Source organism: Vibrio sp. 10N.222.52.C3 (assembly GCF_041474195.1).
In the GTDB taxonomy this organism is placed as follows: domain Bacteria; phylum Pseudomonadota; class Gammaproteobacteria; order Enterobacterales; family Vibrionaceae; genus Vibrio; species Vibrio crassostreae_C.
Genome location: NZ_JBFRTQ010000076.1, coordinates 1 through 57,671 on the forward strand (window position 1 = coordinate 1; position 57,671 = coordinate 57,671).

Sequence of the window (57,671 nt, forward strand, 5' to 3'; positions counted from 1 at the left end):
TTTTGATTCTTTCTCTTTAAAAAGAAATTATAAAAAATGTTGTATAAAAAATTGGTTTTTCAAAATGATGTCCTTTAATGCCTCTATAAATACGATCAGTTAGCTAGTAGCAACGGAGGCTGTAATGGCAGGCGAAAATAACCAAAACAACCAAAATGAAGATCTAAATGACGCGGTAGAACAAACGGACACGAACGACGCGGGTACGCCCTCCCAACAGCAGAATCAACAAAATCAACAAAATACGATTGCGTCGACAATAGCGACGGGTGCTGAAAATACGGATGCGGCAGACGAAGTTAACCAGGCTTTAGACGACAATCCGAGTGGTGCAGGTAATGCTGAAGATGCCTCGGCCTCTGGTGCGGCTGTGCAAGAAGAGACGCCAGAAAGTAGTAGTGATTCACAGGCAGCTCAATCCAATGTGGTAGATAGTGTTGCTTCTGAAGGAGGAAGCGCTGAAGGTACATCGGGAAGTGGTGGTGAGGGTTCTGGTGCAGGTGCACAAGCTGTAGGTGGCGGTGGTGCTGCCGGATCTGAAGGGGGAGTTGATGCAGAAGGTAATCAAGCCCAAGGTCAAGCAGTACAAACTTCAGCAGCATCAAGTTCTTCAACAGACTCTGAAGGGTCACAAGGTGGTGATAATCTAGATTCACAAACAGTAGAAGAGACGTTTGCAGTTGATGTTCAAGCTTCTGACGAAGAGACCATTAGCGAAGTAGAGGATGACTTTGATTCTGAAACGGTAAGCGAAACGTTTAAAATCAAAGTGGAAAGTGAAAATGATGCGCCAGAAGCTGAACAAGATCTGGCTTACATCATGGATGAAGATGGCTCCATAACATTCACTCAAGAACAATTACTCGAATACGCAAGTGATGTAGATGGGGACGAGCTTGTTGCTTCTAACGTTCAAGTTGGTGATGATGCAACAGTTCAAGACAATGGTGATGGTACTTTCACCGTTGTTCCTTCAGCTGATTTTAATGGTGAACTTGACCTTACTTTCGACATCAGTGACGGCCAAGAAACGATTAGCAGCGCAATTGATTTAACGGTACGCCCGATTAATGACGCGCCTGTTCCTGAAGATAAAACGTTTGAAATCGAGGAAGACGGAACTCTTGTATTCACCGACGCTGACCTCCTTTCTGGTGCGACAGACATTGAAGGTGATAACCTAACGGTTGAAGGTGTGACCTACGATGGCGGCGACGGTATTCTTACTGATAACGGTAATGGTACGTACACCTTTGCTCCGAATGAAAACTTCAATGGCGACGTCAACTTCGGCTTCGATGTCTCTGACGGCACCGATACGGTCTCTGCAAACATCGATGTGAGTGTAACTGCCGTTGATGATGCACCGGTGTCAGGCGATTTAGCGTACTCAATCGATGAAGATGGTTCGATTCGTCTAAGCCAAGAGCAACTGTTATCACAAGCATCTGATGTTGAAGGCGATGACCTGACTGCTAGCGGCCTAACGGTTGGTGGTGATGCGACGGTTGTAGCTAACGATGATGGCAGTTTCACCATCACGCCAGATGAGAACTTCAATGGCGACATTGATATCAGCTTCGATATCTCAGATGGTACCAATACCGTTCAAGCATCAGCTGACCTAACGGTTAACCCAGTTAACGACCTGCCAGTCCCTCAAGATCAACAGTTCAGCGTTGAAGAAGACGGCACACTCATCTTCACTGATGCAGACCTGTTAACAGGCGCAACGGACATTGAAGGCGACAACCTAACTGTTGAAGGTGTGACCTACGATGGTGGCGACGGTATCCTTACTGATAACGGTAATGGTACGTACACCTTTGCTCCGAATGAAAACTTCAATGGCGACGTAAACTTCGGCTTCGATGTCTCTGACGGCACCGATACGGTCTCTGCCAACATCGATGTGAGTGTAACTGCCGTTGATGATGCACCTGTGTCAGGCGATTTAGCGTACTCAATCGATGAAGATGGTTCTATCCGTCTAAGCCAAGAGCAACTGTTATCACAAGCATCTGATGTGGAAGGCGATGACCTTACTGCTAGCGGCCTAACGGTTGGTGGTGATGCAACCGTTACTCAAAACGATGACGGCAGCTTCACGATTACGCCAGATGAGAACTTCAATGGTGACATCGATATCAACTTCGATATCTCAGATGGTACTAACACCGTTCAAGCTTCAGCTGACCTAACCGTTAACCCAGTAAATGATTTGCCAGTACCTCAAGATCAACAATTCAGTGTTGAAGAAGACGGCACGTTAATCTTCACTGATGCAGACCTATTAACAGGCGCAACGGACATTGAAGGTGACAACCTTACTATTGAAAGTGTGACCTACGATGGTGGCGACGGTATCCTGACCGACAACGGCAACGGGACTTACACCTTTGCGCCAAACGAAAACTTCAATGGCGACGTAAACTTCGGCTTCGATGTATCAGACGGCACCGATACGGTCTCTGCGAACATCGATGTAAGTGTGACTGCGGTTGATGATGCGCCTGTGTCTGGCGACCTAGCGTACTCAATCGACGAAGATGGTTCGATTCGTCTAAGCCAAGAGCAGTTGCTATCACAAGCATCAGATGTTGAAGGCGATGACCTAACAGCCAGCGGCTTAACGGTCGACGGTGATGCAACCGTTACTCAAAACGATGACGGCAGTTTCACGATTACGCCAGATGAAAACTTCAATGGCGACATCGATATCAGCTTCGATATCTCAGATGGTACTAATACGGTTCAAGCATCAGCTGACCTAACCGTTAACCCAGTTAATGACCTGCCAGTACCTCAAGATCAACAGTTCAGCGTTGAAGAAGACGGCACGTTAATCTTTACTGATGCAGACCTATTAACAGGCGCTACCGACATTGAAGGTGACAACCTAACGGTTGAAGGTGTGACCTACGATGGTGGCGACGGTATCCTTACTGATAACGGTAATGGTACTTACACATTCGCTCCAAACGAAAACTTCAATGGTGACGTAAACTTCGGCTTCGATGTGTCAGATGGCACCGATACGGTATCAGCAAACATCGACGTGAGCGTAACAGCGGTTGATGATGCGCCAGTGTCTGGCGACCTAGCGTACTCAATCGACGAAGATGGTTCTATCCGTCTAAGCCAAGAGCAACTGTTATCACAAGCATCTGATGTGGAAGGCGATGACTTGACGGCCAGCAGCCTAACGGTTGGCGGTGATGCAACGGTTACTCAAAACGATGACGGCAGCTTCACGATTACGCCAGATGAAAACTTCAACGGTGACATCGATATCAGTTTCGATATCTCTGATGGCACCAATACCGTTCAAGCTTCAGCAGACCTGACGGTTAACCCAGTAAATGATTTACCTGTTCCACAAGACCAACAATTCAGTGTTGAAGAAGACGGCACGTTAATCTTCACTGATGCAGACCTATTAACAGGCGCTACCGACATTGAAGGTGACAACCTTACTATTGAAAGTGTGACCTACGACGGTGGCGACGGTATTCTTACCGACAACGGTAATGGCACATACACCTTCGCACCGAATGAAAACTTCAATGGTGACGTAAACTTCGGCTTCGATGTGTCAGATGGCACCGATACGGTCTCTGCCAACATCGATGTGAGTGTTACAGCGGTTGATGATGCGCCAGTGTCTGGTGACTTAGCGTACTCAATCGATGAAGACGGTTCTATCCGTTTAAGCCAAGAGCAACTGTTATCACAAGCATCTGATGTTGAAGGCGATGACCTTACTGCTAGCGGCCTAACGGTTGGTGGAGATGCGACGGTTGTAGCTAATGATGACGGCAGCTTCACCATCACGCCAGATGAGAACTTCAATGGTGACATCGATATCAGCTTCGATATCTCTGATGGCACCAATACGGTTCAAGCTTCTGCAGACCTAACCGTTAACCCAGTAAATGATTTGCCAGTACCTCAAGATCAACAGTTCAGTGTTGAAGAAGATGGAACGCTTATCTTCACCGATGCCGACCTGTTAACAGGCGCTACCGACATTGAAGGTGATAACCTAACGGTTGAAGGTGTGACCTACGATGGTGGCGACGGTATTCTTACTGATAACGGTAATGGTACGTACACCTTTGCTCCGAATGAGAACTTCAATGGCGACGTAAACTTTGGCTTTGATGTATCAGATGGTACCGATACAGTCTCTGCCAACATCGACGTAAGCGTAACTGCCGTTGATGATGCGCCTGTATCGGGTGACCTAGCGTACTCAATCGATGAAGACGGTTCTATCCGTTTAAGCCAAGAGCAATTGCTATCACAAGCATCTGACGTAGAGGGCGATGACCTTACTGCTAGCGGCCTAACGGTTGGTGGAGATGCGACGGTTGTAGCTAATGATGACGGCAGCTTCACCATCACGCCAGATGAGAACTTCAATGGTGACATCGATATCAGCTTCGATATCTCAGATGGTACCAACACGGTTCAAGCTTCGGCTGACCTAACGGTTAACCCAGTAAACGACCTACCAGTACCTCAAGATCAACAGTTCAGTATTGCAGAAGACGGTACTTTACAGTTCACAGACGCGGATCTGCTTACAGGCGCGACAGACGTTGAAGGTGATAACCTGACGGTTGAGGGCATCACTTATGAAGGCACTGATGGCGTACTGACTGACTTAGGTGAGGGCTCATATAGCTTTGCGCCAAACGAAAACTTCAATGGTGATGTGAGCTTTAGCTTCGATGTGTCGGACGGTACCGATACGGTGTCTGCAAACATTGATGTTAGCGTGACTCCTGAGAACGATCCGCCTGTTGCGGGCTCAACGTCCTACACGGTCAATGAAGATAATTCGATTACCATTTCTGATGCACAACTATTGGCAACATCTTCAGATATTGAAGGTGATGTATCGATAGACAGCGTGACTTACTCTGGTAGCGACGGTGTCCTTGAAATCAATGGTAACGGCACTTACACCTTCTCGCCAAATGAGAACTTCAGCGGTGAAATTGCACTGGATGTGGTTGTTGCTGATGAAGATGGTGCGACCGACTCAACGACCGCGGGCATCAATGTTCTTGAAGTGAACGATCCGCCGGTTGCAGGCCCTACGTCTTACACCATTGATGAAGACTCAGTACTTACCTTCAGTGAGTCTCAAGTGTTGCTTAACGCCTCAGATGTAGAAGGGGATGTTGAGCTTGTTGGTATTAGCTACGATGGCCCTGAGGGTATCTTCTCAGTAAATGGTGACGGCACTTGCAGCTTCGCTCCAAATGAGAACTTTAATGGCCAAGTTCAGCTTGATGTCACCATTCGTGATGAAGATGGTGCAGAAGTGGAAACCGTCATCAATGTTGACGTATTACCAATCAATGATGCGCCAGTGTCTGGTGATTTGGCTTACAACGTTAACGAAGATGGTTCAATCACACTGAGCCAAGATCAGCTGTTGTCTCAAGCGTCCGATGTAGAAGGCGAAGATCTAACCGCAAGTGACTTAACAGTTGGTGGTGATGCGACGGTTGTAGCTAACGATGACGGCAGTTTCACCATCACACCAGATGCGAACTTCAATGGTGACATTGATATTCAATTCAACATCACTGACGGTACTGACACGGTTCAAGCAACCGCCGATCTTACTGTTAACCCAGTTAATGACTTGCCGGTTCCTCAAGACCAACAATTCAGTATCGCAGAAGACGGTACGCTTCAATTTACAGACGCCGACTTACTTACCGGTGCCACCGATATTGATGGCGACGACTTAACCGTTGAAGGTATTAGCTATACAGGTGGTGATGGCGTACTGACCGACCACGGTGATGGTACTTATACCTTTGCGCCAAACGAGAACTTCAATGGCGATGTGAACTTCAGTTTCGATGTGTCTGATGGCACAGAAACAGTCAGCGCTAACATTGATGTGAGTGTGACTCCTGAGAACGATCCGCCAGTTGCGGGTTCAACCTCATACATGGTCAATGAAGACAATGCCATCACAATTTCTGATGAACAGTTGCTAGCTAACTCTTCGGATATTGAAGGTGCGGTGTCGGTTGATACTGTGACTTACAGTGGCACTGATGGTGTGTTCCAAGATAACGGCGATGGCAGCTATACCTTCCTTCCTAATGAAAACTTCAGCGGTGATATCAGCCTTGATGTGATTGTTGCAGATGAAGAAGGTGCAATTGATGAAACCACAGCAGGTATTACCGTTCTTGAAGTGAACGATCCACCAGTTGCGGGTCCAACGTCATACACCATTGACGAAGATTCGGTTCTGACGTTCAGTGAATCTCAGATTCTTGTGAATGCTTCGGATGTCGAAGGCGATGTAGAACTTGTTGGCATTAACTACAATGGCTCTGACGGTATCTTCACTGTAAATGGTGATGGTACATGCAGCTTTGCACCCAACGAAAACTTCAATGGTCAGGTTCAACTGGGTGTGACCATTCAAGATGAAGATGGCGCAACGGTTGAAACACACATTAACGTTGATGTATTGCCAATCAATGATGCGCCAGTATCGGGCGATTTGGCTTACACCATCAATGAAGATAGCTCCATCACGCTAAGCCAAGAGCAATTGCTAGCAAGAGCAGGTGATATCGATAGCGACAACTTAGAAGCTATCAACCTATCTACTGATGAAAATGCGACCATCCAACACAATGATGATGGCAGCTACACCATCACACCGAACGCAGATTACAACGGTGACCTAGATCTGAACTTCGATATCATCGATAACGATGGTGGTTCAGTTCAAGTTGGCCTAGACATTACCGTGAATCCGGTTAATGACTTGCCACAAGCGCAAGATCAACAGTTCACGATTGAAGAAGACGGTACGTTACTCTTCACCGATGCTGACCTGCTTGTAGGCGCGTCGGATGTTGATGGTGACGAGCTGTCGATTGAAAACGTGCTCTACACTGGTGCAGATGGTGTTCTTAGCGATAATGGCGACGGCACATATAGCTTTGCTCCAAACGAGAACTTCAATGGTGATGTTCAATTCTCATTCGATGTCTCTGACGGTACTGATTCAACATCAGCTGTTATTGATGTCAGCGTAACGCCTGAGAATGACCCACCAGTAGCGGGCTCAACATCGTACACAGTTCAAGAAGATGGCCAAATCACGATCAGTGATGAGCAATTATTGGCAAACTCTTCCGATGTAGAAGGTGATGTTTCACTGTCTGGAGTATCGTACTCCGGTGATGACGGCTCTTTTGTTGATAATGGCAATGGTACTTACACCTTTACGCCAAATGAAAACTTCGATGGTGATATTTCACTAGACGTTGTTGTCGTTGACGAAGACGGTGCAACCGCAACCACAACCGCTGGCATCGATGTTATCGCTGTGAATGACGGACCTGAAACTTCGGGCATTCAGGCTGAAGTCGATGAAGATAATTCAATCACCATTACTCAAGAGCAGTTACTCGCTAATGCGACCGATGTTGAAGGTGATGAGTTAACGGCATCTAACCTACAAACCAACGATCCAGATGCGACAATTGTTACTAATGACGATGGTTCATTCACTATTACGCACACAGAAAACTTCAATGGCGAGTTGGACTTCACATACAGCATCAGTGATGGTGAGAATGAAGTTCTGACGACACTCGACTTGACGGTTAACCCTGTCAACGATGCGCCAGAAGCGGGCGATGAAATCTTCATCCAAGCGCAAGAAGACCAAACAGTTGGTGTGACACTTCGTGAAGAACCAGCACTACGTTTAGACCAAGCGCCAGAAAACGGCATCATTGAAGCAAATGTGAATGACGAATGGGTGGTACTGGAAGTAGGACAAGAAGTTCCTGCAGATACCGAAGTGCGCTTTGTTCCAAGTGAAGATGCTCTTGCTGAAGGTACACACACCACACAAATCGGTACGTTTGACGATAACGCGAGTGTGGATGATTGGGGTACAGAAGTTGACCCTTATACGCGTGAGTTCTCAGATGGTGACTTAACGGTAACTGTTCAAAGTAACGATGACCCTCTTGGTGCCTGGAATGGCAACACCCACATTGGTCATGGTATCGGTGATACTGACCGCCAAGGCTTAAGTGGTGATGAGAAACTGACGGTTTCAGTTGAAGGTCAAGACATCAATGAAATCAGTTTCCACCTAGATGGTTTGGGTGGTTGGTTCATGGAAGAGTCTCGTCACTTTACAGAAGTAGAAATCAAAGCGTTCAATGAGGATGGCGACCTAATTGACTCGATGACTTACCACAAAGAAGACCGTGGTACTTTCGAGACAGATTACACGCTAACGGTTGATCAACCAGTGTCCTACTTTGAGCTCGGTACCGTGCAAGGTAATGGTACTTACGTCGTTCAAAACATGACAGTGTCACAAACTTGTCATGATGAAGCGGTGTTTACATCGATTGGTGTAGATGGCTCAGAGATTACTGAAACGGTTGAGTTGAATATCCATGCGGGTGACAACGAAATCGAGTTAACGGCTGATCTTCCGAATATTACTGTCGATACCGATGGTTCTGCCCAGTTTGCTTCGGTTGTGATTACCGAAGAGCAACTACTGGCGCAAGCATCTGATATTGATGGCGACGACCTTGATATTGAAAATCTAGAGCTAGTGGGTGAAAACTCAGAGCATGCAACACTCACCGATAATGGTGATGGCACTTGGACGGTAACACCGGATGAAAACTTCCATGGTGAAATCGAACTCGGTTACCAAGTTACCGATGGTGAGCTAACAGACAGCAACATCATTAATATCAACTTCGAATCAGTAAATGATGCGCCAATCGTTTCTGGCCCGATTGTTCTATCGACAGATGAAGATGAAGGTATCACGTTCAGTGCAGATGACTTACTAGCGAACACCACTGATGTGGAAGGCGATACGCTGTCTATTTCTGACATCACTTACGGTGGTGATAACGGTGAGCTAGTTGATAACGGCGATGGTACGTTTACCTTCATGCCGAATGAAAACTTCAATGGTGAAATCGACATCGACTACAATGTGTTTGATGGAACTGATGAAGTTGCAACGCATCTAGACCTAACGGTCGTACCAGTCAATGATGTGCCGGTTCCGGGTGAACCATTGCACACCCAAATGCTTGAAAACGGCTCCATGATCATCGAAGCGAAAGACCTATTGTCTGGTGCTACCGATGTTGATGGCGACATTCTTCATGTCGAAAACCTATTACTTGCAGACCAAACGCAAGGTACGTTAACGGATAACGGTGATAATACCTTTACCTTCGAACCTGCAGAAGACTTCTACGGTGAAGTGAATCTGACTTTCGATATCAGTGATGGCCAAGCAAGCGCACCAAGTACAGCAAGAGTTGACGTTGAAATTGTCAATGAAGGCCCAGAGGTTGGTGGTCCAATTGAAGCCGCTGTTGATGAAGATGGTTCAATCACTATCACTCAAGAGGATCTGTTAGCGAATGCGACGGATGTCGATGGCGACAACCTTGAAGCCGTTAACTTAGCGACCAACGATCCAAATGCGGTTGTTGTAGAAAACCCAGACGGTAGCTTCACTATTACACCAAGTGCAGATTTCTTTGGTGAGATTGAGTTTACTTATGATGTCACTGACGCGATCGAAACTGTTGCGGCTGACCTCAACCTAACCGTAAACCCTATCAACGATGCTCCAGACGTGCCTGACATGTCTTTCACTACGGAAGACGGTCAAGCGATTACCATTACCGAAGCTGAACTATTAGCACAAGCGACAGACATTGAAGGCGACGAACTGTCAGTTGTGAATGTGACGAGTGCAAGCGACACGGTAGAAGTCACAGACAATGGCGATGGAACATACACATTAACACCAGAGCAGGGCTTCTTCGGTAACGTTGACTTAGCGTTTGATGTGAGCGATGGCACTGATGTGGTTGCCGCAAACATCGACCTAAAAGTTGAGTTCGTCAACGATGCGCCAGAAGCGACGCCAATGGTGGCAGATGTCGACGAAGATGGTTCAATCCTCGTTACACAAGAAATGTTGTTGGAGAACGCGAGCGACCAAGATGGCGATGAGTTGTTTGCAAGCGCGCTTGAAACTAACGATCCAAATGCCAGCATTGTAGACAATGGTGATGGCACGTACACAGTGACACCTTCAGAGAACTTCAATGGCGATATTGCATTCACTTATGAGGTGAGCGACGGTGAGCTGAGCACGTCTAATGATATGACATTGACCGTTAATCCGGTGAATGACATTCCAATTGTTGCTCCAGGAATGTACCACATCGAAGAGGATGGCAGCATCCTGTTCACTCAAGAAGATCTATTGAGTGCTGCAATTGATATTGATGGCGACGACCTAAGCGTTACCAGCATCAATTACTCTGGTGATGAAGGCACAGTAACCGACAACGGCGATGGCACGTTCAGCTTCGTTCCTGAAGAGCACTTCAGTGGTGATCTGCAGTTCAGCTTTACTGTGACAGACGGTACGGATGAAGTTGAACAAGACATTAATGTTCACATTGAAGCAGTTGCTGATGCGCCTGACTTAGTTATCACGGATGGTGATGGTGTTAACGTCGACGACCAGGCGATTTTGGTTGAGCCAGGCGGTATTGTTGAACTGAACATTGCTGCGGCACTTGTCGACCAAGACTTGTCTGAAACACTCACTGTTACAGTAGATGGTGTGCCAGAAGGTTCGGTTATTCAATACGATAACGAAGGCGTTCTGAATGACCAAGAGAACGGTATCACCAGTTACAACGACACTGAAATCACAGTAACGTTTGAAGGTGAGACGGCTGGCTACCAAAACGCTGCGGGTTACTACAAAGTAGACGAAGACGGCAACATCACAGGTGTTGAAGTTGTTTACGAAAACGCATCACAAGTTGGTGGTGGCGGCGACCTTGTTCCAGGGCAAGATCAATTCAGCTTCCAAGTCGAGGAAGGCGAAAGCTTTAACCTGTTCTTAATTCCAAACGGACATCAGCACAACGACTTTGATGCGATGCAAGACGGTCAGTACGAGTTCCGTGCTGAGGATGGTTCGCCTGCGAACATGGATACGGTTGATCCTCAACTTGTCTTTGTGGCTGCTGATGGAACCGAGACAGTGATTCAAGGCCAAAATGGTGACGCGATCTTCCATGGTGGTTCAAGCTCTCAGCTAAACCAAGATGGTATCGAACATACTCGTACTACGGTTAATGAAGACGGCGAGCTGGTTTACGGATTTGAAGATTTGTATGGCGGCGGTGATGCTGACTATTCTGACTTCAACTTCACAATCGATGTCGGTGAAGTGAACAGCCAAATCTACAGCGGTGAAGTAACGGTTGGCCCTGATGGTACGGTGAACTTACCAACAACGGCTATCGAAAATGCGTTACAAATCCAGTTACCAGAAGACTTCAATGAGCAGCTTGAAGTTCATGTAACCGCAACTGCGACAGAGTTATCGAATGATGATTCTGAAACGGTATCTCAAACCATCTACATTAACGCGACAGGCGCGCACATTGAGCACGCACCTGAAGCACTTCCGGTTTCTGCAACGGTTGAAGAAGATGGTTCAATCATCATTACGCAAGAAGACTTATTGGCTAATGCGCGTGATTTAGATGGCGATCAGTTGACGGCTCTGAATTTAGCAACCGATGATGAGAGCGTTACGATTACCGATAACGGTGATGGTACGTACACATTAACGCCAGATGCTGATTTCAATGGCGATGTGAGCTTTACGTTTGATGTGTCTGATGGTGATGATGTTGTCTCTACCAACCTTGAGTTAACAGTTTCACCAGTAAATGACGGTCCAGAAGCACAAGACCACGCATTCACAGTCGGCGAAGATGGCGTGTTAACGTTCAATGACCAAGACCTATTAACAGGTGTAACGGACATTGAAGGGGACGACCTAAGTGTTGAAGGTGTAACTTACACTGGCGCAGATGGTGTCCTAACCGATAATGGCGATGGCACCTACAGTTTCGCGCCGAATGAAAACTTCAATGGCGATGTGAACTTCTCGTTCAATGTATCAGATGGAACCGATACGGTAACCGCTAACATTGATGTGAGCGTGACGCCAGAGAATGATCCTCCGGTTGCGGGTAGTACGTCTTACACGGTTCATGAAGACAACTCTATTACAATCAGCAACGAACAACTGCTAGCGAACTCTTCGGATATCGAAGGCGAAGTCGCAATTGATAACGTGACTTACAGTGGTAGCGACGGTGTTCTGGAAATCAACGGTGACGGTACATACACCTTCTCGCCAAACGAGAACTTTAATGGCGAAGTTAGCCTAGATGTTGTCGTGACGGATGAAGATGGAGCGACTGAAGCAACAACGGCGGGTATTACTGTCCTTGAGGTGAACGATCCGCCAGTTGCTGGCCCTACGTCATACACCATCGATGAAGATTCAGTACTGACTTTCAATGAGTCTCAAGTTCTGTTGAACGCTTCTGATATTGAAGGTGATGTTGAGCTTGTTGAGATCAACTACGATGGCCCAGACGGTATCTTCTCAATCAATGGTGACGGTACATGTAGCTTCGCTCCGAATGAAAACTTCAACGGCCAAGTTCAATTGGATGTAACCATTCAAGATGAAGACGGCGCTCAGGTTGATACGTTTATTACGGTTGATGTATTACCAATCAACGATGTACCAGTATCAGGCGACCTTTCATACAGTGTTGAGGAAGACGGTTCGATTACCTTGAGCCAAGAGCAACTTCTTTCGCAAGCGAGTGATGTAGATGGCGACGACCTTACTGCTTCTAACTTGATTGTTGATGGAGACGCGACGGTTGTTGCTAACGATGACGGCAGCTTTACCATTACCCCTGATGCGAACTTCAATGGTGACATTGACCTAACGTTTGACATTAGCGACGGTACAGATACGCTTGTTGCGACGGCTGACCTCACCGTTAACCCAGTTAATGACCTTCCACAACCACAAGATCAAACGTTCAGCATTGGCGAAGACGGCATCTTGAGCTTCACTGATGAAGACTTGCTAACAGGTGCGACCGACATTGATGGGGATGACCTATCGGTTGAAGGCGTTACTTACACAGGTGCGGACGGTGTTCTTACTGATAATGGCGACGGAAGCTACAGCTTTGCGCCAAACGAGAACTTCAATGGTGATGTAAACTTCAGTTTTGATGTGTCAGATGGCACGGATACGGTTCAAGCCAACATTGATGTCAGCGTGACACCAGAGAATGATCCACCGGTTGCAGGTAGCACGTCTTACACCGTTCATGAAGACAACTCAATTACCATCAGCGACGAACAGTTACTTGCTAACTCTTCGGACATTGAAGGTAATGTGGCCGTTGACAGCGTTACTTACACTGGCGCTGACGGTGTCTTTGAAGACAATGGTGACGGTACTTACACCTTCTCGCCAAACGAAAACTTCAACGGCGAAGTTAGCCTTGATGTTGTCGTTACCGATGAAGAGGGCGCAACTGAAGCGACCACCGCGGGTATTACTGTACTTGAGGTGAACGATCCACCAATCGCAGGCTCAACCAGCTACTCAGTCAACGAGGACGAAGTTATCACCATCAGTTCAGAGCAACTGTTGGCGAACGCTTCTGATATCGAAGGTGAAGTGGCGATTGATAGCGTTAACTACACAGGCTCAGACGGTATATTTACCGACAATGGTGACGGAACATTCAGCTTCGCACCAAACGCTAACTTCGATGGCGATGTAAGCCTTGATGTTGTCGTTACTGATGAAGAAGGCGCAACCGTAGCAACCAACGCAAGCATTGATGTTCTGCCTGTTAACGATGCTCCGGTATCGGGTGACTTGGCGTACAGCGTGGACGAAGATGGTTCAATTACCTTGAGCCAAGAGCAATTACTTGCTCAAGCTAACGATGTTGACGGCGATGACTTAACAGCGGCTAATCTAACTGTTGGTGGTGATGCGATAGTTACAGCAAACGATGATGGTAGTTTCACTATCACGCCAGATGCTAACTTCAATGGCGACATTGATTTGAACTTCGACATTACCGATGGCGATGCGACGCTTCAAGCAACGGCTGACCTAACGGTTAACCCAGTTAATGACTTGCCAACAGTCGGTGAGCCACAATTTGTGACTCAAGAAGACACCAGCTTTACCTTCACAGAAGAGCAACTGCTGCAAAATGCGGGCGACATTGATGGCGATAACCTATCGGTTGAAAATGTTGCTTCAGGTAGCGGTACTTTGGTTGATAACGGCGACGGTACTTACACATTCGCACCGAATGAAAACTTCGACGGCAATGTAAATGTGACGTTCGACGTGAATGACGGTACAGCGACAGTACCAGCAGAAGCGACGATTGATGTTCAATCTGTGGTTGATATGCCAGAGCTGTCGATTGCTTCTGACCTAGTGATTGCTTCTGACAACTTCGAGTCTGGCTCAAACGGCTGGAATACCGGTACTGAAAGCTCACAAGGCTTCGAATCAGGTGACATGCTAGGTCGTATTGGTGGCACTGGTGGCGATGAAGCTGTCAGCAAAACTTACGACATTCCAAGTGATGTGAGCGAAGTTAATATCTCGTTCAGTTTCTACGAAATTGATTCTTGGGATGGTGAGTCATTCCAAATCTTTGTCGGCGGCGAAGAGCTTACTTCGTTAGATAACTCGGCGTTCCAAACTCAAGATGGCACTACAACGTTGTACGATTCAGCGGGCAATGAAGTCGGTGAAGTTGTTCACGGCGTGTCGCAAGGTGAAGGCTTCAGTGGTTGGAACGACCAAGCACATCAAATCAACCTAACGGTACCCGTTGAAGACGGCCAACTTGAGTTAGGCTTCGGTTCAACCTTGAACCAAGGTGTGAGTGACGAGGCGTTTGGTATCGACAACATCGAAATCACAGTGTCTGACGCGGATTACCAAATCATTGGTACTGAAGACACACCTGTACCACTTGATATTGATGCAGCTCTAACAGATACCGATGGCTCAGAAAACCTTGCTATCTTGATTGAAGACGTGCCAGAAGGCAGCTCGCTTTCTGCAGGTACCGATAACGGTGATGGCACTTGGTCATTGCAACCAGGCGAGCTAGAAGGGCTAGAGTTTATCCCTTCAGGTGACTTCAATGGTGATGTGGTTCTAACTGTGAATGCAACATCAACAGATGTTGATACCGGTACAACCGCAACAGCTACGCAAGACGTGACGATTCACATCTCACCTGCGAACGATGCTCCAGAAGTTGACGGTGATATTAGTGCCGTTACAGCCGAAGATAACAGCATCACGCTAACTCAAGAGCAGTTGCTAGAGCACGCTGTCGACATTGATGGTGATGACCTATCAGCAATCAACCTAACCACCAATGATGAAAATGCGACCGTTCAAATGAACGACGATGGCAGTTTCACCATTACACCGAGTGAAAACTTCAACGGTAATATCGAATTTAGTTACGATGTCACCGATGGAGAGGACATGGTCGCTGCTGGCCTAGACTTGACGGTAACACCTGTCAATGATGCGCCAGAGCCACAAGATCAAGCATTCACTATTGGTGAAGATGGGGTTCTTAACTTCACTGACGCAGACCTGTTAACGGGTGCAACGGATGTTGAAGGTGACGACCTAACAGTCGAAGGTGTGACATACACTGGTGCTGATGGTGTGCTTACCGACAATGGTGACGGAAGCTACAGCTTTGCGCCAAACGAGAACTTCAATGGTGATGTGAACTTCAGCTTTGATGTGTCAGATGGCACGGATACGGTTCAAGCCAACATTGATGTGAGCGTGACGCCTGAGAACGATCCACCAGTGGCGGGTAGCACGTCTTACACTGTGCATGAAGACAACTCAATCACGATCAGTAACGAACAGCTATTAGCCAACTCTTCAGATATTGAAGGTGAGGTTGCGATTGATAGCGTGACTTACACTGGCAGTGATGGTGTGTTCGAAGACAACGGTGACGGCACTTATACTTTCTCGCCAAACGAGAACTTCAATGGTGATGTGAGCTTAGCGGTTATTGTTACCGATGAAGAAGGGGCAACAGAAGCGACCACAGCGGGAATCACTGTACTTGAGGTGAACGATCCGCCAATCGCAGGCTCAACCAGCTACTCAGTCAACGAAGATGAAGTTATCACCATCAGTGCAGAGCAACTGTTGGCTAACTCTTCGGATATTGAAGGCGAAGTGGCGATTGATAGCGTTACTTACACAGGCGCTGACGGTATCTTTACTGACAACGGTAACGGCACATTCAGCTTTGCACCGAACGCAAACTTCGATGGCGATGTTAGCCTAGATGTAGTGGTGACAGATGAAGAAGGTGCGACAGTAGCCACCAGCGCAAGTATTGATGTTCTTCCAATTAACGATCCACCTGTATCGGGTGATTTGGCATACAGCATTGATGAAGATGGTTCGATTACTCTGACTCAAGAGCAGTTGCTGTCTCAAGCATCTGATGTGGATGGCGATGATCTGACCGCAAGCAACTTAAGCGCAGGCGATAATGCAACCGTTGTTGATAATGGCGATGGCACCTTTACGGTAACGCCAGATGCGAACTTCAATGGCGATATCGACCTAAGCTTCGACCTTTCTGATGGTACTGAAACGGTTGTTGCAACGGCCGACCTTACTGTGAATCCAGTGAATGACATCGCAGTTGTAGAAGATGTCGCTTACACCATTGAAGAAGACGGTTCACTTACCTTTACAGACGAGCAACTGCTCGCGGGTGCTTCTGATATTGATGGTGATGAGCTTTCAGTTGCCGATGTGTCTTACACTGGCGCAGAGGGTGTGTTTACCGACAATGGCGATGGCACTTACACCTTTGCACCAAACGAGAACTTCAACGGTGATGTAAGTCTGGACTTCTCAGTATCTGACGGTACAGAGACGGTTGATGCAAATATCGACGTAACGGTAACAGACGTTAACGATGCACCAGTGGCAGGCGCAACGTCTTACCAAATGAACGAAGATGGCACTATTACATTGAGCCCTGAGCAGTTGATTGCTAATAGCTCCGATGTGGACGGTGAGGTGTCGCTTGATAGCGTGAGCTACTCAGGTGCAGACGGTATCTTGGTTCAAAACGAAGATGGTTCGGTAACGTTCGCACCAAATGAAAACTTTAACGGCGACATCAACCTTGATGTGACGGTTATTGATGACGACGGTGCAACGGCTCAAACCACCGCTGGTATTGAAGTTATTGCTGTTAATGACGCACCAGTGGCCGGAAACGTGGCTTACTCGGTTGATGAAGATGGTTCAATTACGCTATCTCAAGAGCAGTTGCTGGCTAACGCATCCGACGTTGATGGTGATGCACTGACCGCAAGCAACCTATCTGCAGGTGACAATGCGACTGTAACAGCGAACGATGATGGTTCATTTACTATCACTCCGGATGCTGACTTCAACGGCGACATAGACCTAAGCTTCGATGTTTCAGACGGTATCGAGACAGTCCAAGCTGGCGTAGACCTAACCGTTAACCCAGTGAACGACTTACCAACGGCTGCTGACCAGAGCTTTACCGTTGAGGAAGATGGTACGTTAACCTTCACTGACGCTGACCTATTAGCAGGCGCTGCGGATATTGATGGTGATGACCTATCTATCACTGATGTGTCTTACACGGGCACAGAGGGTGTGTTCACTGACAACGGTGACGGCACTTATAGCTTTGCTCCGAACGAGAACTTCAATGGCGATGTAAACCTTGGCTTCACAGTGACTGATGGCACTGAGACAGTCGATGCCAATATTGATGTGACGGTAACGGATGTGAATGATGCACCAGTGGCAGGTTCAACGTCTTACCAAATGAACGAAGATGGCACGATAACCATTAGCCCTGAGCAGTTGATTGCTAATAGCTCTGACGTTGATGGCGAAGTGTCGCTTGAAAGTGTGACTTACTCAGGCTCTGACGGCACCTTGGTTCAAAACGATAATGGGTCTGTGACCTTCACGCCAAGCGAGAACTTTAATGGTGATATCAGCCTAGATGTGGTTGTGACCGACGATGACGGTGCAACTGCGACAACAACGGCAGGTATCGAAGTTCTGGCTGTGAACGATGGACCAGAATCTGAGGATGTGAAATTAACCACAGCCGAAGACAGCACCATCCTAATCACACAAGACATGTTGTTAGCTCAAGCTACCGACATCGATAACACCGCAGATGAGCTGTCAGCTTCGGGTCTACAAATCGACCCTAGCTTAGGTGAGTTGCTAGACAACGAAGATGGTACTTGGTCATTTACGCCAAACGAAAACTTCAATGGCGATGTGCCAATGACGTTTAATGTTAGCGATGGCCAAGAGACTATTTCAGTCGACGGCAACATCGATGTTACACCAGTGAATGATGCACCTGAAGCGCCAATGATTGAGATGCAAGGCGAAGAAGATGTGGTCATGGTGATTGACCCTGCTTACATCGCAGATCAAGTAACAGACCTTGATGGCGACGAGATCAGCATCGAGAGCATCACAGTTCGAGCTCCAGCGAACGCAACCTTAACTCAGCAACCAGACGGCATGTATCACTTAGTGACTACTCAAGACTTCAATGGCTTAGTGGAACTGGGTTATCAAGCTACTGACGGTGAAGAAGTGGTTGATGGGTCGCTGAATGTGGATGTCATTCCGGTTAACGACGCACCATTCAATGTCGGCAACGCAATGATGACCACAGACGAAGATGGCGCGTTCACCTTCGATGCTGGCGACTTGATGAACTTGTTCGGTGACATTGATACCGCTGACCTTGTTGTTTCTCGCATTATCACCGCAGACGGTGAAGATGGCGGAGAAGTAACAGACAACGGTGATGGTACGTGGACATTCACACCAACAGGCGACTTTGCGGGTGTTTCTGACCTACAAGTTGTCGTGAGTGACGGTGAGTTTGAAACCGTTCTCGATGTTCCTGTGTTCGTACGTCCTGTCGCAGATGGCGCGGTTATTTCAACTGACCATGACGGTCCATTGGTGTTCGGTGAGGATGAAACCGGTCACTTAGGACTGAATGTTGGCCTAGTCGATGACTCAGAGACACTGAGTAACCTAGTGATGACAGGTTTCCCTGTTGGATTCGAGGTAACAGATGGTGTGAATACCGTGATGATCACCGAGCCGGGTCAATACATCGACCTGTTCGACTGGGATATCTCAAACATTCAAATGACGCCTCCTGAAGACTTCCATGGTGAGTTCTTCGTAACGGTTAGCGCAACAACGGTTGATTACGGAGATGAGCCGGAAGCGTTTGAAGATGGCATCGATTCTGGTGATTTCGAAACCGTAGCGGGTGATTCCATCATCCTAACGGCGGACGACCTAATCGGTTTGGCTGAGAATGTGGATGCTGACAGTGATGATGAAGTGAAACTGGTTCATCTTGCCGACCGCAGCCAAGGTGAGATTGTCGATAATGGCGATGGCACTTGGACCTTCACACCAGCACCAGGCTTCACTGGCGAAGCAGATATAGCTTACGTGGTTGATAAAGATGGCGTGCTTCATGATGAGCAAACTGGCGTAGTCGTGAAAGAAGGTGACTCGCAAGGGAATGCAGCACCAGAAGTTAACAGCATCACAACGACGGAAATCGCAGCGGATGCCACCTTGTCGTTCACTGATGAAGACATGTTAGCGAATCTGAGCGATGCAGAAGGCGACAGCTTGAGCATTGAGTCAGTAAGCTTGATGGAAGGTCAGGGCGTAATTGAGAGCGATAACCAAGGTAACTATCAATTCACTCCTGCTGAAGACTACACCGGCGATGTTCAAGTTGGGTTTATAGCGACCGATGGCGAAAATCGCATCGAAAGCTTCTTCAATGTGGATATCCAAAGTGGCGATGAAGCAGCGGCGAGCGAAGGTTATACCTTAGCTGATGATGGTTCACTAACTATCACGGATGCACAGCTGGTGGATGAGTTAGGCGTGAGTGATTCTGCACAAGTTGTTGATGTTGCAGACGCGAACGATGCTGGCTTCTTTGCCGAATCAGGTGAAGGTGAGTGGACTTACTGGCCGAACGAAGACTTCGATGGCAATTTAGCGATGAATGTTGAAGTTAACGACGGCGGTGAAGTATCAAGTCACAGCTTAAGCATCCAAGTTGAAGATGATTCAGTACAAAGTGATGAACCACAAGTCCAAGCTGCTCAAGCAACAGAAGAGCAACAAGTGGAAGTGGCTCAACAAGCTGATGACCAAGCTCAAGATGCTGAAACTGAAGACAGCGCAGCAGATGTAACTGCGGCGCCGGGCGATACTATCTCTATCTCGATTCCAGATGAGGTGAGTGGTAACGAATCGGTTGATTACGCTGATATGTCTGGTCTACCTGAGGGCGCTACTGTGAGCAATGCACTGGATAACGGTGATGGTAGCTTCACAATCAGTGGCAACCTAGAGCAGCCTGTATCTGTCGAACTCCCAGAAGGTTACGAAGGTACTAGCGAGATCCAATTCCAAGGTTACGACGAATTGGGTAGCTCAATAGACGGTGCTAGCGGTTCTGTTGAAGTTGAGGTCGATGATCAATACACCATGCAAGGTTCTACGCAAGAACAGCAACCGGACATGGCGGGTATGGAATCTGGTGGCAGCGACTGGACAAGTTCAGGTGGTCAAGATCAAGGTGTTGACTTCACGGACGACTCTGGAAGCTTCGATTCAGATTCTCAAACTGGAACGGATCAAGGCAACGACTTCGACCAAAGCTCGATTTAATCGAGAGAGCTTAGTTTTAGCCTAAACCGACATCTAGTCTAAACCAACAAGCAGATAGGGCAGCGTAAAGTTGCCCTCATTAAAGCCATGTAGAGTTATTGATACATGGCTTTTTTTTATTTATTTTTTTGTTTCGCTAAATAAACTTGAGAACAGGTAAATATGTCCTTAATTATTGGAAGGGTCCGTTAGACAGGAGGGACGACATGTATCGTTATGTCAGTTCACCGCAAGCGTCGAAGTACATAGTGCCACCGCCTCAACATCGAGAGTTGTCGAGTGTGGATGTGCCTGAGTCTGAATTAGAGATGCGAGAAATATTGAATAATTGGTTTGCTGATGGTTTAGCGCCCATTATTGAAAGTGACGATGACTACATCTCTGCGAGCGATCACGTTCGATTTGAAAAGCTTAGCCGCACCGTTGGGATGTTGTTGAGAAACAAAGATTATTATTTTGCGGCTAAACGGATTTTATCAGTGTGGGAACAAGATTGTCTTGAAACCACTTATATCAATTATCTCATTTTGCGCAGTGAGCGAGTCACTTCTTTAAGGTAAGTTAATGGTGTGGCATTTGTCATTTTTCATTAGGCATTAGGGATTAGCGACTTAGGGTTCGTGTGCTTACGATTTTTTTATTTTTCTAACGAATCAGCAAACAAAAAGGGCAAGCTTGGAGGCTCACCCTAAAGGTCTTTGTTTTGGCTTAACGTTATTTTCAACTAATTCTCAACTGGGCTACGACTTACACCCAACCATCAAATTTGAGTCGTTTTTGAATTCTTTCGACCGCTTCTTTCTGCATTTGTCTAACACGTTCATTAGAAACATTCACATCCAACATTTGTCCGACCTCAGACAGCGTTTTCACCTTGTTATCAAAGAAACCAAAACGGTGGATGAGCACCTTTTGTAATTTTGGAGGAAGTGTATAGATGATTTGTTCTAGAGCTTGGGTAAAGGATTGATCCTCACAATCTTGTTGAGGGTCTGGGATATATTCACTTTCGCATTGATCAAGCACCATAGGCGCATGGCTAGTTCCAACCGTTGTCGTCACGTCAATAAACCCGCTTAACGCCACCAGTTGATCGACGCGTTCGGCCTTTACACCTGAACTGTCTGATAGCTCAGAAATTGAAACCTCTTTACTCATTTTTTTGCTTGCATCGAGCTTTTTTGAGGCGAGGCTGTTTATTTCTTTACACACGTGGGCTGGCAATCGAACGGTTCGACCCGTGTTCATGAGTGCGGCTTCAATGTTTTCGCGGATCCACCAAACAGCATAGGTTGAAAAACGATAGCCTGGTTCTGGATCGTATTTGTCGATGGCCTTAATCAAGCCAATGTTGCCTTCCTCGATCAGGTCGAGCAGGGTGAAATTATTGCCTTTACGTTTTAGGTAACTCTTTGCGATTTTCACAACAAGGCGCAGGTTTGATTCGATCATGACATCACGCGCTTTTTTATCACCCGCGCGATTCAATTTTGCGTAATACACCTCATCTTCACGCGACAGCAGATCAATCCCCACAATATCCTTTAGATAGTGAGCATAAGGTTCTGCAGTGGTAGAAAATGATTCTTTAATGGGTGTGTCATCCGTGAGCCCCTGAAACGCAGCAAAACTGTCATTGTTCATTTCCTTGTCCTTTTTTAGCCGACTGAACGTTTTATTTTTTCATTTTATTATTATGCCACCAAGTGATTAACGCTTGGTTTCATTAGAGTGTAGATAACAGTTTCTTCTTTACCAATAAATAAAATGCAATTTCGTATACTTACGTCACAAAAAGATCTACAAGTATTTAACCATTTTACATCTCATCGAACGTGTCGGTTTTTCATAGGAAACATGAACATGCATAGCTTATAAAGTATGTGTTATGCATTGGGGTATGTAGATAAATCGAGTGAATTTATAGGAGCGGGCGGCTATATAATTGATAGGGAAAATGAGGAGAACGTGGCAAGAGTCGAGGTTCCATGTTTCCAAGCACCTCAACTCTTTTAGCTGTGTCGGCTGTTAAGTATCGCCATGCACGTTTTAATTCTATCGACTAATAAGTGCTAAGAACCTCATCGATTTGCTGATTAATGATCTTCATTTCGCTGTAGATAACCGAAAGATCATCATCTTGCGGCGCAAGCTTATTGAGTGTGTTTTGTTCTACTCTTTCCAATGCAACTGTGGCCGTTTCTTCACCAAAGCTGGCTAAAATGCCTTTTAAGGTGTGCACGGTAAAATGAAGCTTGCCCCAATCTTGTTGTTGAACCAACTCTTCGATCTCTTGTAGCGAATTGCCATGGTCTTCTTGATATGTAGACAAAACGGCGTAAATGACGTCTCTGTCATTGTCTAAATAGGCGTTTAAAGCATCAAAGTCTAGCATGTGGACTCCTGTCGGCTGAATGTTGAAAATGGGCTAGGCGGCTTAGTGGAAAAACCATACCTTGATGAATCACTAATCCATTGATTCCATTTTGGAGGAAGTTCTAACTGTAAGATTTCTTCTAGATAGTCGTCGCTAAGTTTCTCATCTATATGAGCTTTATTGACGGCGTATATATAGTCAAGTTTGGCGGCAACTGAATATGGGTAACTGTGAATGTAGTCCTTTATTTCTTGGATCGAACCCAAATTTTCAATGTTTATACACGTTGAAGGGTCGACATTTTTGGACTCAAGTTGGTGATTTATGGCTTCTCCACGAGATTTGAGACATTCCACTGTTAAATGATAAAGAGAGTACTCACCAAAGTGGGCGAGCATGGGTAATAACTGAGTGAGCAAATAAGTCGGTTGGCTGTGGAAATTGTTCGCTAACAGTGTCGAAGCTCTAATCACTTTTTTGTGGGCAATCTGAGGGCTATTTTCGATGAGCAATATGCTGCTCTGAAATAGGGCAAGGCTGGCCAAAACTTGCTGCTGTTGTTTTACCGGAAGTTTCAGGTTTACCAGCTCGGTGAATTGGTTGGCGTGCTCAAGCAAAATACGTTTGTACTTTAGTTGCGTCTCGCGCTGATACGTTGCTTTTAAGGAATTAAAGTGCGCACCAATGGAATGGATGACATCAATGTCAGCAGCTGAAATGTGGGTTGCATACATCTCACCTAACTTTATGATCATATGTGTGTTATCTGCGTTCTCAGCTAAGTCGATGGCCCTGATTGCACGATGGCTGATGCTGGGAGTCATCTCAAATGCACGAATCGCTAATTTAAGAGCAGGCAGCAGCATTTTATGTTTTTCATAGATACAGCTTAAGCAGTCAATCACGCTCAATGAGAGTGGCTGTGCTATTAGAAAATTGTGGAGCTTATCTATGGCTAAATTTGGCTTGCCTAAGCTGTCGAGAATCAGCGCCTCAGCCACCAATTTGGTTGGGTGCATGTTGGTTTTGGAGTTGTTAATGACGCTAGAGAGTAACTGCCATTTCTTACCTGCAATTAAATGTTCAATCAATGTCGCTTCGAACTGAACGCTAGTACCATTAGGGGAGATAGCCAAAGCTTGAGCTAATCTCTCTTGACTGGCAATGGGATACAAATCATTCAGTTGGGTGAGTTTCTTTGAAACGGACACGGCACTTTGGATCTTTTTACCCAACGTTTGAGTATTAATCGGTTTAGAAACGAAGTGGTGTGCTTCACCTGAAAGGGCGGTTAATACTGTTTCCTGACGCATATCCCCAGAGAGCAAGATTGTCGCCACAGTATGATCGATGAGGCGGTTTCGATACAGAATGCCCAACAGCTCAAAGCCAGTAAAAGACTGTTCTAAGTGGTAGTCAATGAGGAGTACATGAAAAGAGTGTGTCTCGACCGCTTTAATGGCTTTTCGATAGTCGGTCGCAATAAAAATACAGTCGCGCGAAACTCCCAAACTAGCCAGTTGCTGCTTAATAAGTATTGTTGCGCTTTTAGAGTCGTCGACGATCAAAATTCGAAGGTCTGTTGGTAAGGTCAAATCCATTTTCCTTAATACCAAATGTTATTTTTTAATTTAGGTGTCAAGTTGCACATTGTCAAGGTGCCTATATCACATACAAACACTCAATAAACTATTGGTAATTAAAGAGTATTAGATAACATTTATGAAAGCCTTCAAACGCAGGTGACTTTTACCTGATTTTAGTGGGGTTATACGTGTTTTAGAAATAAAAAAGAGGCAAGCCGATAAGCTCACCTCTCTGTTTTATTGTTCGAGTTTTTATTCGAAATGTTGTTCTTTGCTTGAAGTTTTATTTACCGAAACTCTAGCGTTAATCACGCATGTTTAGAATCAATACTGCCGCTAGAGCCAAGAACGCCGTCATCATTAAGAACACATCGTTGTAAGCCATGATGGCTGCGTCACGTTGCATTGTGCCGAGCAAACTTGCTTGTGCTTGTTGCATCGCAGTTGCGGCATCACTTCCTGACTGAATGAAAAACGCTTGTTGTTGCTGAAGCGTCTGCCAACCAAGTTGACTCACTGAAGGTAGCGACTCCTTGATGTGTGCTAAGTGCTCACGGGTTTTGTTATCCAATAGCGTAGCGATAATCGCGATGCTGAAAGCGCCCCCTAAGTTCCGCATTACGTTGGTTAACGTTGATGCGTCTGGCGTGTCCATTTTGCTGATGTTCTTCATGGCAACCAAAGACAGCGGAACCATGATGAACGGACTACCAATAGCACGCAGAACCATAGATAAAATCAGCTGTTGCCCGCCAAAATCGATTGTCATGTGTGTATTTACGTAACAACTAAAACCGAACATCGCGAAGCCAAAGGTAACCAAGTACTTAGGCTTAATGATCTGTGTTAGCTTTGGCACAATTGGGAATATCAGAAGTTGTGGGAAACCCATCCACATTAGCACTTCACCAATTTCCATCGCGTTATATTGCTGAATTTGAGTGAGATACATCGGTAGAACATAGATAGAGCCGAGCAATGCCATTCCTAGAATCAAATAGGCGATACAAGACATCGCAAATTGCCCATCCCGCAATAGCCGCAGGTTAACCAATGGCTTCTTGTGTTGGAGTTCGTTTATCACGAAGTAAACCAAACTCACCGCCGACACGATACTCAAGCCAATAATAAAGCTCGAACTGAACCACTCTTCACGGTTACCTTCTTCTAACACCACTTCCAAACAACCTAGCCCTAATGCCATGGTGGCGATACCAAACCAATCGGCTTTTTTCAGCGTGCCAAGGTCGAGCTTTTCATCGTCCAAGCCATATCGGATCATGGTGATCACAAGCAAAGCTGGCGGAATATTGATGTAGAAAATATAGTGCCACGAGAAGTTCTCCGTCAGCCAGCCACCAAAGGTAGGGCCAATCGATGGAGCAAAGGTCGCGGTTACACCAAACAGTGCCATACCCACAGCACGCTTGTTGACCGGCAATAACTGAATCACCAGCGAGAAAGCAAGCGGGATTAGAGCACCACCACTGAAGCCTTGCATCGCGCGGAACACGATCATCGAGGTCATGTTCCAAGAGAACGAACACAACAAAGATGAAATGGTGAAAATGGCTGTCGTCCACGTGATATAACGGCGTTTACCGAGCGCTTTAGACAGCCAACCACTGAGTGGGATAGCGATCATCTCTGCGACTAGGTAAGACGTAGAGATCCACGAGCTTTCATCCAAGGTGGCTGATAGCGCACCTTGAATATCTTTGAGAGACGAGTTGGTGATCTGAATATCCAAGATCGCCATAAACGCGCCAATCAAGCCGCCAAATAGGGCGATCCAATGGCGTCTCGAAACCTCGTCATCATCATTTGTTTGGGTGACAACACCAGCGTTACTCATGGTCTAGCCTCGTTTATCGATGGTCGCTACCACAGACAAACCAGGAAGCAGTCGACCTTTCAACTCTTGCTGATCTGGAATAGTAATTTTAACCGGTACACGTTGAACGATTTTAGTGAAGTTACCGGTCGCGTTTTCTGGTGGTAGGAGCGCAAATTTAGCGCCAGTCGCAGGGGAGAAACTGTCTACCACACCTTCAAGAGGCTGCCCCGGGAACGCATCCAGCTCTACTTCAACCGTCTGACCTTTGTGAATACCACTTAGCTGTGTCTCTTTGAAGTTGGCTTCAATCCACACTTGGTTGTTTGGTACCAAGCTCATCAGTGGTGCGCCTGCTTGAATCAGCAAGCCTTCACGTACGCTGCGTTTACCAATCACGCCATCTGCTGGCGCGTAAACTTTGGTGTAATCAAGGTTAAGCTGTGCTTGATCTCTCTGGGCTTGAGCTTCGGTCACGGATGCATTTGCTTGCTCAATCTCACTAGCGATAACGGTTAATTGGTCATTGGTTGCAACGAGGTTTGCTTTTGCTTCTTCTAAATCTGCCTGAGTTACTTTTTGTTGTGCAACCATGCTATCGACTTCATCTTGAGACGCGTAGTTACGCTTTAGTAAGCTACGAGAACGTACCACTTGTTGAATCGCGCGTTCGTATTCAGCTTGTGCAGAATCAACGCGGCTTTCTGCTTGATTGATCTTGCTACGTTGTAACGTTTGTTGTGCCACTAGATTTTTGACGTCTGATTTCACGACGCTTAAATGGGCGTTTGCTTGAGCGAGTGCTGACTGGTAATCACGGTCATCGATTTGAACCAGCAAATCACCTTCTTTAACCGATTGGTTATCACTCACATAAGACTTAACAATATAGCCAGAGACCTTAGGGCTAATATTCGTGATGTCGCCTTGTAGATAGGCATTGTCGGTAGATTCAAAGTACTGGCCATAGCCGTACCAGTATCCAGCACCGGCTAAACCCAATGACAGCATGATCGCAGTAGCAATAAGCGGAGCTTTTTTACGTTTTTTTGTGCTTACTGTTTGCGAAGCGTTGTTGTTCTCTGTCATTTTTTCTTTCTCATTTTGTTTTTATTTAGATGTAACGAATTGTAAATGAATTCGATTGATTGATTAGATAGGAAAAAAGGGAAACACTGTTGCAAAAATCTAACTAATGGCGCTTTGGGAGAAGTACGATGGACTTAAATGCTGTGACTGTTTTTACACAAGTTGTTGATTGTGGGAGTTTCACGCACGCAGCTGAAGCATTGAACATGACCAAGTCGACCGTCAGCCGAAAGCTAGACGAGCTGGAACAGCATCTAGGTGTGAGGTTGATCACTCGTTCGACACGAAGTTTAGTCTTAACGCCAGAGGGCGAGCGCTTTTATCAGTCGAGCATGCAGATGCAAGAGATCATGAACCAAGCTGAGCTAGAGGTTTCAGCCAATCAGGATTTGATCCGAGGGCAGTTAAATGTTGTGTTGCCTGTCGAATTGGGGCATCAAGTATTAGCTAAATACATCCACAGCTTCCTAAAAGAGCACCCAAACGTGACTTTGAACTTAGAACTGTCGAATCGAGAAGTCGACATCATTGCGGAGGGGATCGATCTTTACGCACAAATTGGTGAGCTAGTGGACTCGAGCTTGGTTTCTCGCTACCTCACAACATCAAAGCGTGTATTGGCAGCCAGCCCTGAGTATTTAGAGCAGTTCGATGACGTCTCTTCACCCGATGATCTTGAACCGCCATTCAGAATGATTGAGGTGGTGAACAAGGCCGCGCGTCTACCCAAGTGGCATTTACAATTAGAAGGCGGAGAGTCGATTTTGATCGATCTACCGTGTCAGTTGCGGGTGAATACCATCACGGCATGCCTAACAGCGTGTGTGGATGGGCTCGGCTTGGCGGTGCTTCCTGAATTCATTTGTCGGGAACACTTTAAGACAGGTAAGCTGATTCGTCTGTTACCTGAATATGAGATGCCGGAAGTTTCAGTAAGCCTAGTGTATGCAGACAGGCAGTTGATGCCGAAACGTAAGAAGGTCTTTATCGACTATCTACTGACTGCTTTTCAAAATAGAGCCAATCAAATAACGAAATAAAGGCATATTGTATTGGGAGCAACAGAAGGAATCGGCTGCCTAACTGTTGATTAGTTGTAATTCATTGACAATGACCAATAACATTGAAAAGAGAAAAACGAACTTGTTAACAAGTTCGTTTTTTTCTGATTGCTAATGTAGTTGTAGGCTAAGTACCGAACTAGCTCTTTTTCTCTGTGTACTCTAGCTTGTAGAAGTGAGCTTCACTTTGTCCATTCGTAAATTGGTTGTATACGCCAGCTTTGAAGTAGCTTAATAGGTGACGCCAGTAGTCAATATCCTGCTCAACTTTACGTTCACCGTTTACGTCAACAATAAGTTTCTTATCACCCACGATTAAATCAAATGCTGTTGGTTTGCCTTGTGGTGCTTTGCCTAAATCATACTGAGAATATGCTACGTCTGATTTGCACATTTCCTTGTCTTGGTTTTTCTTGCCGAACGATCCTTTACAAATTACAGCGTTGTTTTTAATGATTGCCCAGAAATGCCCTTCAATACCATTATTGTCACGTTTCCATACAACACGAAGCAAAGGGTGAGGGACATTGTGAGTACCAAGATCATCTAAGCCTTTGTTATGTACTTGTAGGAATGTAATCTCGTCTTGCTTAGAGTCTGAGTTCTTCATCGACTCTTCAGGTTTTATGATCTCCACCTCCGAACTTAATGTGTATGTTTCATTTGTTAAGTCTGTGCGGAAGTTTTCCTGAACGCGTAGCTCGTTGCGCAGGTGGTCATTCTTCATGGTAAAGACTAGCGCTTCACTTTCTTTGTCGACATAGAAGTTGTTGTTCACAATGCCGTCGTAGTTATTATCGAGCGCAAAATAGTCTTTGTTGCCTTTCTTTCCGTTTGGATCTGAAATTTGAAGTTCAGAAACTGACAAAACATTTTGGTATTGAGAGTAATTAGAAGGTTCGCCTAAAGCTCCTTCTGGATTCGAAAACTGAACATTAGCGATTGCCGAAGAAGAAAAGGCAAGAAGGGCACAGCAAGTGAGTAGGGTCTTTTTCATCAAAAATATCTCTTTTGTAATATTATCATTCAATATAAGCATTGATATCACTTTTGAGATTTATGTGAAAACATCTGTGTTTGAAATTGTGGTCGGCACCCAATTTTCTTGTACAAAAATAGAGAGAATTAGGTGTCGATTGGGATTGGCTGGTCTTGATTAAGCTCTGCCTTAACGTTTATTCCACTGGGTACTAAGGTCCAAGTGGCGATTTTTGCTGAGTCAGCTTTATCGGAAAAGCCAATGACCAGATTGGTCGCTTTCTGTGGTTGGCTATCAACGGTGAGAGCAGCACTGTTAACGCTTAAGCCGTTCCAATCGACCTCTAAAGTATTCGATGAGGTAGCGACGGTATTGTTGTTACTGGTGAGCGTTATTTGGCTCGCTTGTGCGTTGGATGAAAACAGACAAGCTGTTGTTAAAGCCACAATGGCAAAATTAGAAAGATTGAGTGGGTGACGTACGCTGAGCATATTTAGATTCCGTAAAGGGTAACTACGGTTATTACACCTAAGTAGCGCTAGTGCTTTGTCACCTATATGTCTCTATTTTCTGTTTGGCTTTAGTGGTTTTCCATTAGAAAGGCACGGCGACGCGCTGCACATATTGGACTTCAATAGCGCCTTGGTATTCAAACATTTCAACCGAAGCACTCAAGTGCTTGGCTTTGGTTCCAAGTGGACTTTCTGTGGGAACGGGTGCTTGCGCTGTTTTGATTGGCACTTTGTAACCCAGCAGGTTGTAGTTTTCATCAAACCATTGCCAACTCACGTTAGCGTCGGGGCAGTTGTCGATCACCTTTGGAGGCGAGAGCACGATATGTGGTTCGCTGAGTTTACTTTCGAGCGTCAGCCATCGATTACTGTTATTTAAAGCGACAATAATAGGGTAGTGATTTGAACCTATCTTTAGTTGATAAACACCAGATTCGGGTTTGATGAACATTTCATTGGTTTCAATCTCTTGATACTCATTATTGGAAGCGAGTTGTCCATCGAGAAGGACTTTACCTTTAGGCGATACCAAAGAAAGAGTTTGAGTTTCTGAGCCTTTGCTGAGTTGCTCGGCAGAGACTTTGATTTGATAACCGTGCGACGACAGGCCATAGCGTCGAATGAAGCTGACTTGGATGTGGTGTTTTGGCTCAGCACTTTGTTTGAGTAAGGTTCCACATTGAGTCTGGCTCAGGATCTCTTGTTTGACTGGCAGCCAAAGCTCACTATCGAGTGATTTGTGATCGAGTGCGATTTGCAGCTCTTGCCACGCAACTTGAGGTTGGTCATCAAGTAGAGATTGATAGGTGTGCTGCAATGGCGTGTCGGTAAACCATGCCGCATGACTTGCGAGCGGCAATGTGTAGATCAGTGCGGTTAACGAAGTAACTTTCATTATGATTCCCCGGCCAAGCGGTAATCAACGCCACGATGTGTTTCTATATTCAATGTTGGCAGCTTCTGGCGTAAGCGCAGTATGTGATTATCAATAGTTCGGGTACTAGGAAAAGCCTGATATCCCCAAATCTTATTGAGTAATTCATCTCGGTGAAACACACGACTTTGGTTCTGAACAAACAGTACCAATAGCTGAAACTCTTTAGGTTTTAGTGTTACAGGGCTTTCATCCAGATAAGCGATCCGTTCCGACAAGTTGATTTGGATATTTGCGTAAGTTAAGAGGCTCACACCTAACGGACGTAGCTGGGTAATGACTCGAGCGAGTAATTCGTCGTTCGAAAATGGTTTAGTCACATAGTCTTTGGCACCCGCGATTAAACCTTCAACACGTTGTTGAACTTCTACTTTAGCGGTCAACACAATCACAGGCAGCGCTTTGAGGAGCAACCAGTTTGGAAGGTGTTGCAAGCTGTCCCCATCTTCAAGCTGTCGATCCAGTATCACAAGATCGGCTCGAAACCATTTCTTACTGGCATTCTCTGAATCCTTCGCCCAAAGGCATTGGTAACCATTGGATTCAAAGATGCTGACGAGGCCTTGTCCAAGCAGTTGGTCGTCTTCAATCAGCAGTAGGGTGTTCATAAGCAATTTCCAAAATACATCGGGTTGGGTTACGAAGAATAATGAGGCGGCCATTCGCTTGCTTCATCAAGTGCTCGACAATAGTCAGGCCAATGCCCATGTTATCCAGTTCGTGCGTTTCACTTGGCGTGACACCAGACATGAGCCGTTGTATCGGTGAAGGGAAGTGCCCCTCGTCTTGTACCTCAATCGTCAGCTTGTCACCGAGTTCGACCTTTACCAAAACCTCACCTTTACCATGTTGTTTGGCATTCTTGATTAGATTATCCAAGCAGATGGTTAGCCAGTAATAGGGAAGGTTCAGTTCAACTTCACGCGCTTCACATTGATAAGAAATATTGTGCTTTTCACAGACATGATCGAGCCACTCTTCTAATGAAGCGTTTTGCTTCAACAAAGGCTCTGACTGATCCGAACTTAGGTACACTTTGCTGTTTTCGGTGAGCTGAGAAAGCCTTTGATAGTCAGATATTAAACGCCAAACCGCACTTTGAGTTTCATCAGAAAAGTCATCGTAGCGATTTCTAAACATTTCGACGGTTAAGCCCAGGCTAGTAATTGGCGTGCGCAGTTCATGAGTAAGAAGCTGTAAAACGAACTGCCTCTCTTTTCGTTGTTTTGTTCTTAGGTATAAGACTCTACCGAGTCCGGAAAGCAACGTTAACAGCAATGTAAAGATCAAGGTTTTCATGATCAGATTGTCATTGCTAGGCTCGCTTAAGCACACGTTGCTGTAACGAAAAGTACAGGTTTCACCCGTCAAAGATACCTCTTGCCGCTCTGCAATAGGTTGCCAAACATCTAAGGGAATGGCTTTCCAGCCTTGCTCGCCACTTAACCAAAGCACATCGTCCTGTTGCCAAGCTCGGTATCCACTGAGCAGTGCTTCTCTGCCTTGTGCACTTAGGTTTTCTAGCTTGTTATATAAAGGATGCTGAGGGTTGGTAAGACTCAAAAATGGGCGTATCTGCTCGGTCACATCTGGGTAAGCGGCTAAATAACGATCAGCAAAACTGCCACCTGCAGGGTGTCGTTTGGAGTGTGCTGCAAACCAAATGGAATCCAATGCTTGTTGCTGACACAAAGCGAGCTCAAACTCGATGGCATCATCTAATGAAGGGTTATTGCTTTCAATCGCTCGGCAGTGATCTTGTATTGACGCTAACGCTGCGATGTCGTCCCAACTGAATTGGTTGAAATCAGGATAGCGGCTATTTTCATGGAGCAGAACTTTCGGATACTGAGCCAACTCTTGTTGAGATACTAAGAGTGGGGATGATTGCCAGCTCAGTTGATACAGAGTTTGCCACTTATCTTGCAAACTTTGGGCATTGACTAGGGTTGGGAGCCAAAAGATCAAGCAAAGAGCTAATGTAAACCTGCGCATCCAATCATTCTCGTTAAAAGTCGTGGGGCGAGTCTAAAGAGTTTTGGGCGCGATTTGTAACCTGAATGTCAACAAGTGTTCTTTTAACAACAAATTGTCGAGTGGGTCATGCTTTTAAATAATAAAGTACAAATACAGTAAGTATCATTTATTTGAAATAAAATAGATAATTGTGTACTTACTGTCATTATTGGGCGAAATGAGGGGACTATACTGGGCTCATACCTAATAAGAGGAACCATCATGAAACTCATCATCAAATCAGTATTGGCAATCAGTATTTTGGCTACAGGCTCTGCTCATGCGTTCGAATTAACCAGCAACGATATTCAAGAAGGTCACCCAATGGCAAAGACTTTTGAATACTCTAGTTGGGGTTGTGACGGCGATAATCAATCACCACAATTGATGTGGAAAGATGCACCAGCAGGTACCAAAAGCTTTGCTATCACAGCTTATGATCCAGATGCACCGACTGAAAGTGGCTTCTGGCATTGGGTTGCGTTTGATATCCCTGCAACTGTGAACGAGCTACCTCGCGGTGTCGACATCTCTAAAGTCGGTGGCAAAGAAGGTCGCATTGATTACGGTACAGTTGGCTACGGTGGCGTTTGTCCTCCAGAAAAAGATGGTATGCACCGTTACCAGTTCACGGTTTGGGCATTACCAACGGACAAACTTAACCTCGACGAAAATACGCCGTCGGCTGTGGTTGGATTCACGTTGAACAGCATGGCTTTAGACAAAGCTAAACTGACCGCAACTTATACACGTTAATAGCTTATGTACGTTAAAGCTTATACACGTACATAATAAGTAAACAAGGGGATGAGATGAATCATCAATATCAAGTGACGATCTTTCGTGCAGAGCAGTTACAAAAACTGCGTAATGTGAGGATTCTATCCCCTAGTATCATTCAGATTATTACAGGCAGTAAGCGCCTGTTTTGGAAAGATTCAGCGGCAGAGCTCTCACATTCTGAGCTGTTGTTGTGTGAGGCATCAGCTTCACTAAGTTTTGAGAACATGCCCCACAAAGGGCGCTTCTTGTCGCGAGTGTTCAGCTTTCAATTCCAACCTTCTCAGGCGATGCTTGATTTAAGTGAGGAACGGTCGAATGATCTGGGACTGCCTACAGTAAAAGCGGATCGAAACTTACAAGACTCACTCAATGCCCTGTTCTCTTTTGATACACAGAGCATGAGCAAAGAGACTCAACAGTTTTGGTTGCAGGGCTTGTACCAGCAATTAGCTGAAAAAGGGGTGTTGCATCTATTGTTTGTCAGTGCCAACGTCTCGTTTAGCCAAAAGCTCAGCCATTACCTTTCACATTCACCAGATGAGAAACATCCATTAGAGTCGGTGGCGGAGCGATTTGCGATGAGCCGAGGGACATTGATTCGGAAGCTCAAACTGGAAGGCATGCAATATCGTGAGGTACTGGCTGAAGTTCGCTTGAGTCACGCGCTTTATCTGATGCAAAACGGACAGCAGAATGTGGCGATGTTGGCTCAGTCTTGCGGTTACCAATCGGAAGGGCGTTTTAGTCAGCGCTTTAAAGGCAAATTTGGTTTGTCGCCAAGTGAATACATCAAAACCGTCGTCAGCCATAGAGTCGCGAGCAAATAAAGTCGCGACGCCATAATCATTCTGTTTGGCCTAAACGCTTACTTTCTTATCTCGTGCTGCCAATGCCGCGAAAATCGTGCACGCAAAGGCAACAGATGCGATCAACAGAATCGGCACACTCCAAGAATCTGTCTGAGCATGAAGCTTACCCACCAGCGTTGGACCAGTGGCTGCCAACGCATAACCGATTCCCTGAGCCATACCCGACAATGATGCGGCTTGGCTGCTATTCGATGTACGCAAGCCAACAAAAGAGAGCGCGATAATAAACGTCGAGCAGTTGGCTAATCCAAACAGTCCCACCCAAAAAATCGCAAACTCAGGCAAATACAATAGGCCAATCAATCCAACAAATACACTCGATGCACACAGAGTGATGAGCCATTGTTGATTGTCACTTTTGGCTAAGAACGGCAGTAACAGCAGCCCCGGAACCATAGTCGAAAACTGCAAAAATCCATAAATGTAGCCTGCATCTATTTCGCTGTAGCCAAGGTCGCTCAAGATCTGTGGCAACCAGCCAGCCAAAGAGTAGAAGGTAAATGAGTTAAGCCCAAGCGCTAACGTTACTTGCCACGCAACGCCGCTTTTAATCATCTTCTTCATCGGCAGAGGTCTGTCTTGTTGCTTGTTATCGTTAGCAGAAGATGAACGTTTTCTGATTTTAGGTAACCAGATCAGTAAAGCTAATATTGGAAATACCAAGTTCATTAACAGCGCTAATTGCCAACCCGTGATCGTAAATAAGGTTAGATTTGAAAACGGCACCATCAAACTTGAGCCTAACGTCGACCCGATGCCCATCGTAAAGATGTACAGAGAAGTCACAGTAGCGATGCGTGTCGGGAAGCTAACTTTCACTACTACAGGCAACAACACATTACCAATCGCGATACCAAGCCCGATCATCACCGTGCCGATATACAAGGTTGGGGTTAACCCAGCAGAGCGCAGTGTAATACCCGTAGTGATCAGAACTAAGCCTAATAACAGGCTAGGCTCTAGACCAATTCGTTGGGATATCTTGGTGACTAATGGTGAGAATAAGGCAAAAGTTAACAGTGGCAAAGCTGTTAAGAAGCCAGCAGCCGATGACGTAAGGTTGAGGCCTTCCATAACCTGAGAAAGCACAGGAGCCAAGCTCGTAAAAGGCCCACGAAGGTTAAGTGCTAGGAATAGAATCCCTAACATCACGAAAATGCTAATACGAAGAGAGGCGCTCATAGGTTGTTCTACTGTTTGCTTATGAGAAGACAGGCTAGCCTACAGATCATTGAATGATTACACAAATAGCGTTTAAATAGGTTTACTAATGATTGAACCTGCGCAGTACGCGCTTAGCCAGAAAAGTCACCCATGACTGTATTAAATATCGACAAGCTCATCTCGGACTTCCCACTGCTTCAACAATTGATTGCATTGGAAGAAGTGGTTTGGTTTAACCCAAATGTGACGACTCTGGAGCGCGGTTTGCTTTATGTGGGTTTAGGCGAACAAGATATTCACGATGCGAGCATGAGGCTGCAAAGGTTTGCTCCTTATCTAGCCAAGGCGTTTCCTGAAACTCAAGCGACCAATGGCATCATCGAGTCTGAGCTTGTTGACATTCCATCTATGAAATCAGCATTGGGAGCACATTGTCAGCAGCCAATAAAAGGGCGTTTGATGATGAAGAAAGACAGCCATTTGCCGATTTCAGGTTCAATCAAAGCGCGTGGTGGTATTTATGAAGTACTAACACATGCCGAGAAGCTTGCGATTGAAGCGGGGTTACTGTGTGAGAGCGATGACTACAGCAAGCTGCTCGAACCTGAGTTTCGTAACTTCTTCCAACAATACAGCATTGCGGTAGGATCCACGGGTAATCTAGGCATGTCGATCGGTATCATGAGTGCCAAATTGGGTTTTACGGTCTCTGTTCATATGTCGGCAGACGCGAGATCTTGGAAGAAAAGCAAACTTCGTGAGCATGGCGTCAACGTTGTTGCAAATATGAGCTGCTAAAAAGATAAGTCATGATAGAAGAGTGTTGTTTATAGCTTGTACACACTCTTTCTCACCTCTAAATCCCACCTTAATTCAAACAATAACTTGCGCAGATCGTTATCCAAAACACACATTTTATAAATTAAGCTTCTTAGATGTTCTAACTATCAGTTAGGTTGAGTGGCATTCAACTTGATAGGGATTGAGCAATGCAGACGGACAAAGTGATACAGACAAGACACATAAACACACCAGAAAAATTACTCCAGCGTTTAGATGCGATTGGGGAGTCTTTGGAAGCATCGGGTAAGGCTCATGCTTTGCTGGGATTGGGCTCAGTAGGTATTGAAACAGAACGACTTGATCAGTATTCAGATGTCGATTTTTTCGCAATAGTGCAAACAGGGCACAAGCAGTATTTCTTAGACAGTTTGCATTGGCTATCTGATATTCACTCAATCGACTACGCAGTGAGAAATACCGTCGATGGCTATAAAGTTCTGTACGCTGACGGAATCTTTTGTGAGTTTGCAGTGTTTGAACCCCACGAGTTAGCGCACATTCCGTTTGCTGAAGGGCGTATTGTTTGGCAGCAACATGAATTTGATACACAGTGTTGTGTTTCACCAATAAAAGGGGAGACAGACACTAATTCCCAAGATTGGATCATTGGTGAGGCTCTAACCAATCTTTATGTGGGTATGTCTCGTTATAACCGAGGCGAAAAGCTGTCGGGCAGTCGGTTCGTTCAATCTTACGCACTCGATCGTTTGATCGATCTTGTGGATCAAACTGAACAGTCTGAGCCTGAATTTGTCGATGAGTTTATGTCGGATAGAAGACTAGAAGCGCGCTTTCCTAAGTTTGCTCAATTGCTACCAACCTTTACCCAAGGTTACGAGCGCACGGCTGAATCGGCACTTGCCCAACTAGTGTTTCTCAACACCCACTTCACAGTCAACCAAGCCATGTGTGACCGAATCACTGAACTGTGTTCCAGTAAAGATTAAGCTTATAGCGTGTGAATCCCCAAGCCTAACTGACACCACCTTTCAGATGATAAGCGGCGGGCAACCTAATTGAACTCTCGAATTATTATTCTTAAGCACTAAACCCGTACGCTTTTGTTTACTCTTCAAGACCGTGACTGTTCGTGTTTACTCCGCTTATCACTGGATGTCGTCAGCCAAATAAATTACAATCGAACGATGTTTTATTAATTCGTGCTTTATCACTATGATGAGAAACTTACTCATATTCATCGTTAGCCTATTTTTCTTAACAGCTTGTTCTTCAACGAGTAATAATCAGCTAGGCGACAATACATTGAGCAACGAAGACGCAATGTCGAAAAGCTTGGAAGAAGAGAGCAATATCGATGTTGCAATTGATACAAACGCTGAGACCAGCGTTGATTCTTCCCATGATTCAATCGTTAATCATCAACCACTCACTAACCTTGATTCAAATAAAGACACGATAGCTCACGCCAATGCAGAGCCAGAATCAGTGGGACCTTCTCAAGTAGCAGCGACAGAAACAACGGAAAGCGATGCTAAGAGTGGCGGTGAAAAAGGCATCGGAAGCTATTTTATTCGTCATAATAAACCGACTAAGACGGTGATTAAATCACTAGAGGGCGTGACAGATGCATTGAACGTCATGACGTTTGGGATATTTGCCACCGGTAACGGTTAAATCGTTAACTTAGAACCACAACCTAATAGATAGAATGAAACGTGAAGGCGAGCCAGATGGTTCGCCTTTTTTGATCTTCTAAATCTGGCCACCGTTGTTCCTAAGAATCATGCTCACTTATCTGAGCGCTGAGTCAGGCGACGGTTAACGAAAATAGGAAATTATTAGTTCTGGAAGGGAGTCGCCGAATTTACCCTGTTTGACTTGTTATATGCATCAAGGGTTCTAATACTCATCCCAAAGTAAGCAATGAAATCTAATCTTACAAAGACAAGTCTTATATTCACTTACGAGCATAGTAAGATGTTTGCTGTTATGTCGGTTTAGGTTTAGTTATCAATATTCTAGGGAAGAAAAATGAAGAATAAGAGTGTGTTTTTAAGTGCCGCATTGGTGATGTTGTCAGCTCATGCAAATGCATCAGACGCGAACCATGAGTCTGTATCAGATGGTGTTATCGCAGAACAAAGAGCAAAGCTTTCTGAAAATACCCAAGGACAAGGTTTTGGACCGCAAGCTCCACGAGATTTGGGTTCATTAGAAGGTACAAATACTAGGCTGTTCTCGGATGCCCCTGATTCAACAGCGATGAACTTATGTAATATTCACTTCCATAAAAATGCTGAGCATAAAGGTGGAGAGTTTACTCAATACGCTGGTAACGGTGATGGTAAGGGATTCCAGAGTGGCTTTAAATACACAGGCAAGCTGAGTTCTGCTGAGCTGAAACCATTTGAGGGCAAGGTTTGTCCGAGCGAGCATGGTTCTTTGCATTCGGGTGACACCATTGAAGTTCACTATGTTTATTCAACGGCGCAAGTTGAACCGGGTGAAACACTGGGTGCTTGTTTTAACGATGCGATTACCAACCCGCAACTGCGTGTAGAAACCCAAGTTTACGTATTAGTGAATGACGACAAAGCACCCGACTTTGAAGCGCTCGCTAAACATTCAAAAGTGAACGGCTTACACCAAGCACCAAACATCCCACAAGATACGGGCTCAGCGATCCAATACGCAGGCTCTACAACGGGTCCTGGTTATAATGAGCAAGGTTCACCTTTCCAAGTAACATGGAGCGTTAGACCACAAGTCGCGAAAGTAAATATCGCGACAGTAGGTAGCTGGTGTGAAGGCAATGACTTTAACGAAGATCACGCCCACGGTGTGAGAAATTTGGTGGTTAACCCTGAGTTGTTATCACCCATTCGTAACGACTAAACGATTCTGGCGAACAAAATGATTAAGGCGAGCCAATAGGTTCGCCTTTTTTATGCCCTAACGAAAAGTACTTAGGTTTAGGTTTAATTAAGTCTGGTGGGTAAATTACGTGCGACACTTATTCAATACATGAGTTGTGTAAATCGTATTTAGTAAAAAACGTTCTTTACCAGAATCGAAGCTCCATGATACGTTCATGATCAATTATGTTGGGTTATAGAAAAGGACAGTCCAATGTCATTAGAAAGTGCGATTACATTCTTTATTGCCATGTTTGTATTTGGTATTACTCCGGGGCCTGGCGTCTTTGCCATTTTAGCTCGTGCTATGGTTCAAGGATGGCGAAAGTGCGTCACGCTTTCGTTAGGTATGATATGCAGTGATCTTATTTACCTTGCGCTTGCCTGTTTCGGTCTAGCAACGATTGCCGAGAATTGGTCGATTGCGTTTGAGGTGATTCGCTATGTTGGTGCAGCTTATTTGATTTACTTGGGCTACAAGATGTTTAAGAGCCTGCCTGAAGTGCAAGGCTCTGCGGAACTTGCGGCCAAACAGAGTCAGAAATCTGAACTCGCGAGTTTCGCGCAAGGCTTTTTGATTTCAGCATCGAACCCTAAAGTGATTCTGTTTTATATTTCGTTCTTGCCGACTTTTATTGATCTGACTGTTCTGCGCTCACAAGATATCGTATTAGTTTCTGCTTTAGCATCTGTTGCTCTGATGTCAGGCTTAATACTTATCGCTGTGGGCGCGGGCAGAATGGCAGGTTTGTTAAAAACGCCACGCGCACATAAAAGGTTAAACCAAAGTGCTGGTGGAATAATGATTGCTGCTGGCTCATATTTGGCGATCAATCGATAAATACGAATCTTTAAACAAAAAGGCGAACCGATGGGTTCGCCTTTTTAGTTGGATATAAATGCCATCGTTTAAACAGAGACTTGTTTGTTAGTCACAATGGTGCAATTATTTAACGAGTGATATTACTCGAATGCATGTCTTATGATGACTATCGAACAACAGCTTTCTCGGCTGGATCTAAACTTATTAGTGTCGTTAAGTGTTTTAATCAAAGAGAGGAACGTAACGCGAGCTAACGCCAACAGATGAACAGGATGTGGTTCGAATGAACCGAGACACCTACTACTCAATGGCAGTAATTAATGTATCAAAGGGGGCGACCGTCACGTTACCTGAGATCCCTGAAGGCAAGTACATGTCGATGGAAGTGATTACTGAAGATCACCGCATTCAGCCAATGCAATACGGTTCAGGTACGTTTGATCTTTCTACTCATAGCGGTGATCACGTTTACGTCATTGTTCGTACCGACGCGACATTCTCGAAAAATGAAGTTCATGAAATCCAAGATAAAATGAGCATTGATGCAAAAGCGGATGGCGAGTTTACTGCTATGCAAGTGGATGAGAAATCTTTTGAAGAGGTAGAGACGAGCCTTAAGATGGAAATGCCAACAATACTTAAGCGAGATGGCGCTCAAGCGACATTTGGTATGTTTACCAGCCCTGAAGATGCTTCAAAAGAGATGTTTACCGAAGAGAAGTACGCAGTGGGTGCGGCTATCGGTTGGGGTGGCGCGCAGTTAGATGACAATATTTACGAAGTCTCAGGTAACTTCCTAGCAGACACTTGTCATCAGGCGACCTTTGATGACCCTAAAAACCAAGCGTTTTGGTCGGTAACGGTCTACAACAAGCAAGGTTTCATGTTTGGTGAAGTGGCGAACGTTAGCTCAAACACGGCTGAGAAAAATGCAGACGGCACTTACACAGTAAGCTTTGGTTGTGGTGATGATGCAGTAAACAACATCAAAACAGAGAACGATTCTGGTGTGTTTAACTTAGCTTTCCGCCATTACATTCCAAGCCAAAAAGTACGCGATGGATTCCGAGTGCTTCCTTACGTGAAAGCAGTGAACTAATGTTGCGATAGTCGTACAACGATTGATAGATACGCGCTATTACCCGTGGTAGTAGCGCGTTTTTTATGGGTTCTATTTCATTTCTTGCTTTCTTAAGTAGAGAGACACAAAGTGCGAGTCAAAAAATGGTCTAACTTTGGTTATACGCAGCGTGCCTCAGTTCAAATAAATCAATTAAACCTTCTTCCATCGATACTTTCAGTTTCCCCACGTATTTGTTCGAATTTAAACCCGCTGACACCTTATGTGACAACGCTTCCAGTTATCTTTGATGCCTCTAAAGGGAACAAATACCACATACCAGCGTTATAAAAACCGATAGCCGTGGAGTGTTATGAGTCCTATTTGAGGTGTATAGTTATAGGTAATTCATTGGGTTATCGAATATTTAAGTTATCAAAAGATGCGGATGTCATGAAGAAAAACGGATTTACTTTAATGGAATTAATCATCGTGATCGTGATACTCGGAGTACTAGCGGTAACGGCTGCTCCAAGATTCCTTGGTATTCAGGAATCAGCGAGAGAAGCGGTACTTGAAGGTGTTGCGGGTGCGATGGAAGGGGTGATCACACAAGTAACCTCTAAGGCCATTATTGCTGGGCTTAACCCTAGTGCAGAAAACCCAGATGACCAAAGTAACTATGTGATCGATTTCGGTATCGGCCGAGTTGAGGTCGACTGGGGAACGCTATGTCCTGAAAGTGAGGGGGATGAAGGTGACGAACTTGATATGATTGATTTTCTGACGCTATCTGAAGATGACAATTTAACATCGGCTGTTGGAAATCGACACACTGTCGTTGGGTACACTCATTCATTTAGTGAAGCTGACCTTGACAGCAATAACATAACTGATGATGCCTTACCTTCGGGTTGTTATGTTATCTATGATTCTTTTGGTCGAACGAATGGGAGCGAATGTCCTGAGGGCGGCTGTGAATGTACCGTTCGTGTAGTGAACGACGAATGTTAACCAGAGCAGCTAAACGATTCTATTTAGATTAAAGCTTATTCGAATTCAATAAAAAAGCGCGTTATTACCAAATGGCAATAACGCGCTTTTTTGTATTAGCTTATAGGTCTATCTTAGTTTGCCAATGGAGCACTTGCTGGTGGCAAGTTACGCTTCTTAATTACGTATCGCAAGCGAAGCAACATCAATGCAGCTGATACGCTTAATCCCGTTAGAATACCAATCCAAAAGCCTTCTTCACCCATTGCTGGAACAATGTGGTCTGTTAAGCCCAACACCATGCCAAGTGGTAGTGCCAAGCCCCAGTATGAAGCGATAGCTAAGATCATCGGGATCTTAGTATCTTTATAGCCACGAAGTGCGCCGTTAGCAGACGTTTGCAATGCATCGCTGAACTGGTACATCGCAGTAAAGGTCAATAACACTGCTGCCGTTGCGCTGATTACTGGGTCTGTCGTGTAAAGCCTAATGATTAATTCAGGGAACAGTAGGAACATTGCTACCGACAGCAACGAGATTAACGCTGCAACTAAGATACCGACTTTACTACGCTCAATCGCGCCAAGTTCATCTTTTTCACCCAAAGCGTGCCCAACACGAATCGTAATACCAAAAGAGATACTCATCGGAATCACGTAAGTCAGGCTCGAAATGTTGAGTGCAATTTGTGCGGCTGCTACGTTCTCAGCGCCAATACGACCAATCATCAGTGCGATTACCGCAAAGATGCTGCCACACACTGCAATGTTCATCCCGATAGGTAAACCTAATCTTAGAAGGTGAAGCATCTCTTTTGCTTTTGGCTTCGCATCTGAAAAGTTGATGATGGTCTTGTAATGGTGATGACCTTTAATGTAGGAATACAGCATTCCTGACATTAACCAATAAACCAAGCTTGTCGCCCAACCACAACCCACAGCGCCCATTTCAGGGAACCCAAATTTACCGTAGATAAGCACGTAGTTGACCGGAATGTTAATCAGCAAACCAATTACCGAAATGATCATCGGCACTTTGGTGTTGTTCATACCTTCACAGAAGCCGTTCAAGGTGTAGAACAGGGCAATACCCGGCACACCGAAGGCGAGGGCAAACGCATAGTCACTGCCGATAGGGATGATTTCAGCGGCAACCCCAATCCATTCCAAGATCGGTTTGGCACTTACGAGGTAAGCGATGAGTAGTACGCTAGCAATTAATGCAAGCCATACCATTTGGAAGAACTCGACAGAGATACTCTGAAAGTCGCGAGCGCCACGGTGGTAAGCGACTACAGGCGTTAACGCCATAATCACACCACGTAGTAGCAGCAATACAGGGATCCAAAGGCTAGTGCCGAGAGCAATAGCGGCGAGATCGGCAGGGCTTACTTGGCCAGCCATTGTCGTATCGACAAATCCCATCGCTTGGGTAGCTATTTGAGTCAAAATGATTGGAACCGAAAGGTGCATAAGCGCACCCGATTCACGAGTAAAAGGACGAAGTTTCGTTAGCATGGAAGTTCACAACACCAATATAAATACACGAATGATGGCAGGATGGCCGGTGTGCATTTTAGGATGTGCCCCGTTGGGCGGGCGACAATATAAACACCTTACCGTATAGGGTCAAGCATTGGATTTATTGAGTTCAAGTTGCTCTGATATATACCGCCACGTCTTAGCTTCAAATCTAGTGCTGGATAACTCTCCTATTGCCACAATGCCAGCAGAAACACAAATAACCCAATTCCAAGCGTGACTTTTAAAAGTAAGCCAAGAGGGGCTCCACCTTTTGGCGCTTTATTGCAACATCCCATAATCGTTTCCTAGTTATATTGAGCTCGTGAGTTGACCTTAAACCTTCCCCTTACAGTAAGGTCAATAAGTTTATAAAACTTAACCAAATTAACCTTTCTTATCGTGTTGGATTCGTTAAGATAAATCCAAAGTCTGCGATTAGAAGTGTGAGGATAATGTGTTGATAGAAAAGTGGTTAGAGATCGATGGTGATCAGCTTTATTGCTTGTCGACTGATATCAAAGAGTCTCAGGAAACACTGGTGTTGATTCATGGGTTGGGTGAGTCGCATTTATGTTTTGCCGATGTGTTTGACTGGCTCCCGAATTACAACTTAGTCATGTTCGACCTGTGTGGTTATGGCTATTCTCCTGCTTCGAATATATCCCACTCAACAGAAACTCAAGCAAATCGAATATTGAAAGCACTCGACTTATTGAGCATCCATGGTTGCTTTCTACTTGGGCACTCTTGGGGAGGCGATACATCGACGTTGATTTGTGAATACGACACGAGAGGCATCGTGCGTGGTTTCATTAATGCTGAAGGCGGACTGCACGAAGAAAGCATCATCCTATCCCAGATTATTGCAGATACATATTCTGAACTAAGCACTGACGAGTTTGCGAACTGGGTGAAAGGAGAAGGTTTCTCAAAACGTTTTCCCATGGCTTGGGGACACGGAGCAGGTGTTAAGTATCTTTCGTCAGTTAGAAGATGTGAGCCAGAGGTTCTTGGTCAAACCGCCAGTGAAATCTACGGACAACATGCGACTCAAGATATCCGTGGCGTGGTTGGCTGGGGACAAATTTTCGAAAACTTATCCATACCTAAAGTATATTTTTGGGGTGCTGACAGCCTAGAGGGTTGTGAGCGTGCGAAAGAGTTTATTAGTACGTTAGACAACGTTTCATTTGAGGGCGCAAACCACTGGGTGCAAAACGATCCGGCCAAGTTCTATGCGGAAGTAGATAAGTTTATTACTGGCGTTACAAATAGAACCAAAACTTAGATATTCAACAACGATAATAGAAAGTCTATATGTGGATTGTTGGTTAGCTGGCGCGATCTTTACCTCTCAGCTTGAAATGATTGATTCTCCAAAAACAAAAAAGCGAACCAAGTGGTTCGCTTTTGTTTATCTAAAATCTACAAAATTAGTCTTCGTAGTTGTCGATGCTTGGGCAAGAACAAATTAGGTTACGGTCGCCGTATACGTTGTCTACACGGTTAACTGTTGGCCAGTACTTCGAGTTCTTGGTTGCTTTCGATGGGAAGCAAGCCAGTTCACGAGAGTAAGGGCGATCCCATTCTGCGCCTGAAAGGTCAACTTGTGTATGCGGTGCGTTCACTAGAGGGTTGTTGTCTAGTGGCCATTCACCCGCTTTCACTGCTGCCATTTCGTGACGGATTGCGATCATCGCTTCACAGAAACGGTCTAGCTCTTCTAAATCTTCAGACTCAGTTGGCTCAACCATTAGTGTGCCAGCTACAGGGAAAGACATAGTCGGCGCATGGAAACCGAAGTCCATTAGACGCTTAGCAATATCTTCTTCGCTGATGCCTGTGTCTTCTTTAAGTGGACGAATATCGATAATACATTCGTGCGCTACGCGGCCGTTAGTGCCACGGTAAAGAACAGGGTAGTGAGGACGTAGTTTTTCCATCACGTAGTTCGCGTTCAGAATCGCTACTTTCGTTGCGTCTGTTAGGCCAGGTTCGCCCATCATAGCGATGTAAGCCCAAGAGATAGGTAGGATTGAAGCACTACCTAGATCTGCAGCTGAAACCGCGTAGTCTGAACCTTGTACACCGTTTTCGATGTGACCTGGTAGGAAAGGTGCTAGGTGCGATTTAACACCGATTGGACCCATACCCGGACCGCCGCCACCGTGTGGGATACAGAATGTTTTGTGTAGGTTCAAGTGGGATACGTCTGAACCAATGAAGCCAGGCGAAGTTAAACCTACTTGAGCGTTCATGTTCGCGCCGTCTAGGTAAACCTGACCGCCCGCTGCGTGTACTTGTTCACACACTTCTTTCACTTGCTCTTCGTATACGCCGTGCGTAGAAGGGTAAGTGATCATGATGCTTGATAGGTTGTCTTTGTGCTTCTCGATTTTCGCTGCTAGGTCTGTCATGTCGATGTTGCCATCTTCATCACACTTAACAACCACTACCTTCATTGAAACCATTGATGCTGTTGCAGGGTTAGTACCGTGCGCCGAGCTTGGAATCAGACAAACGTTACGGTGACCTTCACCGCGGCTTGCGTGGTAGCGTTGAATCGCGATTAGACCTGCGTATTCGCCAGATGCTCCAGAGTTAGGCTGTAGTGAGAAATCGTCGTAACCGGTGATTTCACATAGCTTCTCTTTAAGATCTTTTGCTAGTGCTGTGTAACCCGCCGCTTGCTCTAGAGGTGCGAATGGGTGAATTGAACCAAACTCAGGCCATGTTACTGGAATCATCTCAGCAGCAGCGTTCAGCTTCATCGTACAGCTGCCCAGTGGGATCATGCCGTGCGTTAGTGAGAAGTCTTTGTTCTCAAGCTGTTTTAGGTAACGCATCATTTGCGTTTCGCTGTGGTGCGTGTTGAATACTGGGTGAGTTAGGAACTTTGATTCACGACGGCAGTTTTCTGGAATTGCTGCAAACTCGTTTGATGCAATGTCAGAAGATAGTGCTTGAACGTCTTCTTTCACGTCGAAGATAGCGAATAGGGCATTCACGTCGTCGATCGTTGTTGTTTCATCTAAGCTGATACCGATCTTACCTTTAAGAAGGCGAAGGTTGATGTCTGCTGCTTGCGCTTTCGCGTACAGTGCATCTGTTTTCTCTTCAGAGTTGATCGTGATGGTATCAAAGAAGCTGTTGTTCGTTAGCTCGTAACCCGCTTTAGTCAGGCCAGCCGCTAGGATAGCAGTCATATGGTGTGTACGACGAGCAATAGTACGTAGGCCTTCTGCACCGTGGTAAACCGCGTAGAAAGACGCCATGTTTGCTAGAAGTGCTTGAGCTGTACAGATGTTCGATGTCGCTTTCTCGCGGCGGATGTGTTGCTCACGAGTTTGCATTGCCATACGTAGCGCTTGGTTACCGTGAGTATCGATAGATACACCGATTACACGACCTGGCATTGTACGCTTATGCTTTTCACGAGTACCCATGAATGCAGCGTGTGGACCGCCGTAACCCATAGGAACACCGAAACGTTGCGCTGAACCGATAACAACGTCTGCGCCCATTTCGCCAGCAGGTTTAAGTAGAGCAGAGGCAAGTAGGTCAGTTGCAACTGTTACTAATGTTTTGTTAGCTTGAGCTTTTGCAATGATGTCTGTTAGGTCGCGAACTTCACCTGTTGTGCCAGGGTATTGAACTAACGCACCAAATACGTCTTGCTCTGGAAGTGTTTCAAGAGCGCCAACCATTACTTCAAAACCGATGTACTCAGCACGAGTTTTAACAACTTCTAGTGTTTGAGGGTGAACATCGTCAGCAACGAAGAATACTTTGCTCTTGCTTTTACCAGCACGCTTACACAGTGTCATTGCTTCGCCAGCCGCTGTCGCTTCATCAAGAAGAGACGCGTTCGCGATTTCCATGCCTGTTAAGTCCATTACCATTTGTTGGTAATTCAGTAGAGCTTCAAGACGACCTTGAGAAATCTCTGGTTGGTATGGTGTGTAAGCTGTGTACCAGCCTGGGTTCTCTAAAACGTTACGTAGAATAACGTTTGGAGTGAATGTGTTGTAGTAGCCTTGGCCAATGAAAGTACGTTTCACTTGGTTTAGGTTAGCGATCTCTTTAAGAGAGGTCAGCATGTCCATTTCGCTCATTGGCGCAGCAAGTGTCATTGGTTTTTCAAGACGGATTTGTGCAGGAACCGTTTCGTCGATCAGTGCGTCTAGGCTAGTCGCGTTGATCGCTTCAAGCATTTTTTGCTGGTCTGCTTTATTTGGGCCGTTATGACGAGCAACAAACTCGTTTTGCGTACCCAAGTCTTTTAGTAATTGGCTTTGAAGTAATTCAGTCATGATATGTTCTACTTTCTCTCTGGAGCCGTGAGCTAGCCCCTAAAATTAAGCTGCTCAAAAGAGCAGCTTTATCGTAATGAGGTTACCTATTAGTCTTCTTCGATAGAGCTTAGGTATTCTTCCGCATCTTTAAGGTTGTTTAGTTCAGACGCATCAGACATCTTCACTTTAACAATCCAGCCACCTTCATAAGATTCTTCGTTAATTAACTCTGGGCTATCTTCTAATTCTTCGTTGATTTCTACGATTTCGCCAGAGATTGGTGCGTAGATATCAGAAGCTGCTTTCACTGACTCAACGAGAGAGAAGCTTTCGCCAGCTTCAATTTCGTCTCCAGTGTCAGGCAGGTCAACAAACACAACGTCACCTAGCATTTCTTGAGCGTGCTCAGAAATACCGATAGTTACAGTACCGTCACCGTTGTCTTTTACCCACTCGTGGCTGTCTGCAAACTTAAGTGTATTGTCCATTGCTTATTCTCCAAAAATTTATGAGGTTTTAATTTAAATCTTAAAAACGGATTAACGGTAAAGAGGGAAGCGTTTGCAAAGCTCTTTAACTTGCTTGCGAACACGTTGCTCAACTTCAGCGTTGCCTTCAGGGCTTTCAACTAAGCCATCAAGAACATCACCGATCCATTCACCGATAAGTTTGAATTCTTCAGTGCCAAAACCACGACTGGTTCCAGCTGGCGTACCTAAACGAATACCCGAAGTAATCATAGGCTTCTCTGAGTCGAATGGTATGCCATTTTTGTTACATGTGATCCCAGCACGCTCTAATGCTTCTTCAGTTACGTTACCTTTCAAGCCCTTAGGACGAAGGTCAACCAGCATTAGGTGCGTGTCAGTTCCGCCAGTCACAATGTCACAACCGCGAGTTTGCAACACTTCAGCAAGAACTTTTGCGTTATCGATCACTGAATTAATATAAGTATTAAATTCTGGGCCAAGTGCTTCGCCAAATGCGACAGCTTTAGCCGCAATTACGTGCATTAGTGGGCCGCCTTGTAGGCCTGGGAATACTGCAGAGTTGATCTTTTTATTGATGTCTTCGTGGTTCGTCAGAATCATACCGCCGCGTGGGCCACGAAGTGTTTTGTGCGTTGTTGTTGTAACAACGTGTGCGTGTGGTAGTGGGCTAGGGTGAGCACCTGTCGCGATAAGACCCGCGATGTGTGCCATATCTACCATAAGGATAGCGCCAACTTCGTCAGCGATTTCGCGGAATTTAGCGAAGTCGATAACGCGTGGGATAGCACTACCACCTGCAATAATCATTTTAGGTTGGCATTCGATAGCGAGAGCGCGTACCGCTTCGTAATCGATTTCAAGAGTGTCGCGGTCTACGCCGTATTGAACTGCGTTGAACCATTTGCCTGAAAGCGCAGGGCGTGCACCGTGCGTAAGGTGACCACCAGCGTCAAGAGACATACCTAGGATAGTGTCGCCAGGTTGAAGTAGGGCAAGTTTAACTGCGCCGTTCGCTTGAGCACCTGAGTGAGGTTGTACGTTCGCGTATTCACACTTGAATAGCTGTTTAGCACGTTCAATCGCAATAGCTTCTACTGTATCTACGTGCTCACAACCACCGTAGTAACGACGACCTGGGTAGCCTTCTGCGTATTTGTTGGTAAGGCAAGTGCCTTGAGCTTGCATTACTGCTTTAGAAACGATGTTCTCAGAAGCAATAAGTTCGATTTGTTCGTTTTGACGAGTGTTCTCTGCTTGGATTCCAGCAAATACTGCGTCGTCAGTCGCAGATAGGTTCGTAGAGAAAAAACTGTCTAAGCTATGGTTTTGATAAGCGTTCATTGTCGAGACCTTTCATTAAGCTAATGGTGATTGTTTTTATAGTCCATTAGGTCTTACGTTGATTTCTGCATCGGTATCGTTTGCGTTATATAGGTGTATAAATAGTGCGTTGCTTCTTATTTATACGACCATAGCGTCAAAGCGATCGTTGTAGGGTCAATGCAGCACGAATTGGTTCCCAAAAATTTCGGGTAAAAAACAGCTCTTACAAATGTTAAATCTATCACTTGCTGCAAGCTGAAGTAGCATCTCTTCATCTAACAAGTCGATAACATAGCTCCGATAAAATCAATTTTCAACAAAAATTTCCAATAGGAAACAGATTTTCTCGTTTTGCTACAGGGAGCACGCTTTATTTCCCTGTGTGCTCTTTAATCAACAAAGCGCTTCATGCAACAATGAAATCAATAGACAGGAAGTAAGAAATGAATGAGGGACCTATGTCAGAAGACATTTATGATGAGTACCCATCTTTAACGTTGGCGAAAGAGACGTTAGATCAGAATATCGAACCACTTAGGCTCGGCCAGCGTATTAAAGATATCCGCAGCAAGCTGGGCATTACGTTAGAAGAGGCGAGCCAACGTACTGGTTTGGCGCGCTCTACGCTGAGTAAAATCGAGAACGAACAAATCTCACCGACGTTCCAAGCGATGCAGAAATTGGCTATGGGTTTGCAAATTGATATGCCGCAACTCTTTGAGCCACCAAGAAAAAAGGTTGCCACAGGACGTCGTGACTTAACTAAAGCAGGTCAGGGCAAACCTCACCCAACTCCGACTTACGAGCATGAACTGCTCGCGACAGAACTTTCGAATAAGAAGATGATGCCGTTCAAGAGCCGAGTGAGAGCACGCACCTTTGAAGAGTATAACGATTGGGTTCGCCACGATGGTGAGGAGTTCTTGATGGTGATCTCTGGTGATGTGATGTTCTACTCAGAATTCTATGAGCCGGTACCCATGAGCGAAGGTGACAGCATGTATTACGACGCCAACATGGGGCATATGTTGATTTCTACTAGTACAGAAGATGCACTGATTTTGTGGGTGACTGCAAAATAAGTTAACAAAGTTAGAATTTCTTATAGTGAATGCAAACGTTTGCTTTTGTTTCTAACGTTTGCCAAAAGACGCGATGTTGGTGTGAAAAGCATCAATATCGCGTTTTTGTATGCGACCGAAAGTTGTTTTTAAATTGTTAAATATCACATTTTGAGCTGTTTTAATCTTGTTAAGGGTGTAAAACTGACTCAGGCTTGTTTACTATAGTGAACACGGTTTACTCATGTTGATTGAAGTTTACTGAAGTGAATTCTTAGAAAGTGAGTCGTATAGCTTTTATACAGAAGCCTCTTTTTATATCGCTAGTAATAAAAGCCTATATAGAAGACATCACTTTTTACTATCTACTGTTTCTAACGTTAACCCATATCGTTAGAGGCGACTCTAAATAGAGATATAAGCGGCAGATTCGATTTGGAAAGCCTGCAACGCTTCATGGAGAATAAAATGACTCAAGAACACGCTAATCAAGACCTACTAAAAACACCTCTGCATGCACTTCACGTTGAAGTCGGCGCAAAAATGGTTCCTTTTGCTGGCTACGACATGCCAGTTCAGTATCCACTAGGTGTAAAGAAAGAGCACTTACACACTCGTGACGCTGCTGGTCTTTTTGATGTTTCTCACATGGGGCAACTGCGTCTACACGGTGAAAATGCAGCCGCTGTTTTAGAATCTCTGGTTCCAGTAGATATTATCGACCTGCCTTCTGGTAAGCAGCGCTACGCCTTCTTTACTAATGAACAGGGCGGCATCATGGATGATCTTATGGTTGCTAACCTTGGCGATCACCTATTTGTTGTTGTGAACGCGGCGTGTAAAACACAAGATATCGACCACCTAACGGCTCACCTTCCTGCAGACGTAAAAATGGAAGTGATTGATGACCGCGCTCTATTAGCACTTCAAGGTCCGAAAGCGTCTGAAGTTCTGGCTCGTTTCCAACCAAGCGTTGCAGACATGCTGTTCATGGATGTTCAAAAAGTCGATATCGACGGCGTAGAGTGCATCGTAAGCCGCAGTGGTTATACCGGTGAAGATGGCTACGAAATCTCAGTACCGAACGATCACGCTGAAGCACTTGCTCGTAAACTAACATCAGAAGCAGAAGTAGAGTGGATTGGCCTTGGTGCTCGTGACTCACTTCGTCTTGAGTGTGGTCTATGTCTGTACGGTCACGATCTAGATACAACAACAACGCCGGTAGAAGCTAGCCTTTTATGGGGTATCCAAAAAGTGCGTCGTACTGACGGTGAACGTGCAGGCGGTTTCCCTGGCGCTGATATCATCCTTGAGCAAATCGCGACTAAAGACGTTCAACGCAAGCGTGTTGGTCTTGTTGGTCAGACTAAAGCACCAGTACGTGAAGGCGCTGAGCTGTTCGATGCTGAAGACAACAAGATTGGCGTTGTAACAAGTGGTACTGCGGGTCCTAACGCGGGCAAGCCTGTTTCTATGGCTTACGTTCGTACTGACCTAGCGGTTATTGGCACTGAAGTATTCGCTGAAGTTCGTGGCAAGAAGCTACCAATGACAGTAGAAAAAATGCCATTCGTACCTCAGCGTTACTATCGTGGCTAATCTCTTTTAAGAGAAACCACTAAGCTAAATGAAAGCCTATTGTTTGCTTCTCTTTATTGGGAAGCCTAACGGTAGGCTTTTTTGATTTTGGTAGCGTATGTCTTTGGTAACGTATTGCTTTTAAGGTTACCCACTAACAACGGTTACTTAAAATTCGTTTATAAAATGAGATATGTGGCGATATCGTTACAAATACTTACTATAATCACGATTGTGACGTGTTATGGTGACGATTCATCATTTTTGTAAATAAGTAGTAGGGGTTACAAGGAGTTAACTATGAACGTAAACCATACAATGAGTCCGGTTCGTAAAGCCGTTTTAGGGCTTTTAGCGCCATTAATTTACACATCAAGTGTTATGGCAACGGAAAACACGGACGAAAGTACTCCTGATGTGGGTGTAACACCCTATATTGTGAATGGTAGCGACGCTTCAGTCACGGAATTTCCTTCGATGGCAAGCTTGTTCATTGATCGTATTGATTATGACGGTGTTTACTCAACAGGCCCTTACTGTGGTGCGACAATTTTAGATAACTATCATGTACTGACTGCTGCACACTGTATTTATGGTGATGAGAATGCTCAACTTTTCACGGTAGTTGTTCCTCAATTAGAAGATACTTCTCTATTCCCTAACGGTAGCATCCAGAAAGTACGAGTATCTGAGGTGTATTATCGAACGGATTATTCAAACAGTATCAATCAACTATTAAGAAATGATATTGCGATTTTAAAGTTAGAAGCTTCTCTTAACCTTCAATCCTCAGCTGAAACTGTTATCCCTCAATTTGATACATACCTTAATGCTGCGAATGATTTCGTTGCAGTTGGCCATGGTGACATCGAGACTGATGTTGATGGTACGACATTGCTACAACAAGTTGACCTGACATATGTTGATACTCTTAATTGTAAAGGTGTTTTCGGTCCGTTAGTCACTGATAAACAAATTTGTTTCAACGGTAACGGACCGAATAATGGCTTATACGGGGGTACATGCCAAGGCGATTCTGGTGGTCCGGTGTTTTGGAAAAATGGCTCTACATATGAACAGGTCGGTATAACGAGTTTTGGGCCGACTACTTGCGGTGATGACATCGGCGTAACATCTGTATTTACAGAGGTATATGATTATAAAGATTGGATTACGGATGTAACTAAAGGGATAAATGATAGCACGGAAACTGTCCAGTTTACCGCGACAGAGGCAAAACGAGTTGCTGTTGCTGGGACAAGTGCGTCAACTGGCTCTGGTAGCAGTGGCGGAGGTATTTCATTTGGTTTGCTAGGGATGCTGATGTTGATTGCTGGTGTTAGAAAAGCAGTTAAACGTTAGATCTTCAATGTTTTGAACAAGTCGACGCTTTATTTAAAGATAGCGTCGACTTTTTATTTTTTACTTTTGCAGGTGTGCAGTTGATTAGTTGCTTGTAGAACAGTTACTCAGCTCGATAACCGCTTTACGGCTGTATCTTTCTAGAATCTCATCCATCTCTTTTATCGCAGCATTGATGCTTTTAATCCCACCTTGAGCCACACCTTTTTCATTTTCGTTCAATGCAGAAAAAGCTTGCTTTAATTCCTTACCTTCCAACATGTTCCCGTGCAGCAACACCTCTTTGTACGTGAGTAGCTTATGTTGTATTGCAATAATTTCTGGGCGGGGATTGTCTGATTCTAATGCGTGACTAATGCAAGGAAATGCCAATGTATAGCGATTCGCAATTTCCAATTTGACGTCTTTCTTATTCGCAATATGCAATTTTTATTATTTCCCAACACTTGAATACTCAAGTTACCTAGCCTGTACGTTCACAACTGATATCAGTGTGAAGGTTTATGAAAAGTAACGGTTTTATCAAGCGAATAATATGCCTTTGATGGCTTATGTAAACCATCACAAGTCAATATGGTCTGCTTCTTGCTGAATTTAGGACATAACGGTCTTTTGAGGATGAGCTTATGTCACAAGAACCCATAATATTGGCGCTGATTGAGCGTAGGAAACAAGCCAACTTGTCTCAAGAAAAGTTAGCCTCGAGTGCAGGAATGAGCTTAAAAACCTATCAAAGGATTGAACGCGGAGAGGCGGACATCAAGATGTCTCAGTATCGTTCAATCACTAGAACCTTAAAAGTGACGGATTTGGATGTGGTGCTTGATATTGTTGGCGCATCACAAGTAACAGCGGAAGATGTAGCTGCGGTCAGTCGTCTGCTGACCAGCGAAGAGCGCCTGTTGTTGATCAAGCTGATTTTGTCGGTCAAAAAGAAGCAGTAGTCTTTCTTTCAAATAAACAGCGTAATAGATCGATTCGTTAGTCAAATTGACAGATACTTCTAGGGTAATGTGTTCTCTGAGGGCATGAAGCCATCAGCTCACTCTTCCACGCAGCTGTTTGGTGGTGCTTCTTTGTTTTTTGCTTTCTAAACGTCTTTTCTGAGAGCCACGCGTCGGCTTAGTTGCTCGTCTTACTTTTTGAACCTTTGTCGCTTCCAAGATCAATTCTTTCAAGCGCACTAAAGCATCATCTCGGTTTTGTTCCTGAGTTCTATACTGTTGCGCTTTAATGATAATCACACCGTCTTTGGTGATGCGGCTATCTTTGTGTGCGAGGAGCTTTTCTTTATAGAAGTCAGGTAGGGTAGAGTGCTTGATATCAAAACGTAAATGTATCGCGCTCGATACTTTATTGACGTTCTGACCGCCGGCTCCTTGTGCTCTGATCGCTGTTAACTGGAGTTCCCAGTCTTGAATCGAAACAGAGTTAGATATTTGTAACATAAACATCCATTTTGAACGGTAATATGGCGCCATGATACTGAATATTGGTTATGGTATCAGTAACTTTATTTAAGAGTGGTAGTAGTGATGAAAATAGATTTAACGGCATATGAAGGATTAATCTTTGATATGGACGGTACGTTGATCGATACAATGCCTGCACATGTAAAGTCGTGGGAGCGAACGGCTGAAGAGTTTGGCTTTCATTTTGAAGCGTCTTGGCTGCATAGCTTAGGTGGCATGCCGAGTTATAAGATAGCCGGTGAGGTGAACAGCAAATACGGTTTATCGCTCGACCCACAAGCGGTTTCTACGTTTAAAATGGCGTCGTTTGCGGCTATCGAAGACAAAGGAGACGTTATCCCTTGTACTCACTCTCTGTTGTTAGAGCATCTGGGTAACAAGAAGATTGCAGTCGGAACGGGCAGTCAACGTAAAAGTGCCGAACAGTTACTGGATAAGACAGAGATCTTGAGTAAGCTCGATATTCTCGTGACAGCAACAGACGTTAAGAATCACAAACCAAATCCGGATACTTTCTTAGATGCGTGTTTTGGTATGGGTTTGCAGCCAAAGCAGTGTGTTGTGTTTGAAGATACGAACCTAGGTAAGCAGGCTGCTCATGCTGCGAACATGGATTGTATTCTAGTGGTAGAGGGGAACAAACTAGAGTTCTATCCTGCACCAAGCTGATTGCAAGGATTGGGTTGTTAAACCGCCAAACTAATAGCCTAGCGGAACAATACTGATTTTCTGTTAGGCGATTTCGCTCATTTCGCTGTCTAGGAACAGGCACACACTGTTTCGACCTGCTGCTTTGGCTTCATAAAGTGCTAAATCGGCGCACTTGTAGTTAAGAGCAGGGTCGTTGGTCAGGTTGGTAATTCCACCACTGACCGTCACCACGTTATCGAGCTCAATACTGACTGCGATTCTCAATCTGTTAAGTACATATTCAGCTTCTTCTGTTGTGGTATGAGGCAGAATAACGCCAAACTCTTCGCCACCAATACGAGCCACAAAATCAGTTTCTCGGCACTCTCGTTGTAATACTTGAGCAACGGTTTGAATGACGCGATCTCCATAATCGTGACCAAATCTGTCGTTGATGCGTTTGAAGTGGTCTATGTCCAAAATCGCTAAACAAGACTGTTCGCGAGTAGGGTAACGATTAACACGAGAGCACTCATCTCGCAGCTCAAGATCGAATTTACGGCGGTTCCAACACCCAGCTAAGGCATCTTTTTCACTCAGGTTTCTCAGTTTGTTTTCTAGCTCTTTGTGTTTACTTATATCCACAAATGAAGCGACATAAAACTGAATCACGTCTTTCGAGTCTTTAATGGTTTGGATTCGCAATATTTCCGTGATCAAAGACCCGTCTTTACGACGATTAACCACTTCGCCTTCCCACATGCCTTTCTCTTTGATGATGCTCCACATCTTGATGTAGAACTCTTCGTTGTAGCGACCAGAGGCAAACATGGACGGTTGGCGGCCTTTTACGTCTTCTAACTCGTAGCCACTCACACGGGTGAACTCTTGGTTTACTTTGATGATTCGGTTGTTTCTGTCGGTAATCACCAAGGCAGACATGCCATTCATTGCGGCCTTAGCAAGTTGGCTCTCGATACTGTTCTTCTTGTGGTTGCTGTTCCACAATACGAAGCCAGCGGAGATCATCGAAATCAAGAAAGACAAGGTGATGATCTGAACGACGATCGCTTGTTTTTCTTGTCGGTATTGACTGCTGAACTGCTGATTTTCAATGTGAAGAACCATGTAAATAGGGCCTTCAAACTGTTTGATTTTAGGGCTGATGTCGGAATGAAAATACCAGTTCTCACCATCGAAATAGCTCGAAGATGTCTTGTCTTGAATCGCAGTCCAAAGCTCAGGGTATAACTTTGCGTAAGTCTGCTCTGAACGTGATTCAATTACATGTCCGAAAGATTCCGTAGGATCCGGCCCCATGA

Annotated in this window: 33 protein-coding genes and 3 pseudogenes (1 of these 36 running past the window's edge); 18 read left to right on the forward strand and 18 right to left on the reverse strand. The window is 45.2% G+C overall.

Annotated features, from left to right (window positions below):
• Window positions 1–124 precede the first annotated feature (124 nt).
• Complete coding sequence (locus tag AB4517_RS12400) at window positions 125–20,812, forward strand: tandem-95 repeat protein (protein WP_372148425.1); 20,688 nt, start codon at window positions 125–127, stop codon at window positions 20,810–20,812.
• Window positions 20,813–21,018: 206 nt separating this feature from the next.
• Window positions 21,019–21,372: a hypothetical protein gene (locus AB4517_RS12405; RefSeq protein ID WP_017060510.1), complete on the forward strand. Its 354-nt coding sequence runs from the start codon at window positions 21,019–21,021 to the stop codon at window positions 21,370–21,372.
• Window positions 21,373–21,559: 187 nt separating this feature from the next.
• Here AB4517_RS12405 and AB4517_RS12410 read toward each other — a convergent pair whose 3' ends face one another.
• From AB4517_RS12410 to AB4517_RS12430, 5 genes are all read right to left on the reverse strand, one after another.
• Window positions 21,560–22,456, reverse strand: coding sequence for an RNA polymerase sigma factor RpoD/SigA (locus AB4517_RS12410; protein ID WP_372148426.1), 897 nt, complete (start codon window positions 22,454–22,456; stop codon window positions 21,560–21,562).
• Window positions 22,457–22,874: 418 nt separating this feature from the next.
• Window positions 22,875–23,207 (reverse strand): Hpt domain-containing protein, encoded by a 333-nt coding sequence (locus tag AB4517_RS12415; RefSeq protein ID WP_017060508.1) that lies wholly within the window; start codon window positions 23,205–23,207, stop codon window positions 22,875–22,877.
• Window positions 23,201–24,790: a response regulator gene (locus AB4517_RS12420; RefSeq protein ID WP_017064673.1), complete on the reverse strand. Its 1,590-nt coding sequence runs from the start codon at window positions 24,788–24,790 to the stop codon at window positions 23,201–23,203. The genes AB4517_RS12415 and AB4517_RS12420 overlap by 7 nt, the downstream gene beginning before the upstream one ends.
• A gap of 289 nt (window positions 24,791–25,079) precedes the next feature.
• Window positions 25,080–26,630 (reverse strand): DHA2 family efflux MFS transporter permease subunit, encoded by a 1,551-nt coding sequence (locus AB4517_RS12425; protein WP_017060506.1) that lies wholly within the window; start codon window positions 26,628–26,630, stop codon window positions 25,080–25,082.
• Between the two features lie 3 nt (window positions 26,631–26,633).
• Window positions 26,634–27,698 (reverse strand): HlyD family secretion protein, encoded by a 1,065-nt coding sequence (locus AB4517_RS12430; RefSeq protein ID WP_372148427.1) that lies wholly within the window; start codon window positions 27,696–27,698, stop codon window positions 26,634–26,636.
• A 128-nt stretch (window positions 27,699–27,826) separates the two neighbouring features.
• On the opposite strand from AB4517_RS12430, the gene AB4517_RS12435 reads away from it, so the two are divergent.
• Window positions 27,827–28,738: a LysR family transcriptional regulator gene (locus AB4517_RS12435; RefSeq protein ID WP_017060504.1), complete on the forward strand. Its 912-nt coding sequence runs from the start codon at window positions 27,827–27,829 to the stop codon at window positions 28,736–28,738.
• A gap of 160 nt (window positions 28,739–28,898) precedes the next feature.
• Here the strand turns inward: AB4517_RS12435 and AB4517_RS12440 are convergent, their stop codons facing one another.
• From AB4517_RS12440 to AB4517_RS12460, 5 genes and pseudogenes are all read right to left on the reverse strand, one after another.
• On the reverse strand, window positions 28,899–29,756 hold the full coding sequence (locus AB4517_RS12440) for a polysaccharide lyase family 7 protein (RefSeq protein ID WP_017060503.1): 858 nt from the start codon (window positions 29,754–29,756) through the stop codon (window positions 28,899–28,901).
• A gap of 149 nt (window positions 29,757–29,905) precedes the next feature.
• Window positions 29,906–30,229: pseudogene (locus AB4517_RS12445) on the reverse strand (glycosyl hydrolase); the annotation flags it as partial.
• 103 nt (window positions 30,230–30,332) lie between these two features.
• Window positions 30,333–31,145 (reverse strand): DUF2861 family protein, encoded by an 813-nt coding sequence (locus AB4517_RS12450; RefSeq protein WP_017060501.1) that lies wholly within the window; start codon window positions 31,143–31,145, stop codon window positions 30,333–30,335.
• Window positions 31,145–31,792, reverse strand: a complete 648-nt coding sequence (locus AB4517_RS12455; RefSeq protein WP_372148428.1) for a response regulator transcription factor — start codon at window positions 31,790–31,792, stop codon at window positions 31,145–31,147. Before AB4517_RS12455 ends, AB4517_RS12450 begins: the two co-directional genes overlap by 1 nt.
• The gene (locus tag AB4517_RS12460) at window positions 31,770–33,179 is read right to left on the reverse strand and encodes a DUF3404 domain-containing protein (RefSeq protein ID WP_372148429.1); all 1,410 of its coding nucleotides are present in this window, start codon (window positions 33,177–33,179) and stop codon (window positions 31,770–31,772) included. The genes AB4517_RS12455 and AB4517_RS12460 overlap by 23 nt, the downstream gene beginning before the upstream one ends.
• A gap of 243 nt (window positions 33,180–33,422) precedes the next feature.
• On the opposite strand from AB4517_RS12460, the gene AB4517_RS12465 reads away from it, so the two are divergent.
• Together AB4517_RS12465 and AB4517_RS12470 are read left to right on the forward strand one after the other, a co-directional pair.
• Window positions 33,423–33,956: a YbhB/YbcL family Raf kinase inhibitor-like protein gene (locus tag AB4517_RS12465; protein WP_017060498.1), complete on the forward strand. Its 534-nt coding sequence runs from the start codon at window positions 33,423–33,425 to the stop codon at window positions 33,954–33,956.
• A 56-nt stretch (window positions 33,957–34,012) separates the two neighbouring features.
• Window positions 34,013–34,810: a helix-turn-helix transcriptional regulator gene (locus AB4517_RS12470; RefSeq protein WP_017060497.1), complete on the forward strand. Its 798-nt coding sequence runs from the start codon at window positions 34,013–34,015 to the stop codon at window positions 34,808–34,810.
• Between the two features lie 30 nt (window positions 34,811–34,840).
• Here AB4517_RS12470 and AB4517_RS12475 read toward each other — a convergent pair whose 3' ends face one another.
• Window positions 34,841–36,034, reverse strand: coding sequence for a CynX/NimT family MFS transporter (locus tag AB4517_RS12475; protein ID WP_372148430.1), 1,194 nt, complete (start codon window positions 36,032–36,034; stop codon window positions 34,841–34,843).
• A 132-nt stretch (window positions 36,035–36,166) separates the two neighbouring features.
• On the opposite strand from AB4517_RS12475, the pseudogene AB4517_RS12480 reads away from it, so the two are divergent.
• From AB4517_RS12480 to AB4517_RS12510, 7 genes and pseudogenes are all read left to right on the forward strand, one after another.
• A pseudogene (locus AB4517_RS12480) lies at window positions 36,167–36,796 on the forward strand (D-serine ammonia-lyase); the annotation flags it as partial.
• Between the two features lie 209 nt (window positions 36,797–37,005).
• Window positions 37,006–37,806 carry a hypothetical protein gene (locus tag AB4517_RS12485; RefSeq protein WP_372148431.1) on the forward strand — a complete coding sequence of 267 codons (801 nt, stop codon included), beginning with the start codon at window positions 37,006–37,008 and terminating at the stop codon, window positions 37,804–37,806.
• Window positions 37,807–38,032: 226 nt separating this feature from the next.
• Window positions 38,033–38,494 (forward strand): hypothetical protein, encoded by a 462-nt coding sequence (locus tag AB4517_RS12490; RefSeq protein WP_372148432.1) that lies wholly within the window; start codon window positions 38,033–38,035, stop codon window positions 38,492–38,494.
• Window positions 38,495–38,851: 357 nt separating this feature from the next.
• Complete coding sequence (locus AB4517_RS12495) at window positions 38,852–39,715, forward strand: delta-class carbonic anhydrase (protein ID WP_372117219.1); 864 nt, start codon at window positions 38,852–38,854, stop codon at window positions 39,713–39,715.
• Window positions 39,716–39,949: 234 nt separating this feature from the next.
• Window positions 39,950–40,576, forward strand: coding sequence for a LysE family translocator (locus AB4517_RS12500; RefSeq protein ID WP_017064660.1), 627 nt, complete (start codon window positions 39,950–39,952; stop codon window positions 40,574–40,576).
• Window positions 40,577–40,802: 226 nt separating this feature from the next.
• A pseudogene (locus AB4517_RS12505) lies at window positions 40,803–41,657 on the forward strand (DUF1214 domain-containing protein); the annotation flags it as partial.
• A gap of 414 nt (window positions 41,658–42,071) precedes the next feature.
• Window positions 42,072–42,632, forward strand: coding sequence for a type II secretion system protein (locus AB4517_RS12510; RefSeq protein WP_102320435.1), 561 nt, complete (start codon window positions 42,072–42,074; stop codon window positions 42,630–42,632).
• Window positions 42,633–42,745: 113 nt separating this feature from the next.
• On the opposite strand, the gene AB4517_RS12515 is transcribed toward AB4517_RS12510, so the two are convergent.
• Window positions 42,746–44,128: an MATE family efflux transporter gene (locus AB4517_RS12515; protein ID WP_372148433.1), complete on the reverse strand. Its 1,383-nt coding sequence runs from the start codon at window positions 44,126–44,128 to the stop codon at window positions 42,746–42,748.
• Between the two features lie 460 nt (window positions 44,129–44,588).
• Between AB4517_RS12515 and AB4517_RS12520 the strand changes: the two genes are divergently transcribed.
• Window positions 44,589–45,422 carry an alpha/beta fold hydrolase gene (locus tag AB4517_RS12520; protein ID WP_017071757.1) on the forward strand — a complete coding sequence of 278 codons (834 nt, stop codon included), beginning with the start codon at window positions 44,589–44,591 and terminating at the stop codon, window positions 45,420–45,422.
• 145 nt (window positions 45,423–45,567) lie between these two features.
• On the opposite strand, the gene gcvP is transcribed toward AB4517_RS12520, so the two are convergent.
• The 3 genes from gcvP to AB4517_RS12535 form a co-directional block, all read right to left on the reverse strand.
• The gene (gcvP, locus tag AB4517_RS12525; protein WP_372148434.1) at window positions 45,568–48,447 is read right to left on the reverse strand and encodes an aminomethyl-transferring glycine dehydrogenase; all 2,880 of its coding nucleotides are present in this window, start codon (window positions 48,445–48,447) and stop codon (window positions 45,568–45,570) included.
• Between the two features lie 89 nt (window positions 48,448–48,536).
• Complete coding sequence (gcvH, locus tag AB4517_RS12530) at window positions 48,537–48,917, reverse strand: glycine cleavage system protein GcvH (protein ID WP_004730871.1); 381 nt, start codon at window positions 48,915–48,917, stop codon at window positions 48,537–48,539.
• 51 nt (window positions 48,918–48,968) lie between these two features.
• A complete protein-coding gene (locus AB4517_RS12535; RefSeq protein WP_008216961.1) occupies window positions 48,969–50,261 on the reverse strand; it encodes a serine hydroxymethyltransferase in 1,293 nt (430 codons plus the stop codon).
• Window positions 50,262–50,701: 440 nt separating this feature from the next.
• Between AB4517_RS12535 and AB4517_RS12540 the strand changes: the two genes are divergently transcribed.
• From AB4517_RS12540 to AB4517_RS12550, 3 genes are all read left to right on the forward strand, one after another.
• Window positions 50,702–51,325 carry a helix-turn-helix domain-containing protein gene (locus AB4517_RS12540; protein ID WP_017059847.1) on the forward strand — a complete coding sequence of 208 codons (624 nt, stop codon included), beginning with the start codon at window positions 50,702–50,704 and terminating at the stop codon, window positions 51,323–51,325.
• A gap of 447 nt (window positions 51,326–51,772) precedes the next feature.
• Window positions 51,773–52,906 carry a glycine cleavage system aminomethyltransferase GcvT gene (gene gcvT, locus AB4517_RS12545; protein WP_017059846.1) on the forward strand — a complete coding sequence of 378 codons (1,134 nt, stop codon included), beginning with the start codon at window positions 51,773–51,775 and terminating at the stop codon, window positions 52,904–52,906.
• A gap of 279 nt (window positions 52,907–53,185) precedes the next feature.
• Window positions 53,186–54,247: a trypsin-like serine protease gene (locus tag AB4517_RS12550; protein WP_372148435.1), complete on the forward strand. Its 1,062-nt coding sequence runs from the start codon at window positions 53,186–53,188 to the stop codon at window positions 54,245–54,247.
• A gap of 84 nt (window positions 54,248–54,331) precedes the next feature.
• Here AB4517_RS12550 and AB4517_RS12555 read toward each other — a convergent pair whose 3' ends face one another.
• Window positions 54,332–54,673, reverse strand: coding sequence for a hypothetical protein (locus tag AB4517_RS12555; protein ID WP_372148436.1), 342 nt, complete (start codon window positions 54,671–54,673; stop codon window positions 54,332–54,334).
• Window positions 54,674–54,873: 200 nt separating this feature from the next.
• Here AB4517_RS12555 and AB4517_RS12560 point away from each other — a divergent pair, with 200 nt between their 5' ends.
• Window positions 54,874–55,191, forward strand: coding sequence for a helix-turn-helix transcriptional regulator (locus AB4517_RS12560; RefSeq protein WP_017059843.1), 318 nt, complete (start codon window positions 54,874–54,876; stop codon window positions 55,189–55,191).
• A 93-nt stretch (window positions 55,192–55,284) separates the two neighbouring features.
• Here AB4517_RS12560 and arfB read toward each other — a convergent pair whose 3' ends face one another.
• On the reverse strand, window positions 55,285–55,695 hold the full coding sequence (gene arfB, locus AB4517_RS12565) for an alternative ribosome rescue aminoacyl-tRNA hydrolase ArfB (protein ID WP_017059842.1): 411 nt from the start codon (window positions 55,693–55,695) through the stop codon (window positions 55,285–55,287).
• Window positions 55,696–55,782: 87 nt separating this feature from the next.
• Between arfB and AB4517_RS12570 the strand changes: the two genes are divergently transcribed.
• Window positions 55,783–56,388 carry a beta-phosphoglucomutase family hydrolase gene (locus tag AB4517_RS12570; protein ID WP_372148437.1) on the forward strand — a complete coding sequence of 202 codons (606 nt, stop codon included), beginning with the start codon at window positions 55,783–55,785 and terminating at the stop codon, window positions 56,386–56,388.
• Window positions 56,389–56,451: 63 nt separating this feature from the next.
• On the opposite strand, the gene AB4517_RS12575 is transcribed toward AB4517_RS12570, so the two are convergent.
• Window positions 56,452–57,671, reverse strand: the 3' portion of a protein-coding gene (locus tag AB4517_RS12575) for a diguanylate cyclase (protein ID WP_065584255.1). 685 nt of this gene lie beyond the right edge of the window; the window shows 1,220 of its 1,905 coding nt (coding positions 686–1,905); its start codon lies off the right edge, out of view; its stop codon occupies window positions 56,452–56,454.

Bases quoted from the DNA above. Each gene is read 5' to 3' on its own strand.
- AB4517_RS12400 (WP_372148425.1), top strand. From the start codon at position 125: ATGGCAGGCGAAAATAACCAAAACAACCAAAATGAAGATCTAAATGAC.
- AB4517_RS12405 (WP_017060510.1), top strand. From the start codon at position 21,019: ATGTATCGTTATGTCAGTTCACCGCAAGCGTCGAAGTACATAGTGCCA.
- AB4517_RS12410 (WP_372148426.1), bottom strand. From the start codon at position 22,456: ATGAACAATGACAGTTTTGCTGCGTTTCAGGGGCTCACGGATGACACA.
- AB4517_RS12415 (WP_017060508.1), bottom strand. From the start codon at position 23,207: ATGCTAGACTTTGATGCTTTAAACGCCTATTTAGACAATGACAGAGAC.
- AB4517_RS12420 (WP_017064673.1), bottom strand. From the start codon at position 24,790: ATGGATTTGACCTTACCAACAGACCTTCGAATTTTGATCGTCGACGAC.
- AB4517_RS12425 (WP_017060506.1), bottom strand. From the start codon at position 26,630: ATGAGTAACGCTGGTGTTGTCACCCAAACAAATGATGATGACGAGGTT.
- AB4517_RS12430 (WP_372148427.1), bottom strand. From the start codon at position 27,698: ATGACAGAGAACAACAACGCTTCGCAAACAGTAAGCACAAAAAAACGT.
- AB4517_RS12435 (WP_017060504.1), top strand. From the start codon at position 27,827: ATGGACTTAAATGCTGTGACTGTTTTTACACAAGTTGTTGATTGTGGG.
- AB4517_RS12440 (WP_017060503.1), bottom strand. From the start codon at position 29,756: ATGAAAAAGACCCTACTCACTTGCTGTGCCCTTCTTGCCTTTTCTTCT.
- AB4517_RS12450 (WP_017060501.1), bottom strand. From the start codon at position 31,145: ATGAAAGTTACTTCGTTAACCGCACTGATCTACACATTGCCGCTCGCA.
- AB4517_RS12455 (WP_372148428.1), bottom strand. From the start codon at position 31,792: ATGAACACCCTACTGCTGATTGAAGACGACCAACTGCTTGGACAAGGC.
- AB4517_RS12460 (WP_372148429.1), bottom strand. From the start codon at position 33,179: ATGCGCAGGTTTACATTAGCTCTTTGCTTGATCTTTTGGCTCCCAACC.
- AB4517_RS12465 (WP_017060498.1), top strand. From the start codon at position 33,423: ATGAAACTCATCATCAAATCAGTATTGGCAATCAGTATTTTGGCTACA.
- AB4517_RS12470 (WP_017060497.1), top strand. From the start codon at position 34,013: ATGAATCATCAATATCAAGTGACGATCTTTCGTGCAGAGCAGTTACAA.
- AB4517_RS12475 (WP_372148430.1), bottom strand. From the start codon at position 36,034: ATGAGCGCCTCTCTTCGTATTAGCATTTTCGTGATGTTAGGGATTCTA.
- AB4517_RS12485 (WP_372148431.1), top strand. From the start codon at position 37,006: ATGCAGACGGACAAAGTGATACAGACAAGACACATAAACACACCAGAA.
- AB4517_RS12490 (WP_372148432.1), top strand. From the start codon at position 38,033: ATGATGAGAAACTTACTCATATTCATCGTTAGCCTATTTTTCTTAACA.
- AB4517_RS12495 (WP_372117219.1), top strand. From the start codon at position 38,852: ATGAAGAATAAGAGTGTGTTTTTAAGTGCCGCATTGGTGATGTTGTCA.
- AB4517_RS12500 (WP_017064660.1), top strand. From the start codon at position 39,950: ATGTCATTAGAAAGTGCGATTACATTCTTTATTGCCATGTTTGTATTT.
- AB4517_RS12510 (WP_102320435.1), top strand. From the start codon at position 42,072: ATGAAGAAAAACGGATTTACTTTAATGGAATTAATCATCGTGATCGTG.
- AB4517_RS12515 (WP_372148433.1), bottom strand. From the start codon at position 44,128: ATGCTAACGAAACTTCGTCCTTTTACTCGTGAATCGGGTGCGCTTATG.
- gcvP (WP_372148434.1), bottom strand. From the start codon at position 48,447: ATGACTGAATTACTTCAAAGCCAATTACTAAAAGACTTGGGTACGCAA.
- gcvH (WP_004730871.1), bottom strand. From the start codon at position 48,917: ATGGACAATACACTTAAGTTTGCAGACAGCCACGAGTGGGTAAAAGAC.
- AB4517_RS12535 (WP_008216961.1), bottom strand. From the start codon at position 50,261: ATGAACGCTTATCAAAACCATAGCTTAGACAGTTTTTTCTCTACGAAC.
- AB4517_RS12540 (WP_017059847.1), top strand. From the start codon at position 50,702: ATGTCAGAAGACATTTATGATGAGTACCCATCTTTAACGTTGGCGAAA.
- gcvT (WP_017059846.1), top strand. From the start codon at position 51,773: ATGACTCAAGAACACGCTAATCAAGACCTACTAAAAACACCTCTGCAT.
- AB4517_RS12550 (WP_372148435.1), top strand. From the start codon at position 53,186: ATGAACGTAAACCATACAATGAGTCCGGTTCGTAAAGCCGTTTTAGGG.
- AB4517_RS12560 (WP_017059843.1), top strand. From the start codon at position 54,874: ATGTCACAAGAACCCATAATATTGGCGCTGATTGAGCGTAGGAAACAA.
- arfB (WP_017059842.1), bottom strand. From the start codon at position 55,695: ATGTTACAAATATCTAACTCTGTTTCGATTCAAGACTGGGAACTCCAG.
- AB4517_RS12570 (WP_372148437.1), top strand. From the start codon at position 55,783: ATGAAAATAGATTTAACGGCATATGAAGGATTAATCTTTGATATGGAC.